Genomic DNA, 56255 nt, shown 5'->3' on the forward strand with positions numbered 1-56255 from the left:
CACGCGCTGGTGACGCTGGGCGAAGTGCTGCTGGGCATGGCCATCGGAACAGTGCTGGGCATCGCCACCGCACTGCACCTCGCCCTTTCGCCCCGTGCGCGCCAGCTCCTGGGGCCGATCCTCGTGTTTTCGCAGGCGATCCCCGTCTTCGCGCTGGCCCCGGTGCTCACGCTCTGGCTCGGCTACGGGCTCTGGAGCAAGATCGCCATGGCGGTGCTGATCATCTACTTCCCCGTCACCTCCTCCTTCCTCGACGGGCTTCTGAACACGCCGCAGGGCTATCTCGATCTCGCCCGCGCCATGCAGGCGCGGCCCGGCCAGGTGCTTCTGCGCATCCGCATTCCGGCCGCGCTGCCCAACCTCGGCACCGGGCTGAAACTCGCCGCCGTCTACGCCCCCATCGGCGCGGTGATCGGCGAATGGGTCGGCGCTTCGCGCGGGCTGGGCTACCTGATGCTGCTGGCCAACGGCCGCGCCAAGACGGACCTGATGTTCGCCGCGGTGCTGGCGCTCTGCGCCATGTCGGTGGTGCTCTACCTGCTGTTCGACGCGCTTTCCCGGCACCTCGCCGCGCGCGCCACCGGCGGCTGACCTCCGCCGACCGACTCCAAACTTTACGTAAAGTTATTGATTTTTTCCCCGCGATAAGAAACGCTGGAGGCGTCAGAAGAGGATCGCCCGCGCCAAGGCCGCGCGGCCGAAGCGGGGAAACATGGCACAGAAGAAAATAAGGAACATGGAGGAATTCGCGGCGGTCAGCGGGATTTCGCGGCCGACCGTCTCGAAGTATTTCCATGACCCGGACAGCGTGCGCGCCTCAACCCGCGCGCGCATCGAGGAGGCGCTGGAGCGCTACGACTACCGCCCCAACGTCTACGCGATGAACCAGAACCGGCGACTGACGAAGAACGTCGGCATCGTGGTGCCCTACCTCGCGGATCCCTTCTTCGCCGAGATCGCCCGCAACCTCGAACAGCGCTGCATCGACGCCGGCTACCGCCCCACGCTCTATTCCTCCCACGGCATCCCCGACCAGGAGGTCGAGATCCTCGACGGGCTGCGCTCGCTCAAGCCCGCCGGCGTGCTGCTGGCGCCGCTGGGCCGGGCCTCCCACAAGAAGGAGATCGAGCGCTTCTGCAAGGCCGTGCCCACGGTCATCTTCGACAGCAACATCGAGGGCATGGGCGCCGCCTTCATCGGCTCCGACAACGCCAGCTTCGTGGACCAGACGGTGGACTACCTGAGCCGCAGCGGCGATGCGCCCTGTTTCTTCGAGATGCGCCACCCGGCCAACCCGAACGCCAACAAACGCCGCATCGCCTATCTCAACCGGATGGAGGCGCTGGGGCTCACGCCGCATGTGATCAGCGTGCCGGGCGAGGGCTGGGCCTTCGAAGAGATCGGGCGCCAGGGCGGGCTCCAGGTGCTGAAACGCGATCAGCTCACCAGCGACACCGTTCTGTGCAGCAACGACCGCCTCGCCATCGGCTTCCTCTCCGCCTGCTACGAGCGGAACGTGCGCGTGGGGATCGGCGAGGGCTTCGATCTGCGGGTCGCCTCGATGGACGACCACCCCTTCGCGCGCTTCACCTGCCCGCCGCTGACCACCGCCGCCCACGACTACGAGGCCGTCTCGAATCGCTCCGTGGAGACGCTTTTCGAACTGATCGAGGCCGGCGGAAAGTTCGGCACGCGCAACGAAACCCTTTATCCGGCAAGGCTTATCCTGCGCGCTTCGGCTTGATCTCCCTCAGAAATTTCCGCGCGTAAAATTTTTGTTGACGCGCGAAAAGATTTTTTCGATGCTTGTCCTCGGGTAAATTGATTACGGGAGGACCCAATGAACCTGAAGAACGCACTCCGTGCGGCCACCGCACTTGCGCTCGTCACCGGATCGGCGGCCACCGCCGAAACGATCACCATCGCCACCGTGAACAACGGCGACATGATCCGGATGCAGGGCTACACCGACAAATTCACCGAAGCGACGGGTATCGACGTCGAGTGGGTCACGCTCGAGGAAAACGTGCTGCGCCAGCGCGTGACGACGGACATCACCACCAAGGGTGGCCAGTTCGACATCATGACCATCGGCATGTACGAGACCCCGATCTGGGGCGCCAACGGCTGGCTCGTGCCGCTGGACGATCTCTCCGAAGAATACGACGTGGATGACATCCTGCCCGCCATGCGTAGCGGTCTGTCCCACGACGGCACGCTCTACGCGGCGCCCTTCTACGGCGAAAGCTCCATGGTCATGTATCGCACCGACCTGATGGAGAAGGCCGGCCTCGAGATGCCGGAAGCCCCCACCTGGGAGTTCATCCGCGAAGCCGCCGCGGCGATGACCGACCGCGAAAACGACATCAACGGCATCTGCCTGCGCGGCAAGGCCGGCTGGGGTGAGGGCGGCGCCTTCATCACCGTGACCGCCAACTCCTTCGGCGCACGCTGGTTCGACGAAGACTGGAACGCCCAGTTCGACCAGCCGGAATGGGCCAACGCGCTCAACTTCTACGTCGATCTGATGAACAACTACGGCCCTCCGGGCTACGCCACCAACGGCTTCAACGAGAACCTCTCGCTGTTCCAGCAGGGCAAGTGCGGCATGTGGATCGACGCCACCGTTGCGGCGTCCTTCGTGACGAACCCCAACGATTCCACCGTGGCCGACAGCGTGGGCTTCGCGCTGGCGCCGAACGCCGAGGGCGTGGACAAGAAGGCGAACTGGCTCTGGGCCTGGGCGCTCGCGATCCCGGCCGGCACCCAGAAGGAAGACGCCGCCAAGCAGTTCATCGAATGGGCGACCTCGAAGGAATACATCCAGCTCGTCGCCGAGAACGAGGGCTGGGCCAACGTTCCGCCGGGTGCGCGCACCTCGCTCTACGAGACGCCTGAATACCAGGAAGTGCCCTTCGCCAAGATGACGCTGGACTCCATCAATGCCGCCGATCCGACCAACCCGACGGTCGATCCGGTGCCCTATGTCGGCATCCAGTTCGTCGCCATTCCGGAGTTCGCCGGTATCGCCACGGAAGTGAGCCAGGAATTCTCCGCCGCCTACGCCGGTCAGCAGACCGTCGAGGAAGCGCTTGAGAAGGCCCAGGCCATCACGACCGAAGCGATGGAAGCCGCAGGCTACTGACGCTTCCTCCCTGAAGGGGCGCGGGCCCTCCACCCCGCGCCCCGACATCAGCACCACCTTTTCCTTGAAATTTCCGAAGGGTTTCTGGGACGCTCCAAGAGCGTCAACAGAGGAGATATCCCCATGGCAACGCAACACTCCCGGTCAGCAGCTCGGATCATGATGGCGCCCGCCGTCTTCGTCCTGCTCGTCTGGATGCTCGTGCCCCTGACGATGACACTGTATTTCTCCTTCAAGAAATACCTTCCCCTGCGCGGCGGCGATCTTGGCTGGGTGGGGTTTGACAACTACGTCCGCTTCGTCACCTCCAGCGCCTTCTGGCCAGCCGTCCAGACGACGCTGGTGATCGTGGGCGGCGTGCTGCTGATCACCGTCGTCCTGGGCATCCTGCTGGCGCTGCTGCTGGATCAGCCGATGTGGGGCCAGGGTGTCGTCCGCATCCTCGTGATCGCCCCCTTCTTCGTGATGCCCACCGTTTCCGCGCTCGTCTGGAAGAACATGTTCATGGATCCGGTGAACGGCCTCTTCGCCCACCTGTGGCGCTTCTTCGGGGCCGAGCCGGTTTCCTGGCTTTCGGATGCCTCGCTCGCCTCGATCATCATGATCGTTTCCTGGCAGTGGCTGCCCTTCGCCACGCTGATCCTGCTGACCGCGATCCAGTCGCTGGACAGCGAGCAGCTCGAAGCCGCCGAGATGGACGGCGCCCCGCCGCTGAAGCGCTTCTACCACATCATCCTGCCGCACATGAGCCGCGCGATCACCATCGTGATCCTGATCCAGACGATCTTCCTGCTGGCCATCTTCGCGGAAATCTTCGTCACGACCGGCGGCGCCTTCGGCACCCGCACGCTCACCTACCTGATCTACCAGCGCGTGCTGGAAAGCCAGAACGTGGGCCTCGGCTCGGCCGGCGGTGTCTATGCCATCATCCTCGCCAATATCGTCGCGCTCTTCCTGATGCGCATTGTGGGAAAGAACCTCGATGCCTGATCTGCTTCGCCCCACCCCCACACCCCGCCCCCACCCGCTGCGCTCCAGCCAGAAGGGAGCCCTGTAATGGCACGCTCCGTCACCACACAACGCAAGATCCTCAACACCGCCGCCGCATGGGCCATCGGCCTGCTGATCTTCTTCCCGATCCTCTGGACGATCCTCACCAGCTTCAAGACGGAAGCCGAGGCCATCGCGAGCCCGCCGATCTTCCTGAACTTCGACTGGACGCTGGAAAACTACGCCATCGTGCAGGAGCGCTCCAACTACATGCGCTTCCTGTGGAACTCGGTCATCATCGCCGGCGGCTCCACCGTGCTGGGCATCATCATCGCGGTGCCGGCGGCCTGGTCCATGGCCTTCGTGCCCTCCAAGCGCACCAAGGACATCCTGATGTGGATGCTTTCGACCAAGATGCTGCCGGCGGTGGGCGTGCTCTACCCGATCTACCTGCTGTGCATCCAGCTCGGCGTGCTGGACAACCGCCTCGCCATGGTCGTCATCCTGATGCTGATCAACCTGCCGATCATCGTCTGGATGCTCTACACCTACTTCCGCGAAATCCCCGGCGAGATCCTTGAAGCCGCGCGGATGGACGGGGCCACGCTGAAGGAAGAGCTGCTCTACATCCTCACGCCCATGGCCGTGCCCGGCATCGCCTCCACGCTGCTTCTGAACTTCATCCTCGCCTGGAACGAGGCCTTCTGGACGCTCAACCTGACCTCGGTGGACGCCGCGCCGCTCACCGCCTTCATCGCAAGCTACTCCAGCCCCGAAGGCCTGTTCTTCGCCAAGCTGAGCGCGGCCTCCACCATGGCCATCGCGCCGATCCTCATCCTCGGCTGGTTCAGCCAGAAACAACTTGTCCGCGGCCTGACCTTCGGCGCGGTGAAATAAGGAACCTGACCCATGGGACGCATCCAACTCAAGCAAGTCACCAAGAAGTTTGGCGATGTCGAGGTCATTCCGCCGCTGGACCTGACCATCGAGGACGGGGAGTTCGCCGTCTTCGTCGGCCCCTCGGGCTGCGGGAAATCCACGCTGCTGCGCCTGATCGCCGGGCTGGAGGACATCACCACCGGCCAGATCGAGATCGACGGCACCGACGCCACCAACGTGCCCCCGGCCAAGCGGGGCCTGGCGATGGTGTTCCAGTCCTATGCGCTCTACCCGCACATGAGCGTGCGCAAGAACATCGCCTTCCCGCTGCGGATGGCGAAGATGGAGCAGGCCGAGATCGACAAGCGCGTGGAAGCCGCCGCGTCGGTGCTGAACCTGACCGACTACCTTGACCGCCGCCCCGGCCAGCTTTCGGGCGGCCAGCGGCAGCGGGTCGCCATCGGCCGCGCCATCGTGCGCGAACCCGCCGCCTTCCTCTTCGACGAGCCGCTCTCCAACCTTGACGCCGCCCTGCGGGTCGGGATGCGGATGGAGATCTCCGAACTGCACGAGAAACTCGCCACCACCATGATCTACGTGACCCACGACCAGGTGGAAGCCATGACCATGGCCGACAAGATCGTGGTGCTCCAGGCCGGCGTGATCGAGCAGGTCGGCAGCCCGCTCGAACTGTATCGCGCGCCGCGCAACCTCTTCGTGGCCGGCTTCATCGGTTCTCCGAAAATGAACTTCATCGAAGGCCCCGAAGCCGCCAAGCACGACGCCCACACCATCGGCGTGCGCCCCGAGCACATCGCCGTCTCCGACAGCGAAGGCCTGTGGTCCGGGGTCGTCGGGGTCTCCGAGCACCTGGGCTCCGATACCTTCTTCCACGTGCACGACACCGGGCTGGCCGAAACGATCACCGTGCGCGCCGACGGCGAAGTCGGCTTCCGCCACGGCGACCGCATCCACCTGACGCCGCGCGCGGACGTCATCCACCGCTTCGACGCGCAAGGCCTGAGGATCGCATGAGCCGTCTCGCTGGAAAAACGGCGCTGATCACCGGCGCCGCGCGCGGCATCGGGGCCGCTTTCGCGGAAGCCTACCTGCGCGAAGGAGCGCAGGTGGCCATCGGCGACATCGACATCGCCCGCGCCCGCGAAACCGCCGACCGCCTCGGCGAGGGCGCCTTCGCCGTGGAGATGGACGTGACGCGCCAGGAGAGCATCGACGCGGCCGTGGGCGCAACCGTCGAACGCTTCGGGCAGATCGACATCCTGATCAACAACGCCGCCCTGTTCACCGCCGCCCCGATCGTCGAGATCGACCGCGCGGACTACGAGCGCGTGTTCCAGATCAACGTGGCCGGCACGCTCTTCACCATGCAGGCCGTGGCCCGCCACATGATCGAGCGCGGCATCAAGGGGCGCATCATCAACATGGCCAGCCAGGCCGGGCGCCGGGGCGAGCCGCTGGTGGCCGTCTACTGCGCCACCAAGGCCGCGGTGATCAGCCTCACGCAATCGGCGGGGCTGAACCTGATCCGGCACGGAATCAACGTCAACGCCATCGCCCCCGGCGTGGTGGACGGCGAGCACTGGGACGGCGTGGACGCCTTCTTTGCCAAACACGAAGGCAAGGCGCCGGGCCAGAAGAAGAAGGAAGTCGCGGCGGGCGTGCCCTACGGGCGCATGGGCCGCGCGGAGGATCTGACGGGCATGGCCGTGTTCCTTGCAAGCGATGAAGCCGAATACATCGTGGCGCAATGCTACAACGTGGACGGCGGACAATGGATGAGCTGACGATGGCAAAGCCAGATGACACCGCGAAAGCCCCTGCCCCGCTGCCCCTGAGCACTGCCACGCTCAGCCGGCTGCCCGAGGGCATCGAACGCCCCCGCTACGACCGCAAGGCACTGACGCCCGGCATCGTTCATATCGGGCTTGGCAATTTTCATCGCGCCCACCAGGCATGGTATCTGCATCGGCTGATGCAGGAGGGGCTGGCGCAGGACTGGGCCATCCTCGGCGCCGGCGTGCGCCCCTACGATTCCCAGATGCGTGAAAAGCTTCTGGCGCAGGACTGCCTGACGACGCTGATCGCGCTCGATCCGGCGGGATCCTCGGCGGAAGTCACGGGCGGCATGATCGGCTACCTGCCGATCGAGGAGGGCAACGCCCCGCTGATCGCCGCCATGGCCTATCCGGCCATCCGCATCGTGTCGCTCACGGTGACGGAAGGGGGCTACTTCATCGATCCCGCCACGGGCGGCTTCGCGGCCGACCACCCCGACATCCGCCACGACGCCGAGAACCCGACGCGCCCGCGCACCGCCTTCGGCGCGATGATCGCGGCGCTGAAGCTGCGCCGCGGCAGCGGGGCCGGTCCGTTCACCTGCCAGAGCTGCGACAACCTGCAGGGCAACGGCGAGATCCTGCGCCAGACGATCGTCTCGCTGGCCCGGCTCACCGATCCCGACCTGGCGGAGTGGATCGAGGCCAACTGCAGCTTCCCGAATTCGATGGTGGATTGCATCGTCCCGGCCACCGGCCCCGGCGAAATCGCGCTCGCCCGCGAGATGGGCGTGATCGACGCCGCCCCGGTGACGCATGAGACCTACCGCCAGTGGGTGATCGAAGATGACTTCTGCGCCGGACGCCCCGATTGGGGCCGCGTGGGCGCGACCTTCACCGAGGATGTCCACGCCTACGAGAAGATGAAGATCCGCCAGCTCAACGGCGGCCACCAGGTGCTTGCCAACGTGGGCGAGATCCTCGGGCTCCAAACCATCGCCGACTGCATGGCCCATACCGCCGTGCAGCCCTTCTTCCTGAAGGTGGAACGGGAGGAGATCGCCCCCCACGTGGCCCCGGTGCCCGGCATGACGCCCGACGCCTACATCGACCTGATCGCGCGCCGGTTCGCCAACCCCCGCATCGTGGACACTACCCGCCGCGTCGCCTTCGACGGCGCCTCGCGCCATCCGGGCTTCATCCTGCCCACGGTGCAGGATGCACTGGCCTCCGGTGCCCCCGTGGAAGGGCTCGCGCTGGTCGAGGCCTTCTGGGCGCGCATGTGCGAAGGCACGCGCGAGGACGGCAGCCGCATCGCCGCCAACGATCCCCACTGGGACGAGCTGACGGCCTGCGCGCAGGCCGCACGCGAACGCCCGATGGCCTGGCTCGAGATGCGGCACTTCTACGGGGATCTGGGCAGCCGTCCCCGTTTCGCCGAGGCCTTCTGCCGCTGGCTGGACCTGATCTGGAAAGAAGGCGCGGAGGCGGCCATCGCCATCTACCTGAAGGGCTGACCGGGCCGCGCGGGCTTGCCCCTACTCCCTGTGGTAGGGGCTGCCCGCAAGGATCGAGGCCGCCCGATACAGCTGCTCGGCAAGCATCACCCGCGCCAGCATGTGCGGCCAGACCATCTTGCCGAAGGAAAGCTTGAAATCGGCCCTGTCGCGCAGCTCGGGCGCCAGCCCGTCGGCGCCCCCGATCAGGAAGGCCACGTCGCCGCGGCCCATGTCGCGCCACTGGCCGAGCTGGCGGGCGAACTCCGGCGAGCTCATCAGCCGGCCGCGTTCATCCAGCACGCAGACCAGCGCCCCCTTGGGCACGGCGCGTTCAAGCAGGGGGGCTTCGGCGGCCATGCCGCCGCCCTTCCTGTCCTCCACCTCGTGAAGCGTCGCCGGGCCCAGCCCGAGGCTGCGCCCGGTGCGGTCGAACCGGGTGAGATAATCGTCGATCAGGTCGCGCTCAGGGCCCGCCCGAAGGCGGCCCACCGCGCAGATGTGGGCGCGCATCTAGGCCCTGGAGGGCGAAGCGCCGGCCGGCAACCACATCTTTTCGAGCTGGTAGAAATCGCGCACTTCCGGGCGGAACACGTGCACGATCACATCGCCCGTGTCGATCAGAACCCAATCGCCCGCATCGGCCCCTTCCACCTTGGAAGAGAGGCCGAAACGCTCTTTCAGGCGCTCGGTCAGCTTCTCGGAGATCGAGGCGACCTGCCGCGACGAACGGCCCGAGCAGATGACCATGTAATCCGCCATCTCGGATTTGCCGCGCAGATCGATCTGCGTGACATCCTCGGCCTTGTCATCCTGAAGCGAAGAGAGAATGGCGTCGAGCAGGGTTTCGCTCGACCAATCCGTTTGAACCGCCGTCATCGCGGTATCCGGTGCAATCGTGCCATCGATTGCGTCTGCTGCGTGAGACAGGACAGTGTCCTCCTTGCGACGCGCCGCCACGGCCCCGGCGCTGGGCATGGCACAAAGGTAGCATCGGCGGCGCCGAATCTCAATGCGTGGCGCTGCAAAGCCGCCATGACGGGGCGTCTCGGCCGCCTCATGGCCCTAGCAGGGCGGCATCTCCGCCACGTTCACCGCGTCGGTGAGTTCCCACAGGGGGGTGGAGGGCAGCAGCGGCAGGAAACTGGCGCCGCCGTCAAGGCTGATGTCGATGGCCGTTTCCACGGTGGGCGAAACCGGGCCGTCGAGGGCACAGCCCTTCACGTCCACCGAAAGATCGCCCTTCGCCGTTGCCGGGCTCTCGGCCTTCCACGCACGCGCCTTGGCCTGAAGCGCCCGGAACCGCTCGGCATCCTTGCCGGAGAGCGAGAGATCCACCACCCGCTCGCCGCGCGCCGCCGTCTGAAGGGTGAAGTCTTCGTTCACCGCCGCGGCGCCGTCGGTCGCCCCCACCGAAAGCACGGCCCCGCCCTTCTGCAGCCCCACCCCTTCGGGCAGATGGATGCGCACGGCGAGGGCGGCCGGGTCCACGGTGAGCGGATCCGCGTCCTGAAGCAGTTTCACCCCGGCCGGCGGCGGCGGCGCACAGGCGGCGAGCAGCCCCAGAAGGGCAGCCCCGGCCACGGCGGGTTTCACGGAGAGCAGGCGGAGTTCACGCAACATGGGGCAGCCCTTTCTGGCAGCACGGTCCAACGGTCGGGCACAGCATGAAGCAGCTTGCCCGACGACGGAAGCCCGAAGTTCGGCTTTCAGGCAGCTACGCCCCTGCCCCGGCCGCACCCGCGCCGCCATCCGGCCCGCCCTCGCCCAGCAGACGCACCTCGCGCTGCGGGAAGGGAATGCTGATCCCGGCCGCCTTGAAGGCATCCCAGAGCGCGAGATAGACATCCCCGCGCACGTTGGTCAGCCCGCTGGTGGCATCGGCGATCCAGAACCGCAGCACGTAATCGACGCTGCTGTCGCCGAAGCCGGTGATATGGCACACGGGCTGCTTGTCGGGCAGCACCCGGCCCACCGACAGCGCCGCATCGATCGCCGTTTGCCGCACGAGATGCGGATCGTCGCCGTAGGAGGTTCCGAAGTGGATGTCGAGCCGAACCAGCTCGTTGGAGTGGCTCCAGTTCACCACCTGGTTGGTGATCAGATCCTCGTTCGGGATCAGGTATTCGCGCCCGTCGCGCGTGACGACCGACACGTAGCGCGCCCCCAGCGAATCGATCCAGCCGAAGGTGTCCCCGAGGGAGATCACGTCGCCGGGCTTCACCGACTTGTCCATCAGGATGATGACGCCGGAGACGATGTTGGACACGATCTTCTGCAGGCCGAAGCCGAGGCCGAGGCCGATGGCGCCCGAAAGCACGGTGAGGCCGGTGAGATCGAAGCCGATGGCACGCAGGCCGAAGAAGACGGCGGAGACGTAGAGAAAGGCCTGCGTGATCTTGGCGATCAGCACGCCCAGCGTGGGCGAGATGTTCTCGTTCCGCTCCGCCCAGCGGGTGATGAGGTTGGAGAGCGAGCGCGCGACGAAGACCAGCGCCCCGGTGACGACGAGCGCCTTGAAGACGATCAGCAGCGAGAGGCGGAAGTCGTTGATCTCGATGGCGACGGCATCCATCAGCCCCGCCACCGCGCCGAGCAGGCCGGTGAAATAGAGCGCGGCATAGGCCCAGGCGCCCCACTTCAGGATACGGGCCAGCAGCGGGTTGCGCACGAAGCGCGCGATCAGGCTGACGAAGATCCACGCCACCCCCACCGATCCCGCGATGCGAAGGATGTAGGTATGCGAGGGAAACATCCCCAGCACGGTGTTCATCACGAAGACGGTCAGCCAGATCAGCGCCACGTAGCTGTAGCCCCAGATCCGCCGGTGCAGTTCCACGAGGTTGCGCAGCTGCGCCTTGCTGCGCCCCTGCAGGCTGCGGATCCAGTCGTGCACGCGGGGCGCCAGCACCGCGTTGACCCCCCAGGCCACGCCGGCAAGCACCATCAGGATCACCAACTGGCGCAGCCGCGACGGCAGAAGCATCGAACGCGCGAAACTCTCGGCCGCCTCGGTATAGCGCCAGAATTCGCCGACAAGCTGTTGAAGTTCCTGTTCCATGCGGTGATCTTTGGCCAAGCGCGGCGGCTTGTATAGTCCGGAATCCCTTGTGGGAGGGCGGGAAAGGCAGTATCCCGACGACGATGACTCGCATCTTCGACATAGACGACCGCGCGCGCCTGCCCTGGCGCTTCCATGGTCTGGCTCTGTCCATCGTCACCGGCCTATGAGGCCGGGCGCCTACCTGTGCGCAGCCGAACCATCACGCCACGACGAACCTTCAGCGGGAGAGGATAACCATGACCGCGCCCAAAACACTCTACGACAAGATCTGGGATGCCCACGTTGCCCATGAGGCCGAGGACGGCACCTGCCTTCTCTACATCGATCGCCACCTCGTGCACGAGGTGACGAGCCCGCAGGCTTTCGAAGGCCTGCGCATGGCCGGCCGCAAGGTGCGCGCGCCGGAGAAGACCATCGCGGTGCCCGATCACAACGTGCCCACCACGCTGGATCGCGAGAAGGGCATCGACAACGAGGAAAGCCGCATCCAGGTCGAGGCGCTCGACAGGAACGCCAAGGAATTCGGCATCCACTACTACCCGGTGTCCGACGTCCGCCAGGGCATCGTGCACATCGTCGGCCCCGAGCAGGGCTGGACGCTGCCGGGCATGACCGTCGTCTGCGGTGACAGCCACACCGCCACCCACGGCGCCTTCGGCGCGCTGGCGCACGGCATCGGCACCTCGGAAGTGGAGCACGTGCTGGCTACCCAGACGCTGATCCAGAAGAAATCCAAGAACATGAAGGTGGAGATCACCGGCAAGCTGAAGCCGGGCGTCACCGCCAAGGACATCACCCTCGCCGTGATCGGCGCGACCGGCACCGCCGGCGGCACCGGCCACGTGATCGAATATTGCGGCGAAGCGATCCGCGATCTCTCGATGGAAGGCCGGATGACCGTTTGCAACATGGCCATCGAAGGCGGCGCCCGCGCCGGCCTGATCGCGCCGGACGAAACCACCTTCGAATACGTCAAGGGCCGCCCCCACGCCCCGAAAGGCGCCCAGTGGGAGGCCGCGCTGGCCTGGTGGAAGACCCTCTACACCGACGAGGGCGCACATTTCGACAAGGTCGTGACCCTGCGCGCCGAAGACATCGAGCCCGTCGTCACCTGGGGCACCTCGCCCGAGGACGTGCTGCCGATCACCGGCGTCGTGCCGTCGCCCGAGGATTTCACCGGCGGCAAGGTCGAGGCCGTGCGGCGCGCGCTCGACTACATGGGCCTTACCCCTGGTCAGAAGCTGACCGACATCGAGATCGACACCGTGTTCATCGGCTCCTGCACCAACGGCCGGATCGAGGATCTGCGCGCCGCCGCCGAGATCCTGAAGGGCAAGAAGATCAAGGTGAAACGCGCCATGGTCGTGCCGGGCTCGGGCCTCGTGCGGGCGCAGGCCGAGGAAGAGGGCATCGCCCAGATCTTCCAGGACGCCGGCTTCGAATGGCGGCTCGCGGGCTGCTCCATGTGCCTTGCCATGAACCCAGACCAGCTGAGCGAAGGCGAGCGCTGCGCCGCCACCTCCAACCGCAACTTCGAAGGCCGCCAGGGCTACAAGGGGCGCACGCACCTCGTGTCCCCGGCCATGGCCGCAGCCGCCGCTCTCACCGGCCGGCTGACCGACGTTCGCGAGATGATGTAAGGAGCCAAGCGATGGAAAAGTTCGAAACCTTCACCGGCATCGCGGCCCCCATGCCGCTCGTCAACATCGACACCGACATGATCATCCCGAAGGTCTTCCTGAAGACGATCAAGCGTTCGGGCCTCGGCGTGCATGCCTTCGACGAGATGCGCTATGACCGGGACGGCAACGAGATCCCCGATTTCGTGCTCAACCAGCCGGCCTACCGCAAGGCCCAGATCCTGATCGCGGGCGACAACTTCGGCTGCGGCTCCTCGCGCGAGCACGCCCCCTGGGCGCTGGCGGATTTCGGCATCAAGGTCGTGGTCTCCACCTCCTTCGCCGACATCTTCTTCAACAACTGCTTCAAGAACGGCATGCTGCCGATCGTGCTGCCGCAGGAGCAGGTGGACATCCTGATGAAGGACGCCGAGAGGGGCGAGAATGCCCGGATGACGGTGGATCTCGAAGCGCAGGAGATCACCACCTCCGAGGGCGAGGTCATCAAGTTCGAGGTGGACGCCTTCAAGAAGCACTGCCTTCTGAACGGGCTGGACGACATCGGCCTCACGCTGGAGAAGGCCGCCGCCATCGACAGCTTCGAGGCCAAAGCCCGCGCCGAGCGCCCCTGGGTCTGATCCCTTCAGGCCCCGGAAGCGACTCGCGAAGCGGTCGTTTTCACTGCGGAAACAATAAGCACGGTCAGCCTTCGTTGCTGACCGTGCTTGCTTTTGAATGATGCAAACGCGCACCAGTGGCGGAGCGAATAGGGCAAATCGTAAAGGTCATGATTAACAACACCTTGCCCGCGACAGTGAATGCGATGCAGGATTAAGGCAAGAATGAGGCAACCGCCCGGACACAGGGGCGGCACGGTTTGGAACGAGGGAACGGCGTCAAGATCGTCCCGTCCAGGTTGAGGGTTGAACGGCAGTGATCATGCAGCTGACAGGTGCGCTGGTTCGCGCGGCGCTTGTAGGGATCGTCATCGCGACGCCGTCCTTGCTGCTTGGCAACACCTCCGCCGATTCCAACCAGGTCGTGGCGCTCGTCGCCATTTTCGCCGCCCTGCTCACCTTCGTCGAATATGCCGTCGTCAGCCCGTCGCTGATCGAGTTCCGCGATGCGCCGCCGTTCAACCGCATCCGCCTGCTGTCTCTGTTCGTGACCGTTTTCATGCTCACGATGATCGTGCGCGGCTCCGTCGTCGCCACCCCGATGACGGAGCTCGTGACGGTGATCGGCAGGGTCATCAGCCACGCGATGGATTTCCCCTTCAGCCCGGTGCGGCTCGTCACGCAGGCCGCGCCGCTGGACACCCCGCCCGAGGCGCTGGACCTGCTCGCCGCCGCCGCCGGGATGTCCTACCTCGTGTCGCTGGTGACGCTGGCGATCTTCTTGATCATCCTGCGGCTCTGGAACTGGCCCACCCACGCCGGGCAGTTCAACGTCTGGATCAACCTGCCCACCTTCGATCCGACCGCCGGCGGCGACGTGGTGAAGCGGCTGCTGCGGGACGGCAGGGTTAACGTTTCCTTAGGCTTCACGCTGCCATTCTTGATCCCGGTCGCGGTGCAGTTCGCGGCGGATGTCTTTGCGCCGCTGTCCTTCGAATCGCCGCAGACGCTGATCTGGATCGTGGCACTATGGGCCTTCCTTCCCGCTTCCCTCTTCATGCGCGGCATCGCCATGGCGCGGATCGCCTACATGATCGAGGAAAAGCGCAGCGCCCTCTCCCGCGCCGCCGACGAAGCCCTGCAGGCCGTCTGAGCCCGCTCGTCGGGCTTCTGCTGGCGGCCCTGCCCCCGGCACCCGCGCCGGCCGACCCCATACGCATCGCAACCTACACAGCCGAGCTTGAGCGGGAAGGCCCCGGGCTCCTGCTGCGCGACATCCTCTTGGGCGAGGATCCCCAGGTCGAAGCCGTGCTGGCCGTCCTGCACGAGGCGCGGCCGGACATCCTCCTGCTCACCGGGTTCGACCAGGATCCCGATTCCCAGGCCGCGCGCGCGCTCGCGGCCCGGCTTCGGGAAACCGGGCCGGATCTGCCCCATGTCCACACCGGCCCCAGCCCACGCGGGCGCGACAGCGGGCTGGATCTGGACGGCGACGGCCGCCTTGGCGAGCCGGAGGACGCCATCGGCTTCGGCCGGTTTCCCGGCAACGGCGGCATGGCCGTGCTGTCACGCTACCCCTTCGCGTCCGGCGCGGATGATCTCGGCGGCGTGATGTGGTCCGCGCTCGACGGCAACCTGCGGGCAGGCATGGCGGCGCGGATCCCCGACCAACCGCTTTCGAGCTCAGGCCACTGGCGCGTTCCGATCGCCCTGCCTGGCGGCACGCTGACCCTGCTGGCCTTCCATGCCGCGCCACCGGTCTTCGACGGCCCGGAAGATCGCAACGGGCGACGCAACCACGATGAGATCCGGCTCTGGGCGCGGTCGCTGGAGCCATCGCCCGACGCCCCGCTCGTGCTGCTCGGAAACGCCAATGCCGACCCCTTCGACGGCGAGGGCCGCAAGCAAGCGATCCGCTGGCTCCTCGCGCACCCCGCCTTGCAGGATCCGCGCCCCGCAAGCGCAGGAGGGCGGGCGGCGGCGCGGGCACAGGGCGGGGCCAACACCCGCCACGCCGGGCCGCCGGAACAGGATACGGTGGACTGGCCGGATGAGGGGGCAGGCCCCGGCAACCTGCGGGTCGATTACGTTCTGCCCGATGCGCGCCTCAAGCTGCGCGGCGCCGGGCTGATGTGGCCGGCCCCGGGCAGCCCCGCGGCCGCGGCCAGCCGTCACGCGCTCGTCTGGGTGGACATCGACTGGCCCTGACCGGCGGCGTCCACGGACGGCCTGCGGGCCTCTGGCGGGATCTCCGCGGCGATGGCGGCCGAAAACGGCGTCGGCTCGAAATCCGGCAGAAGGCGGGCCAGCTTCGCGCCGCTCAACCGGTGCGGCGTTTCGAAGAGGTAACGCATTTCACGCATCTCGCGGGCCAGTTCCCAGACCGGGCTCGCAAGCGTCATCAGCCACCACGGGAACCGGGAGAGCCTCACCGGCCGGCCAAGCTGCCGCGCCACCTCGGCCTGCAACTCCAGCATCGAGAATGCGTGCCCGGCGAAGGGCACATCCTCGAAGGGGGCCAGCTCGGCGCGTTTCGCCGCCAGCATGACGGCCGCCCGCGCCCAATCCGGCAGGTAGCAGTAGGCGCGCGGAACGGCGGGATCGCCGAGGGTGGTCAGCCGCCCCTTGGCCAGATCCTTCATGATGACGAGCGCCATCAACGTCTCCTGCCGGCCCGGATCGATGAAATCTCCCGCGCGCAGCACCAGCGTCTGCACGCCTTCCGCCGCGGCGGCGCGATACTCGGCCTCGATCCGCTTCCGGATCTCTCCCTTGCGCGCGCAGGGCCTCTGCGGCGTGTCCTCGGACCAGACGCCCGGCCGATCTCCGAAATTGTAGACGTTGCCCGGCAGGATCACCGTCGCCCCGCTCGCCTGCCCGGCGGCGATCACATCGGCCGTCAGGCGCGGCAGGATGTTGGCCCAATCGTGGTAGGCCGGCGGGTTGAACCCGTTGACGATCACGTCACACCCCTGCGCCGCCTGCACCAGATCGTCCCGCGCGCGGTCGAAGCGCCGCACCGTCCAGCCCGCGTTCCAGAAGGCCGCGCAGGCGTGCCGCCCGATTTTCCCGTTCGCCCCGAGGACAAGAACCGTTCCGCCCATCGTGCCGTCTCCCTGTGTCTGCTGCGTCTGCGTGTCGATACACCAAAAGGTAGCCCGTGCATTTTCGTTCCGACATTGCCCGAATCCGGCGATCTGGTATTCATTCCTGCATGGACAAGACACAAACCCCGGATTGGGCGCTCTGGCAGAGCTTCCTGGCCGTGGCCGAGACGGGCTCCCTTTCCGCCGGGGCCCGCGTGTTGGGGCTGAGCCAACCCACGCTCGGCCGCCACATCCGCCAGCTCGAAGGAACCCTCGGCCTCACGCTTTTTGCCCGCAACGCCCGCGGGCTCGCCACCACAGAGGCGGCCGAGGCGCTTCTGGAACCGGCGCGCGCCATGGCTCAGGCGGCGGCGCGGCTGTCGCTGGCGGCCAGCGGCCAGTCCGTCACCCCGCGCGGCACCGTGCGGATCACGGCCTCGGTGATGATGGCCCAGCACGCCCTGCCGCCGATCCTCCGCGACATCCGGCACGCGGCGCCGGAAATAGAGCTGGAGCTCGTCGCCTCGGACGCCAGCGAAAACCTGCTCTTCCACGAGGCCGACATCGCCGTGCGCATGTATCGGCCCACGCAGCTGGACATCGCCACCCGGCACATCGGCGACATGGCGCTCGGCCTGTTCGCCGCCGAGAGCTACGTCGCGCGGCGCGGCCTGCCGCGCACCATCGAGGAGGCCATGGCGCACGAGTGGGTGGGCTACGACAAGTCCGATCTCATCCTGCGGGGGATGCGCGGCTTCGGCCTGGAGGTGGAGCGCAGCTTCTTCCAGACGCGCTGCGACCACCACCCGGCCTACTGGGAACTCGTGCGCGCCGGGCTCGGGATCGGGGCGGGCCAGCATTTCGCCGCCCGCCGCTGCCCCGACGTACGCGCGATCCTGCCCGAGGTCGAGATTCCGCCGCTGCCCGTCTGGCTCTCGGTGCCGCAGAGCCTGCGCCGCAGCCCCCGCGTGCGGCGGGTGTATGACTTGCTGAGCGAGGGCTTGGCCGAGGTGGTGGAGCGGGGGTGAAAACGCATGACAGAGCCGGGCGGCCCCTGCCCGTGGTGGCCTTCCGCGCAACGCCAGAAACAGCCGCCCGGCGGCACGCCGGGCAGCCCCCGCCCGCCCCCAAGGCGGGGGCTTTCGCCCCCACCACGGGCGAGGGCAGCCCGGCTCTGAGGTGAACCCTCATCGCGTTTCCAACAAATACGCGCCCTTGGGGCACCCTTGCCCTTCGCGCCGCTTGACCCCCTTTATTTCAAGGGGTAGGCCCTTTCCCGACATTTACTTGCGAGACGAGGCCTTCTGATGAGCAATCCCTCCCTTCTGATCCTGCCCGGCGACGGCATCGGCCCCGAGGTCATGGCCGAGGTCCGCAAGGTCATCGACTGGTTCGGCGCCAAGCGCGATCTCGCCTTCGACGTCTCCGAGGATCTGGTGGGCGGCGCGGCCTACGATGCTCACGGCACCCCGCTGACCGACGAAACCATGGCCAAGGCGCAGGAAGTGGACGCCGTGCTGCTCGGCGCCGTGGGCGGCCCGAAATACGACGCGCTGGATTTTTCGGTGAAGCCCGAGCGCGGCCTGCTGCGCCTGCGCAAGGAGATGGATCTCTTCTCCAACCTGCGCCCGGCGCAATGCTTCGACGCGCTGGCCGATTTTTCCTCGCTCAAGCGCGATGTCGTGGCCGGGCTCGACATCATGATCGTGCGCGAACTGACGAGCGGCATCTACTTCGGTGAGCCGCGCGGCATCATCAAGGAAGGCAACGAGCGCGTCGGCATCAACACCCAGCGCTATACCGAGAGCGAGATCGCCCGCGTGGCGCGCTCCGCCTTCGAACTGGCCCGCCGCCGGGGCAACAAGGTCTGCTCCATGGAGAAGGCCAACGTGATGGAAAGCGGCATCCTGTGGCGCGACGTGGTGACGGAAGTGCATCAGGCCGAATACGCCGACGTGGAACTTTCCCACATGTATGCCGACGCCGGCGCCATGCAGCTCTGCCGCTGGCCCAAGCAGTTCGACGTGATCGTGACCGACAACCTGTTCGGGGATCTGCTGTCGGATGCCGCCGCGATGCTCACCGGCTCGCTCGGCATGCTGCCCTCCGCCTCGCTCGGCGCGCCGATGGGCAACGGCCGCCCGAAGGCGCTCTACGAGCCGGTGCACGGCTCCGCGCCCGACATCGCCGGCCAGGGCAAGGCCAACCCGATCGCCTGCGTGCTGAGCTTCGCCATGGCGCTGCGCTACTCCTTCGACCAGGGCGCGGAGGCCGACCGCCTCGAAGCCGCCGTGGAGAAAGTGCTGGCCGACGGCGTGCGCACCGCGGATCTGCTCCAGGCCGAGGGCGAAACCCCGGTGTCCACCTCGGAAATGGGCGATGCGATCATCGCCGCTCTGGACGCCGGCCTCTGAGCCGCGGCACATACGGCGTTTTCCACGAAGGCGGGCCCCGGCGGGCCCGCTTTTTCGTTCCGGCGTCTTTACCGGGGCATCACATTGTCTATGGTCGGCCCAAAGCAAAGCTGATTTTCGAGAAGTCCCCATGTCCAAGATCTTGCCCGGCGGGAATGTCACCGGGGCCGTTTTCGCCCTCGCCGCCTACGGGATTTTTTCCACCCACGACGTGATCGTGAAGTTTCTCGGCGGCACCTATTCGCCGTTCCAGATCCTGTTCTTCTCCGGGCTTCTCGGATTTCCGCTGCTGGTGCTGATGCTGATCGGCGATCCCGACAAGGGCACGCTGCGGCCCGTCCACCCCTGGTGGATGCTGCTGCGCACGGCGGCTTCCATGGCCTCGGGCCTCGGGGCCTTCTACGCCTTCAGCGTCCTGCCGCTGGCGCAGGTCTATGCCATCATCTTCGCCGCGCCGCTGCTGATCACCATCCTGGCGATCCCGATCCTGGGCGAAAGCGTGGGACTCCACCGCTGGGCGGCCGTCATCGTGGGGCTCTGCGGCGTGCTGATCGTGCTGCGCCCCGGCGGCACGACGCTGGAACTGGGCCATGCCGCCGCCCTGCTCTGCGCCGTGGGCGGGGCGCTCAACTCGGTGATCGTGCGCAAGATCGGCCACGAGGAACGCAGCGCCGTGCTGCTGCTGTTCCCGATGCTGGCCAATTTCATCGTGCTGGGCGCTGTGCTGCCCTTCATCTACGTGCCGATGCCCATCGAGCATTTCGGCGGCTTCGCCCTGATCGCGGCGATGGCGCTTCTGGCCACCTTCTGCCTGATCCTCGCCTACCGCCACGGCGAGGCGGTGATCGTTGCGCCGATGCAGTATTCCCAGATCATCTGGGCCTCGGTCTACGGGCTGATCTTCTTCAACGAAACGCTCGACGGCCCCACCGCGCTTGGGGCCGGGGTCATCATCCTGTCGGGGCTCTACATCCTGTTCCGCGAAAGCCGCGGCAAGACCTCCAAAACGACCCCCGTGCTGCGCACGAGGACGCGCAGCGGCACGGGCAACCCGCTGCGGGTCGGCCCCTATCTGCGGGCGGCGCAACGGCGCGGCCAGCGCCAGCAGGCCGGCACCGGGGGCGCCCCATCGCGGCCCGCGCCGCTGCCCGAGGAGTAGGCGAAAAAATTTTCGGCACGGCGCCAAGATTCTGCTGAGTCGGGGTTGCCAAAGGCAAAGCTTGGTTATAATTCCCGGCCTCACGGTCGGAGTGTAGCTCAGCCTGGTAGAGCACTGTCTTCGGGAGGCAGGGGTCGGAGGTTCGAATCCTCTCACTCCGACCAATCAAAACAAGGCGCCTTGCGGCGCCTTTTTTGTTGACTTCACCCACGCCAAACGAAAACGCAGCCCCCATCGGAGGCGGCGCGGATTTGGTGCTACATTTGGACCGTCTGGCCTAAGCCTGCAGGGCGATGAAGCGTGCGAAATCCTTCTGCGAGGCTTTGGTCCAGCCGGTTTCGGCCACGGCGGCAAGGCGCGGGAAGGCGAGGGCTTCAAGGTCGGGCCAGCTGCGCACCTGCTCCGTCCAGAGGCAGGCCTGCACGCCTTCGATCTGCCCGCGGCGCGCGGCCGGAACGGCGGCTTCCGGGGCGAAGGCGTAGCTGTCGGCGAGGCTGGTGTGGCCTGCCCAACCGCTGCCCGCAGCCTCCCAATGAGGGCTTTCCGCGATGTCCAGATAGGTTGCCTGCGCCGGGCAGAGCACGAGCCTGTAGCCCCCTTCGGCCAGCTTTTCGGCCACCTCGACATCCTGCCAACAGAAGATCAGCGCCCCTTCAGGCTCGGCGCTCCGCACCCGCCCCTGCTCATCCCAGAGCGCGATGCGGCGGCCCTCGGCGGCCAGCCGGGCCTGCAGGCGGCGGAAGAAATCCTTCTGGAGGTCCAGCACCGGGCGCTCCCCGGCGGCGGCCAGCGCCACCGGCGAGGTGGCCCAGGCCCTGGCGGGCAGCTCATCGCCCCCGAGGTGGACCTCGGCGCCGGGAAACACCGCGAGCAGATCATCGAGGATCGCGCCCACCGTCTCCAGAGCGCCGGGCATCGCCGGGTTGAGGCTGTTGTTGAAGAAGTTCTGCACCGAGGCATAGCTGCGCGGCATTTCCTGCCCGTCCACCAGTTCGGGCATCGCGCGCAGAAGGGCCGTGGAATGGCCCGGCAGATCGATCTCGGGCATCACCGCGATGCCGAGGTTGGCCGCCGTCGCGACGATGCGCGCCATGTCGGCGGTGGAATAGGCCCCGACGTGGCCTTCCGGCCCGTCGCCCAGCTGCGCGGTGAGCGGCCGGCCGAAGCCGCGCTGCGCCCCGACCCCGGTGAGTTGCGGCAGCGAGGGGATTTCGGCGCGCCAGGCCTCGTCGTCCGTCAGGTGCCAGTGGAAGCGGTTCAGCTTGAGCCAGGCCATGTGGGCCAGCAGCCGCTCGATCTCGGACACGGTGAAGAAGTGCCGCGCGCAATCCAGATGCATCCCGCGCCAGCCGTAGGCGGGGGCGTCCTCGATCACCGAGCCCGCCGCCGGGAAGCCGAATCCGTGGGTGCAGCCCTCCAGCATCTGCGCCAGCGTGACGAGCGCGGGAAACAGGCCCTTTTCTCCGTGGGCCAGAGCGATCCTTTCCGTGCCGATTTCCAGCCGGTAGGCCTCCGGCGGCAGAGACGGATCCGCCCGCGGCTCCAGCACGAGGCCGCCGGGCTCCTGCAGCCGCCCGGCCGTCTTGCCGATCTCTCCGAGCACCCAGCGCAGCCGGTCCAGCGCGGCCCCCGCGGCCGAAAGGTCCACGGCCGGGCGCGCCTGCAGCCCGGACAGCGCCATGCCGTTGGGCCAGGGGGTGCAGCGCGGGCCGGAGAAGGGCTCCGGCACCGGGACGGGCGCGGCCGGAATGGCCAGTTCCGGATCCCGCCGCATCGAGGCGCAGGCCAGCACCTGCACATGGCCGTCCGGCAGGGCCAGCCATGCGCTCGCCGGGCCTTCGCCCACGTGGCGCGGGGAAAAGAAGAGATCGCCTACCGAAACGCAGGTCGCGCCAGGCTCCAGCACGAATTCAAGGTAGGAGCCATCGGCCACGGCGAGCGTGCCGCCGCGGATGTCATCGCCCGACAGCGGGTAGAGCTGCGAGGTGAGGCAGAGCCGCGTGCCTTCGGGCAGATCCACGGCCGCGGGGCCGAGATCCAGTTCGAGCCGCCCGTTGCCCGCGCCCGCGCGCCAAGTGGGAATGAGAGAATGTGTCACGCGCCTTGCTCCAGCCTTCAAAGAAACCTGCCGGATCGCTTGCGATCCGGAGCGCGCCCGGCCCCGCCCCCCCAGGGCGGGCGCGCTATTGCCCATCCGTTTCGCGCGCGGCTGCGTAGTGTGAGGCACAGCCGCCCCGCTTGCGAAGACGCGCCCACCCTCGGGGCCGGGCGCGCTCCTGACCGTTTCGCCTAGATCCGCCGCCCCTCGGCATCAAAGCGGTGCAGCGCGTCATCCGCCCAGCCGATCTTCACCGCCTCCTCCAGCGCAAAGCCGTGGGCGGGCGGCAGTTGCACCGTCACCCGCGCGCCCCGCACATCGACATAGGCGTAGGAGACCGGGCCGAGGTTCTCGATGGCCGCAATCGTGCCTTCCAGCGCGCCGTCGGCACCAATGCTCAGGTGTTCAGGGCGCACGCCCAGCGTGGCCGCGCTTTCGCCCGCAAGCCCCAGATCGGCCACGGAAAGCAGGTTCATCTTGGGCGAGCCGATGAAGCTCGCCACGAAGCTGTTGGCCGGGTGGTGGTAAAGCTCCATCGGGCTGCCCACCTGCTCGATCCGGCCAGCGCGCAGCACCACGATCTGGTCGGCCAGCGTCATGGCTTCCACCTGATCGTGGGTCACGTAGATGAAGGTGGCCGACATCTGCCGGCGCAGCTCTGCGATCTGCAGGCGCATGTCCACACGCAGTTCGGCGTCGAGGTTGGAGAGCGGCTCGTCAAAGAGGAAGGCCTTGGGGCTGCGCAGGATCGCACGGCCGATGGCCACCCGCTGGCGCTGCCCGCCCGAAAGATCCGCCGGCTTGCGGTCCAGGTATTCGGTGAGCCGCAGCATCTGCGCCACCTCGTCCACCTTCCGGTGGATCTCGGCCTTGGGCCGGCCCGCGACGGAAAGCGCGAAGCCGATGTTGTCGCGCACGGTCATCTGCGGGTAGAGCGCGTAGGACTGGAACACCATGGCGAAATCGCGATCCACCGGTGCCTCCTTGGCCACGTCGCGCCCTTCGAGGATGATCTCGCCGCTGTCGATCTCCTCCAGCCCGGCGATGGAGCGCAGCAGGGTGGACTTGCCGCAGCCCGAGGGGCCGACGAAGACCACGAAGGCGTTCTCGGGGATCTCCAGGTTGATGTCGTGCAGCACCTGCACCGAGCCGTAGGATTTGTTGAGGTGTTTGATGTCGAGCGAAGACATGGGGCTACTCCTTGACGCCGCCCTGCGTCAGCCCCTCGATGAATTGGCGGGAGGCGAGCAGGAAGGCGATGACGGTGGGGGCCAGCATGATGAGGATGCCGGCGAACATCAGGTGCCATTGCACGGAAAACTGGGCGCGGAATTCGGCGATACCGAGGGTGAGCGGGTAGAGCTCGCTGCTCTGAAGGAAGATCAGCGGCAGGAAGTATTCGTTCCACGCCTGCACGAAGCTCAGGAGCGCCACGGTGGCGAGCGCGGGACGGATCAGGGGCAGCACCACGCGCCAGTAGATCTGGAAGGGCAGCGCCCCGTCCATGCGGGCGGCGTCTTCCAGTTCGCTGGGCACGGATTTCAGGAAGGCCGTCAGGATGAACACCGCCACCGGCATCATCGAGGCCGACTGCACGAGGATCAGCCCGGTGAGCGTATCGAGCAGGCCCAGCCCCTTCACGATGGTGAAGAGCGGCGCGAGCGCGAGGCGGATCGGAATGATGACGCCGATCATGAAGCAGGCGAACAGCAGGGCGGAGCCCCGGAACGGCATCCGCACCAGCACGAAGGCCGTGGTGGAGGCGCAGAAGCAGACGATCACCACCACGCTCAGCGAGACGATGGCGGAGTTCAGGAAGTAGCCGCCGAAGTTCGCCCCCACCCAGGCCTCGGCATAGTTGGACCACGTCCACTCCGAGGGCAGCGCCAGGGGCGCGCGGTAGACTTCGCCGAGGTTGGGCTTGAACGAGTTGATCACCGCCACGCCGAGCGGGATCAGCACCACGCAGGCCCAGGCGATCAGGATGAACTGGACGGCAAGCTGTTCCTTGCGCGAAAGGCTGAAGATCTTGTGCATCGGGTCAGTCCTTCCGCAGGTTCTTGAGCGCGAGGAACAGCGCGGCGGGCAGGATCAGGATGGCCGTCACGAGGCCGATGGCCGCCGCCATGCCGAAATTCACGTTCACGCTGGTGGCAGAGCCGCCGAAGGAGGTGCGGAAGAGGAAGGTGCCCAGCACATCCGTGGAGCGCAGCGGCCCGGCCTCGGGCCCCATCAGCAGCAGCGTGTAATCGGCATTGTTGAAGACATCGACCATCACGATCACGGTGATCAGCACGAAGGCCGGCGCGAGCACGGGGAAGACGACGGCCTTCAGCATCCGCCAGCGCGAGGCGCCGTCGAGCATGGCCGCCTCCAGCAGGATCACCCGCACGCCGACGATGGCCGAAAGGATCAGCACGATGGCAAAGCTCATCCGGTGCCAGGCGTAGAACATCGCCAGCGTCGGCAGCGCCAGATCGGTATCACCCAGGAAGCCGATGGGGGCGTCCCACCAGCCCAGCGTCTTCACGAAGAAGGTGTTGATGGCCCCGCGCGGCTGCACCATCAGATCCAGCAGGAAGGCCACGGCGGCGCCCGCCAGCGGATAGGGCAGGAAGTAGATCGCCCGGTAGGCTCCGCGCCCATTGGTGCCGAAGGAAAGCAGCAGCGCCAGAAGCGAGCCCAGAAGCAGCATCGAGCCGATGATCAGCACGAACATCCAGATGTTCTGCACCAGCGCGTTGACGAACTGATCGCGGTAGTAGGGCTCCAGCGCGAGCTTGCGGAAGTTCTCAAGCCCGACGAAATCCGCCGAACCGACCCCCGGCCAGTCCACGAGGCTCAGGCCCAGGAGCGCCACCAGCGGCAGGAAGTTGAAGATACCGAACAGCAGCACGCCCGGCGTCAGCAGCGCGATCCGTTGCAGGTTGGCCTTCCGGTTGTAGCTCATCTTCGCCATGCGTTTCCCCGTCACCCTTCAAGGTTCGGGCGGGCCGATGGGGCCCGCCCGTTTCACATCGCGGCCCTGCGCTTACTGGCAGTTCGCCGCGCCGGCATAGCCCCAGGAGTTCAGACCGGCCTGGATCTTGGCAGCCAGATCCTCCGGAGTGATGGAGCCGTTCAGCAGCTCCTGGTAGCCGTCGGCCACCAGCTGGCCGTAGCTCGGTTCACCGGAGTTCAGCGCGTAGGCGAAGAAGGGCGTGGCTGCGGCGGAGTTGTTGGCCACGAGGCCCGCGATCTCTGCAAGGCGCGGATCTTCGATGGCGTAGTCACCGCCGTAGACGGGCAGCTCGCCCACCTTGGCCGCGAAGAGCTCGGCGAACTCCTTGGTGGTGGTGAAGGCCAGCACCTTGTTGACCGCCTCGGCGTGCTCGGTGTTCGCATTGGCGAGGTAGGAGCCGTCACCGAAGGCGTAGACCTTGCCGTTCTCGCCCGGCACCGGCATGAAGCCGATTTCGAGGTTCGGGTCGATCTCGTACATCGGCGAGGACGGGCCGGAGGACCATGCGCCGTCGATCATCATCGCGGCTTCGCCCAGCGCCACGGCGGTGCGCATGGCGCCGTAGTCGTCGGCCAGCGGCGCGGCGTTCATGTAGCCGGCATCCATCCAGCCCTTAACGGTGGCGAGCGTTTGCACGAAGGCGGGATCGGTGAAGCAGACGGAGCCGTCGATCAGCCCCTGCGCGGTGGCGTCATCCACCAGGCCGGCCGTCATCACTTCGCCCACCACCTGGTTCAGCCACCAGCCGGAGCGGCCGCCGAAGCTGAAGGGGGTGACGCCGGCGGCTTTGAGCTTCTCGGCGGCTGCGTTCAGCTCATCCAGCGTTTTCGGCTCTTCGATGCCGTTGGCCTCGAACACGCCCTTGTTGTAGAGGATGCTCTCCATCTGCACGGCGAAGGGCACGCCGTACTGGGTGCCGTCGGCGCCCTGCCCGGCGGTCAGCGTCGCGGGGGCCAGCGCGGAAAGATCGATGGACGGATCCAGCGGCGCGACGATGCCCGCCTCCACGAAGCTCTTGAGCCAGGCGGCGCCGGCGCGGCCCTGGAACATGTCCGGCCCGCCGTCCTGCAGATCGATGCGCAGCTTGGTGTCGTAGTTGTCGGCCGGGATCCGGACGAAGTTGATCGTCACGCCGTCCACGAGGTTGTTTTCGGAGATGTGCTCCCAGAGCGGGATTTCCTGCTCACGCCAGGAATAGAGGGTGATCTCCTGGGCCGCGGCTTCAACGGCGAAGCTCGCCATCAGCCCGGCCAGAACGAGTTTGCCAGTGGTTGCAGTCACGGATCGAGTCCTCCCTTGGATCAAATTGGCATCACAAAGGTATCTAATTTGTGCGCTCACGCAAGACCTATGCGCGTGACGTGGCGCAAACCACCCGCAAACGGCTGTTTCCAAGGAGAATTAGGAGCGTCACGCACCGGCAACCCGAGCCGGCCACCCCAAAAGTGGTATTATTTTTGGCCTCATTGGTATCTTTTCGAAAGAGCAATGCGCCGCGGAATCAGGCCCCCGCGTCGGCGCTACCCGCCGTCGGAAGACTGCGCGCGACGAAAACCGCCCCCGGCCCGCCCACGTCGGGCACGCGGACAAATCCCAGCTTCTCGTAGAAGCGGAGCGCGCGGGCGTTGCCGGCGGCCACGCCGAGGTGTATCCCCGGTGCCCCGGCCCGCGCGAGGCTGTCGAGCAGGGTTTCCATCAGCGGGCGCGCCAGCCCGGCGCCCTGCGCCCGCGGCAGCAGATCGATATGGCCGTGCGCGGGCCAGCCCGCCAGCGCATCGGGAAGCGCCTCGGGCGGGCAATGCACCCAGCGGCGCAGCCAGTCGCTGCTCTGCCAGCGGCCCCTGTCCGGCCCCGGATCCCGGTGCGCCGCCCGCAGCCGCGGCCACCACTGCGCCTCCTGCCAGGCGGCAAAGGCCCGGCTGTCGGGCACGCCGACCGCGTAGCCGCAGGGCCCTGCGTCATCCTCCACCACGAAGGCGTGGGCCGGGCTGTGGCGCAGGTAGGGATCGAGGAAGATCTCGGGCAGCAGGCCGGGCTCGGCCTCGACACCCCGCGCATCCTCGCCCCCCGCGCCCGTGCGGATACAGATCTCGCGCAGGGCCTCGGTATCGGCCTTCAGGTAGGGGCGGATCCTGCCGGACATGTCTAGCTGCTCCCGTTTCGATGTGCCCGCTCTATCCCATGCGAGTGTGCGGGGCGGCAAGCCGGTCAATCGCCGAAAGACGATGCCCCGAACCAACGCCCTGCCCCGATGCGGCTGGACCCTGCCCCCTGAAACACTAGGATTCCGCCCGCGCGCAGGAGTGACGGCATGGACCCCTACCCATTTCATTTTGAAGCCCCGATCGAGCGGCACGGTGTCGGACGGGTGCGCAAGGTGCACTACAACGTGATGTTCCTGCCCGATGAAATTGCCGCGCGCCTGCCACTGAAGGCCCATCCAAGGCTGAGAATCGAAGGCGAAATCGCGGAGATGCCGGTGGCCAATGCCTTCATTCCCGCCGGCGACGGGCGGCACTACGTGATTGTCTCGCCCACCGTGATGAAGGCAGCCGGGCTGTCGCCGGGCGACTTCGCCGAGATGCGTTTTGCCATCGCCGATCAATCCCATGTCGAGATACCTCCCGCGCTTGCAGGCGCGCTCCAGGCCAACGAGCGCGCCGGGCGCGCTTTCGCGGCGCTCACCCCGGGCAAGCGGCGCATGCTGGCACAGCACGTGGCTTCGGCGAAAACCGAAACCACCCGCATGAAACGGGTGAACGAGGCGCTGGAAGCGCTCATGGATCACGGGGCGGACCTGCGCGCATGGCGCCGGGCGCAACGCTGAACGCCCGGTCAGCCGATCATCTTCAGCCTTGCCCCCTCAGCCGAGCCCCTTCAGATCTTCGGGCAGCAGGGCCTCGGGGATGTTCTGGTAGCACACGGGCCGCAGGAAGCGGCGGATGGCCAGCGTGCCCACGGAGGTGGCGCCAAAGTTGGTGGAGGCCGGGTAGGGCCCGCCATGCACCATCGCGTCGGCAACCTCCACGCCGGTGGGGAAGCCGTTGGCCAGCACCCGGCCCGCCTTGCGCTCCAGCACGGGCATCAGCTGCGCCGCGCGCGGGGTATCCTCGGGCTCCATCTGGAGCGTGCATGTCAGCTGCCCCTGAAGCGCGCGCGCGACGGCCAGCATTTCCTCCGCGCCGGAGACCTCGACGACCATCCCGAGCGGTCCGAAGACCTCTTCGCCGAGGGTGTCGTTGGCCAGCCATTCCGCGCCGGTCGTCGCGAAGAGATAGGGCGTGGCGTGGCGCAGATCGCAGGTCGTGGTAAGCACTTCCCGCACGCCGCTGGTGGCGGCCACGCGGCTCCGCCCGGCACGGTAGGCCTGCGCGATGCCCTCGGTGAGCATCACCTGCGGGCCGACCTCGGCCAGCGCCGCGCGGGCGGCTTCGAGGAAGGCGGTGGCGCCTTCGCCGCGCTCCACCACCACGATGCCCGGGTTGGTGCAGAACTGCCCGACGCCCATCGTCAGCGAGCCCGCCCAGCCCTTGGCGATGTCCTCGCCGCGCGCGGCGAGAGCGCCCGGCAGCAGGAACACCGGGTTCACGCTGCCCAGTTCGCCGAAGAAGGGGATCGGCTCCGGGCGGGCGGCGCAGAGATCGAAGAGCGCACGCCCCGCGCCCAGGCTGCCGGTGAAACCCACCGCCCGGATCAAGGGGTGCTGCACCAGAGCGGCGCCAAGATCGTTGGTGTTGCCCTGAATCAGACTGAACACGCCGGGATGCAGGCCGCAGGCGGCGATGGCAGCGGCGATCGCCTCGGCCACGATCTCCCCCGTCCCCGGGTGCGCCGGGTGCCCCTTCACGACGACGGGGCAGCCGGCGGCCAGCGCCGAGGCGGTATCGCCGCCGGCGGTGGAGAAGGCCAGGGGGAAGTTGGAAGCGCCGAACACGGCCACCGGGCCGATCGGGCGCTGGATCATCTTGAGATCGGGGCGCGGCAGGGGCGCGCGTTCCGGCAGGGCCGGATCGTGGCGCACGTCCAGATAGGCGCCCTCGCGGATGTGGGCGGCGAAGAGGCGCAGCTGGCCCGTGGTGCGGCCGCGCTCACCTTCGAGGCGGGCGGCGGGCAGGCCGGTTTCCCGCGTGCCGATGTCGGTGATCTGCGCGCCGCGGGCCTCGATTTCATCGGCGATGGCCTCGAGGAAGGCCGCGCGGCTCTCGCGGCTGCCGTAGCCGTAGGTTTCGAAGGCTTCCTCGGCGGCGGCGCAGGCCGCCGCGACCTCAGCCGCCCCGCCGTTGGCGACGACGGCCGCAGGGCCCTCCACGGGCTGCGAGGTGAAGGTGCTCTCGGAGCCGGTCCAGGTGCCGGCGATCAGGTGCTTACCCGTAGGGGAATACATGGGCGCCCTCGTGCTACTTGCCCCAGCGCAGGGCGATCAGATCCAGTTCGCGCGCCAGCGACATGAGGCGCGCCTTCGTACGCGGCGCCAGCGGCTTGAGCGGGTGGCGCACGTGATCCGAACCGATCACTCCGCCTTCCATCATCACCGTTTTCGCCGCACGCAGCCCGCACTGGCGGTTTTCGTGGTTGATGAGCGGCAGGCACAGCTTCCACTGCGCCAGCGCCGCATCGAGGTTGCCCGCGCGGTATTCGGTGACGATGGGGCGGATCTTCTCGGGCTGCAAGGCGGAAGTCATGGTGCCGGTGCAGCCTGCATCCAGATCCGCCAGAAGCGTGGCCGCTTCCTCGCCGTCGAAGGGGCCGAGGACATGCGCGCCCCCGGCTTCGATCAGCGCGGCAAGCTTGTCGGCAGCGAAAGGCATCTCCATCTTGAAATAGGAGACGTTCTCGATCTCCTTCGCCATGCGCGCCAGCAGCGGCACGGAGAGCGTGCAGCCCGAGAGCGGTGCGTCCTGCACCATGATCGGGATGGACACCGCCTCCGACACGGCCGCGAAATGTTCGAAGATCGCCTCTTCGGAGGGCACCAGCCCCACGCCGTGATAGGGCGGCATCATCATCAGCATGGCGGCGCCCAGCGCCTCGGCCTGCCGTGCGCGGGCGGTGACGATCCCGGTGGCGAAATGGCTGACCGTGACGATCACCGGTACCCGCCCCGCCACATGCTCGAGGCTGACGCGCGTCAGGATGTCCCTTTCCTCGTCGGACAGCAGGAACTGCTCGGAGTAGTTGGCGAGGATGCAGATCGCGTCCACCCCCTGATCGATCATGCAGTCGAGCACCCGGCACATGCCTTCGGGATCGATCGATCCATCGGCATGGAAGGGCGTGGGGGCGACGGGAAGGATACCGGTGAGCGGCGTTTTCATCTCAGCTCTCTTCTGGTGGGGGCAGCCGCGGCTACCAGTGGAACGGCGCGACGCTCACGCGGCGGCCCAGGGTGAAGGCATCGGCCACGTGGCGCATGGGGGCGAGATCCATGTCGATCCCGCCGGCCTGCACCAGCGCGGCCATCTGCGCGTAGAGGCGCGGGTATTCGCCGGTGAGCCCCGGCGGCGCGGCCTCCGGCGCGGCGCCGTCGATCGTCAGTTTCGCGCCGCCGTCTTCCAGCAGCATGTAGCCGGCCTCGGTTTCGGCCTCGATCGTCCATTCCGGCGCGCCTTCGGCCAGCCAGTCGAAATGCGCGGTGACCTCGGCCCCCTGCGGGTGGAAGAAGGCCATGTCGGCGCTGATCGGGGTCTGCCTGTTTTCCGGGAACCGCAGCTCGGCGGTCGTGAGGTGGATCGGATCGGGCAGGATCTCGGTGACGATCGAGAGCGCGTTGATGCCGGGATCGAAGACGCCCATGCCGCCGGGCTCGAAGATCCAGTCCTGCCCCGGATGCCAGTGGCGGACGTCCTCGCGCCAGCGCACTTCCAGCCGCTTCAGCGGCGCGGCGGCGAGGAAAGCCCTGGCGGCGGCCACCTGCTCGGCCTGGCGGGAGTGCCAGGTGGCGTAGAGCGAAACCCGGTGCGCGCGGGCCAGCGCTTCGAGCGCGTGGCACTCCGACAGCGTGGCCCCCGGCGGCTTCTCCAGCATCACGTGACGGCCGGCACGGATCGCCTCGGCGGCATAGGCGAAGCGGGGCACCGGCGGCAGGCAGAGCGAGACCACGCGGATCTCGGGCCGCTCCTGCAGCATGGCGGTGAAATCCGTGTAGGCGGGCACGCCGTCCACCGTGCCGTGGCGGGAGACCGTCGCGGCGAGCTTCCAATCCGGGCTGGCATCGATCGCGGGCACGTGCTGGTCCACGGCGATCTTTCCGATGCCGACGAGGGCGATTTCCATCAATGCGATTCCTTTCCTACGGCCGAACCCCGGCAGCCCTTGAGGAAATCCAGATCCGCGCCGGTGTCGGCGCCTTCCACATGGGCCTGGTGCAGCCATTCATACCCTGAAGGCGGCACCGGGTGCGAGGGTGCCCAGGCCTCCAGACGGGCGGCCAGCTCGGCCTCCGTGATGTCGAGGTGCAGGCGGCGGGCGGGAACGTCAAGCTCGATCATGTCGCCATCGCGCACCACCGCCAGCGGGCCGCCGGCCGCAGCCTCGGGCGAGGTGTGCAGGATCACGGTGCCATAGGCCGTGCCGGACATGCGGGCATCGGAGATGCGCACCATGTCGGTGATGCCCTTGCGCAGCACCTTGGGCGGCAGGCCCATGTTGCCCACTTCGGCCATGCCGGGGTAGCCCTTCGGCCCGCAGTTCTTGAGCACCATCACGCAGGTCTCGTCGATGTCGAGATCCTCGTCGTCGATCCGGGCCTTGTAGTCGTCGATATCTTCGAACACCACGGCGCGCCCCCGGTGCTTCAGAAGGTGTTCCGAGGCGGCCGAGGGCTTGATCACCGCGCCCTTGGGGGCGAGATTGCCTTTCAGGACGGCGATCCCCCCCTGCGGCGTGAGCGCCTTCTCGACGGGGCGGATCACGTCCGGGTTCCAGTTCACCGCATCCTTCACGTCGTCCCAGATCGGGGTGCCGGCCACGGTGAGCGCCTCCTTGTGCAGCAAGCCCGCCTCGCCGAGGTGCTTGAGCACCACGGGCAGGCCGCCGGCGTAGAAGAACTCCTCCATCAGGTAGTCGCCCGAGGGCATCAGGTTCACGATGGTGGCCACGTCGCGGCCGCAGGCGTCCCAGTCGTCCAGCGTGAAATCCACCCCCACCCGGCCCGCGATGGCCAAAAGGTGGATCACCGCGTTGGTGGAGCCGCCGATGGCGCCATTGGTGCGCACGGCGTTCTCGAAGGCCTGTTTCGTCAGGATGTCGGAGGGCTTCAGATCGTCCTTGACCATCTGCACGATCCGGCGGCCCGACATCTGCGCCATCACGCGGCGACGGCTGTCCACCGCCGGGATCGCGGCATTGCCCGAAAGCGCCATGCCCAGCGCCTCGGCCATGCTGGCCATGGTGCTGGCGGTGCCCATCGTGTTGCAGGTGCCGGTGGAGCGGCTCATGGACTGCTCCGCCTCAAGGAATTCGTCCTGCGTCATCTCCCCGGCCTTCACGGCCTCGGAGAATTTCCAAAGGTGGGTGCCCGAACCCACGCGCTCGCCCCGGAAGTAGCCATTGAGCATCGGCCCGCCGGTGACGACGATGGAGGGGATGTCGGTGGAGGCCGCCGCCATCAGCAGCGAGGGCGTGGTCTTGTCGCAACCCACCAGCAGCACCGCGCCGTCGATCGGCTGGCCGCGCATCTGCTCCTCGATCGAGAGGGCGGCGAGGTTGCGATACATCATCGCCGTAGGGCGGAAGGTGTTTTCCGACGCCGAGAAGGCGGGCACTTCCACCGGGAAGCCCCCGGCCTCCCAGATCCCGGCTTTCACCTTTTCGGCCAACTCGCGCAGGTGGCCGTTGCAGGGGGTGAGATCGGACCACGTGTTCATGATCCCGATCACCGGCCGCCCGTCGAACAGGTCATGCGGGTGGCCCTGGTTCTTCAGCCAGCCACGATGGTAGATCGCATCGCGCGAGGTGCCGCCATACCATTCCTGGCTGCGCAGCCGGCGGGGCCATTTCGCGGGTTTGAATGCCATGGATCAGCCCTGCTTGCTCTTGTTGTAGACGTCGAAGATCACGGCGGCGAGAAGGACGAGCCCCTTGATCATCTGCTGGTAGTCGATGCCGATGCCCATGATCGACATGCCGTTGTTGAGAACCCCCATCAGGAAGGCACCCACCACGGCCCCGACGATCTTGCCCACACCGCCCGACATCGAGGCCCCGCCGATGAAGACGGCGGCGATCACGTCAAGCTCCAGCGCGAAACCGGCCTTCGGCGTGGCGGTGTTGAGCCGCGCGGCGAACACCAGCCCGGCGGCGGCGGCAAGGATGCCCATGTTGACGAAGGCGAGGAAGGTGAGGCGTTCGGTCTTGATGCCCGAAAGCTTCGCGGCCTTCTCGTTGCCGCCCAGCGCGTAGATGCGGCGGCCCAGCGTCGTCTTCTCGGTGAGGAAGGCGTAGATGATCGTCAGAACGCCCATGGTGATCAACACGTTGGGCAGGCCCCGGAAGGTCGAGAGCTTGTACATGATGAACACCAGCGCAAGGCTCACGATGGCGGTGCGGGCGATGAAGAAGGCCCGCGGTTCGTCCACGATGCCGTAGGCCCTGTTGCGCGCGCGCTTGCGCAGCCCCATCCAGACGATCACCGCCGCCGCGATCACCCCGGTGCAGAGCGCCAGCACGTTCACCTTGCGCGCATCGAACAGCGGCGCGAGGCGTTCGCCGATCGCGGGCGGGAAGATGTCAGGCACGAAGCCGTTGGCCAGCACCTGGAATTCCTTCGGGAAGGGGCCGACGGACTGGCCTTCGAGCAGCCAGAGCGACAGCCCCCGGAACACGAGCATGCCCGCCAGCGTCACGATGAAGGAGGGGATCTTCCAATAGGCGACCCAATACCCTTGCGCCGCGCCGATCACGCCGCCCACCACGAGGCAGATGGCGATGGTGGCGAAGACAGGCAATTCGTGGTTCACGATCATCACCGCGGCCAGCGCGCCGATGAAGCCCATCACCGAGCCGACCGAGAGATCGATGTGCCCGGCCACGATGACGATGAGCATCCCCAGCGCCATGATGATGATATAGCTGTTCTGCAACAGCAGGTTGGTGATGTTGACGGGGCGCAGCAGCGTGCCGCCCGTCACGATCTGGAAGAACACCATGATGGCGATCAGGGCGATCAGCAGCCCGTATTCGCGCAGGTGGCTCTTGAGGTATTCGCCGACGCCCTTGGGCGCGGCGGCGGTCTCCGTGGTCTCTGCCATGGCCATCCCCGGGATCTCCTTATTCGGTCACGATGAGCGACATGATGCGCTCCTGGCTGGCCTCTGCGGCGGTCAACTCGCCCACCAGAGCCCCTTCGTTCATCACGTAGATTCGGTCGCACATGCCCAAGAGCTCGGGCATCTCGGAAGAAATCATCAGCACGCCTTTGCCCTGGGCAGAGAGCTCGTTGATGATCCCGTAGATCTCGAATTTCGCTCCCACGTCGATGCCGCGAGTCGGCTCGTCGAGGATCAGCACCTCCGGCCCGGCGAAGAGCCACTTGGAGAGCACCACCTTCTGCTGGTTGCCGCCCGAGAGGTTCATCACCTTCTGGAACACGCTGGGTGTGCGGATGTTCATCGCGGCACGGTACTTCTCGGCCACGGCGGTTTCTTCGTTCTCGTTCAGGATACCGCCTGCCGAGACGCCCGCCAGATTGGCCAGCGTCACGTTGCGCTCGATGGTTTCCTCAAGGATCAGGCCGAGGCTCTTGCGGTCCTCCGTCACGTAGGCCAGCCCCGCCGCGATGGCCTTGGGCACGCTGGAGAGATCCGCCACCTGGCCGCGGATCCTCGCTTCGCCGGATATGTTGCGCCCGTAGGAGCGGCCGAAGAGGCTCATCGCCAGCTCGGTGCGCCCGGCGCCCATCAGCCCGGCGATTCCCACGACCTCGCCCGCGCGCACGTTGAAAGCGGCGTCGCGGATCACCTGCCGTTCGCTGTGCTCCGGATGCCAGACGTTCCAGCCAGAAACCTCCAGCAGCATCTCGCCCGCGCGCCTCTCGCGCTCCGGGTAGCGATGCGCCATGTCCCGGCCCACCATATCGCGCACGATGGCGTCCTCGGTGATCGGCTGGCTGCGCGCATCCATCGTCGAAACGGTGGTGCCGTCGCGGATCACGGTGACGGTATCGGCCACGCGGCGCACCTCGTTCAGCTTGTGGCTGATGATGATGCTCGTCACGCCCTGCGCCTTCAGCTCCAGCAGCAGATCCAGAAGCGCCTGGCTGTCGGATTCCGACAGCGCCGCCGTGGGCTCGTCGAGGATCAGCAGCCGCACCTCCTTGGAGAGCGCCTTGGCGATCTCCACGAGCTGCTGCTTGCCGACGCCCAGCTTGTCCACCAACGTCGTCGGCGCCTCGCTCAGGCCGACCTTCTTCAGCAGCCCTTCGGTGCGCCGGAAGGTGCCCTGCCAGTCGATCACGCCGCCCCGGGCCTGTTCGTTGCCGAGAAAGATGTTTTCCGCGATCGAAAGCAGCGGCACCAGCGCCAGCTCCTGGTGGATGATGATGATGCCCCGTTTCTCGCTGTCCGCGATGTCGCGGAAGGCGGCCACGGCGCCGTCGTAATGGATTTCGCCTTCGTAGCTGCCATGCGGATAGACCCCGCTCAGCACCTTCATCAGCGTGGATTTTCCCGCCCCGTTCTCGCCGACCAGCGCGTGGATTTCCCCTTCGCGGACGGTGAGATTGACCTGATCGAGAGCTTTCACCCCCGGAAAGGTCTTGGTGATCGAGCGCATTTCAAGAAGCGCGGCCATGCCTGTGCTTGCTCCGTCTTGCGGCCCGCCCGGATCGGGCCGGGCGAGCCTTGTGGTTGCCTTGCGCCTACTTGATCTGATCCATGGTGTAGTACCCGGAGCCGATCAGCAGCTCCTCCCAGTTCTCGGCCGTCACGGGAAGCGGCTCGAGAAGGTAGGAAGGCACCACTTTCACGCCGTTGTCGTAGGTGGTGGTGTCGTTGATCTCCGGCTCGCCGCCCTTGAGCAGCGCATCAACCATGCCCACGGTCACGCCGGCCAGCGCGCGGGTGTCCTTGAAGATGGTGGAGTATTGTTCGCCGGCGAGGATGGATTTCACCGAAGGCACCTCGGCGTCCTGCCCCGTCACGATCGGCATCGCCAGATCGCCGGAGCCGTAGCCCACGCCCTTGAGCGAGGAGAGAATGCCGATGGACAGCCCGTCGTAGGGCGAGAGAACGCCGTGCACGACGGCATCGGTGTAGTGGGCCGACAGCAGGTTGTCCATGCGCGCCTGCGCCACCGCGCCGTCCCAGCGCAGGGTTCCCACGGTGTCCATGCCCATCTGGCCCGACACGATGTTGATGGAGCCATCATCGATGAGCGGCTGCAGCACGCTCATGGCGCCGTCGTAGAAGAAATAGGCGTTGTTGTCGTCCGGCGAGCCGCCGAACAGTTCGACGTTCCAGGGCTTCACGCCGGCAAAACGCTCGTTCAGCCCGTCCACGAGCGTCGTCGCCTGCTGCACGCCCACCTTGAAGTTGTCGAAGGTGGCGTAATAATCGACGTTCTCGCTGTCGCGGATCAGGCGGTCGTAGGCAATCACCCGGATGCCCGAGGCGGCGGCGTTTTCCAGCGCGTTCGAGAGCGTGGTGCCGTCGATGGCGGCGATCACCAGAACGTCCACGCCCTTGGTGATCATGTTCTCGATCTGGGCGAGCTGGTTGGGGATGTCGTCTTCGGCGTATTGCAGATCGGTTTCGTAGCCGGCGGCGGCGAATTGCTCCACCATCGAGTTGCCGTCCGAGATCCAGCGCGCCGAGGATTTGGTGGGCATGGCGATGCCGACGGTGCCGTCGGCGTAGGCGGCGGTCGCGAACAGAAGCGCGGTGCCGGCCGAGGCCAGGATCGATTTGAGTTTCATGTGTCTCCTCCACTTGGATGCGCCGGAGTGTTTTGGCTAGGTGGCGCTTACTCCCTTTGGGCCGCGAGGCCCGCGCCAATGGGTATCAATCGCTTTGCATAACAAGCAATTCGCATTACAGGTAATCTGCATAACCATTTTGGAATGCAGCCTGCCATGGACCTTGCCCGCCGCCTGAAACCCAACCACCTGCGATTGCTTCTGAAAATCGCGGAGACCGGCCAGTTGCAGGCGGCCGCGCATCTTTCCGCTATTTCGCAGCCCGCGGCTTCGCGCACGCTGGCGGACGTGGAAGCCGCGCTCGGCGGGCCGCTGTTCGAGCGCCACCCCAAGGGCATGGAGCCCACGCCGCTCGGGTGGATCTTCCTGCGCCATGCCAAGGTTATCCTGGAAGAGCTGGATCTGCTCCAGGCCGAGGCCGAGCGTTTCGCTCTCGGAGACATGGGCCGCGTGCGCATCGGCACGGTCACCGGCCCGGCGGTGGGCTCGCTGATGCCCGCCGTGCGCGAGGTCAAGGCCGAGGCCCCAGACATCGAGTTCACCATCGAGGTGGCCCCCTCCACCGAGTTGATGCGGGGCCTCGTGGAAGGGCGCTACGATTTCGTCATCTCCCGCTTGGCGCCGGGCTACGATGCGCGCGAGTTCCGGCTGCACCCGGCGCGCGGAGAGGTCGTTTCCCTGCTGGTGCGCCCGGAGCACCCGCTTGCAGGCCGGCGTGGCCTGCCGCTGCAGGCGCTTCTGCGCCACGAATGGGTGATGCAGGACATGGGCTCGCCGATCCGCCTTGCGGTGGAGAATGCCTTCCACGCGCAGGGGCTCGCGGCGCCGCGCCGGGTGACGAACTCCTCCTCGCTGCTGATCGCGCTGGCCTTTCTGCAGGGCACCGACACGATCGCCCCGCTGACGCATGAGGTGGCCAACATGCTGCTGGAGCCGCCGCTCAGCGCGCGGGTCACGCCGCTGGATCTCGCCACGCCGATCTCGGTTTCGCCCTGTTTCGTGATCCAGAACCGAGGCCGGCGGCTGAGCAGCGCTGCGGAGCGCGTTCTGGCCCGGGTATTCGCCTACCTGTGAGCCCGCGACCTTCCCGAGGGGCAATTGCCCATTGCGCCCCCTACCGGTTTTTTTGCATGGTTCGCGCAACTACCGGCCCGGGAGGGGATTGGGGCCGCGGCATGTTGGGAGGCAGCCGGTGACACAGGAAATCACATCCGTCGAGGTGCGGCGCTTCGACGTGCCGCTCGCCGAAGTGCTTTCGGACGCCAAGCACGGCGATCACACCCACTTCGAGCTCGTCACCGCCACGGTGCGGCTGGCCGACGGCAGCGAAGGCACCGGCTACACCTATACCGGCGGCAGGGGCGGCCACGCCATCGAAGCGATGATCCGCCACGACCTGGCGCCCTTTCTGGTGGGGCGCGATGCGCGGGAGGTCGAGGCGCTCTACGAGGCGATGCAATGGCACGTGCACTACGTGGCGCGGGGCGGCATCGCGAGTTTCGCCATTTCCGCCGTTGATATTGCCCTTTGGGATCTGCGCGGCAAGCGCGAGGGCCGTGCGCTCTGGCAGATGGCCGGGGGCGCATCGGACCGCTGCCGCGCCTACGCCGGCGGGATCGATCTGAACTTTCCCCTGCCCAAGCTGCTGGACAGCATCCGCGGCTATCTCGCGCGCGGCCACGACGGGGTGAAGATCAAGATCGGCCAGCCCACGCTGGAAGAGGACGTGGCCCGCGTGAAGGCGGTGCGCGAACTGATCGGCCCCGATGTCACCTTCATGGTGGATGCCAACTACTCCATGACCGAAGCGCAGGCCATCGCGGCCGCCGAGGCCTTCAAGCCCTATGGCATCACCTGGTTCGAAGAGCCGATCATCCCCGACGACTACAAGGGCTACGGCCGCATCGCGCAGGCCACCGGCATGCCGCTCGCCATGGGCGAGAACCTCCATACGATCCACGAGTTCGAATACGCCGTGGCCGACGCGCGCCTGAGCTACCTGCAACCGGATGCCTCCAACTGCGGCGGCATCACCGGCTGGCTCCAGGTCGCCGAACTGAGCGCCGCCCACGGCATTCCGATCTGCTCCCACGGGATGCAGGAGTTGCACGTCAGCCTCGTCTCCGCCCGCGAGAACGCGGGCTGGATCGAGGTCCATTCCTTCCCGATCGATCAATACACGACGCGGCCGCTGGTGATCGAGGATCACCTCGCCGTCGCACCCGACACCCCCGGCACAGGCGTCACCTTCGACTGGGAAAAGCTGCGCCGCGCCCATCAGGAGATGCACAGATGAGCACCCAAACCGTGAAAGCCGCCGTCTACCGCGGCAACAAGACCTTCTCCGTGGAAGAGCGCACCGCGCCGCCTCCGGGGCCGGGCGAAGTGCGGCTGGCCATCGCCTACTGCGGCATCTGCGGCACCGACATGCACGTCTACCACGGCAACATGGACGCCCGCGTCGGATTTGACAGGGTGCTGGGCCACGAGATGTCGGCGGTGGTGGAAAGCCTCGGCGACGGCGTTGAAGGGTTCGCCCCCGGCCAGCGCGTCGTGGTGCGCCCGTTGCAGCCTTGCGGCGAATGCCCGGCCTGCACGGCAGGCCACAGCCACATCTGCCACAAGCTGAAGTTCCTCGGCCTTGATACCGACGGCGCGTTGCAGGGTCTCTGGAGCGTTCCCGCCCACACGCTGCACCACCTGCCCGATGGGCTGGCGCTGGATCACGCCGCGCTGATCGAACCGCTGGCGGTGGCCTGCCACGACGTGCGGCTCTCGGGCCTCACCGAGGGCGAGGACGCCGTGGTGATCGGCGGCGGGCCGATCGGCGTTCTGGTGGCGATCGCCGCCCGCGCCGCCGGCGGCAACGTGGTGATCTCGGAGGTGAACGAACACCGCCTCGCCGTGGCGCAGGCCATGGGGTTCGACACGATCAACCCGCGCGAAACCGATCTGGCGGAGGCCGTGAACGCGCGCACCGAGGGCAAGGCGGCGGAAGTCGTCTTCGAGGTGTCCGGCACGCAGGCCGGGGTGGACGCGATGACGGCCGTGGCCGGCACCCGCGCGCGCATCGTCATGGTGGCGATCCACGCCCAGAAGCCGCAGATCGACCTGTTCCAGTTCTTCTGGCGCGAGCTGAAGCTGATCGGCGCCCGCGTCTACGAGCCCGAGGATTACGAACGCGCCATCGCGCTGCTCGCGCAGGGCGCGGTGGATGCCGAGCGCTTCATCACCGATATTTCGCCGCTGTCCGAGGTGCAGGCCGCCTTCGAGGCGCTGGACCGCAGCCCGACGGCGATGAAGAGCATGATCAAGGTCGGCGATTTCGACTGACCGCTCCACGCACCGCGGGCCAATCGGCAACGGTTGCCCGCGAAGTTCCCCATTGATCCGGGGCGGCCCTGCCGCCCCGTTTTCTTTGTGCTACCTTGCGGTTGTTTCTTATCCCCCATCTCGCGCTCAACTGTTGGCAACAGATCCGCAGACCGCGCCAAGGCCGCATCGAGGAGCTTTCCATGAAAGCCGCTATCCCCCTTCTGACAGCAACGGCTCTCGCCCTGCCCACGGCGTTCTGGGCGCAAGGCACATCCGCCATCGAGTTCTATGGCCATTTCAACCCGGCGTGGCAAAGCGTCGATGATGGCGGTCAGACGACGAACACCTTCACCGACAACTCCAACGCCAACAGCCGCTTCGGCTTCAACGTCACCGGCGATCTGGGCGATACCGGCAACAGCTTCCTGTTCAACTTCGAAACCGGGCTGGGCTTTCGCCAGTCGGGCGCGGTGAGCCAGCTGAACGCGCCGGATTTCTGGGACATCAAACGCACCGACCTGCGGAAGTTCGAGGTAATCTTCTCCACCGGCTACGGCACTTTCTCCGCAGGCCAGGGCTCGATGGCGAGCGACGGCGCGGTGGGATCCGATTTCACCGGCGTCGGCGTGGTGGCGGGCAGCGCCATCGGCGATCAGGCCGGCGGCTTCCAATTCCGCGATGCCGGCGGCACGCTCTCGGGCATCGCCATCTCCGATGTGTTCAAGAATTTCGACGGCAGCCGCCGCTTCCGCCTGCGCTACGACACACCGCAATACGGCGGCTTCAAAGTGGCCGCCGCCTACGGGATCGAAGTACTCACCTCCGGCGATGACCGCGATTTCTACGATCTGGCTGTCTTCTACGCCGACACATTCGGCGACGTGGAATTCGCCGCCTCCGCCGGCTACTCCGACACCAGCGACAGCAACGCCGGGGCCTATGCGGGTTCGGCCGGGATCCTGCACACCCCGTCGGGCGTCAGCTTCACCCTGATCGCGGGCGGCGCGGACACCGACGCCTCCTACGCCATGGCCCGCCTCGGGCTGGAACGCGATGTCGTGAGTTGGGGCGCCACCGCAGCGGCGCTGGATTACTACGCCGGGGAGGATTTCGACACCGCGGGCTCTGACTCCGATCTCTGGGGCGTCTCCCTCGTGCAGAAGATCGACGCCGCCAATATGGAGCTTTACGCGGGCTACCGCGCTTACAGCTTCGCAGACACCAGCGGCACGCTCTATCAGGACATGGACTCCTGGCTGCTGGGGGCGCGTTGGAAGTACGATTTCTGAAGGCCGACACGCCGCTGATCGCAGCCCCCGAAAGAGAATCGCGGCCCCGAACTGGGGGCCGCGTTTTTTCATTTTGAAGCGGCACAGCCCAAGGGCTGCGCGCCGGGCGTCAGTTGGCGCCAAGCTCCTCGAGGCTGTCGAGATAGGCCACGATCTGCGCTTCCGTCGGCTGCGGCTTCATCATGCCGGCCTGGCCGAGATCGGGCAGTTGGTGCGCGATCCCCTTGTGGCAGTCGATGCAGGTCTTCTCGCCGGTGACGAGGAAGCGTTCGTGGGTTTCGGCCGCGCGTTTGGACTGGCGGGTGAAATCCATGTATTCCTCGGAGTGGCAGTTGCGGCATTCCAGCGAGTCGTTGGCTTCAAGCCGCGCCCATTCGTGCTGGGCCAGTTCGAGCCGTTTCTCCAGGAATTTCTCGCGCGTGTTGATCGTGCCGAAGATCTTGCCCCACACCTCCTTGCTGGCCTGCATCTTGCGCGCGATCTTGGGCGTCCATTCATGCGGCACGTGGCAATCCGGGCAGGTGGCCCGCACGCCGGAGCGGTTGGTGTAGTGGATCGTGGATTTCAGCTCTTCGAACACGTTGTCGCGCATCTCGTGGCAGCCGGTGCAGAACTTCTCGGTGTTGGTCAGTTCGAGCGCGGTGTTGAACCCGCCCCAGAAGATGATCCCCATGAAGAAGCCGCTCAGGCACAGGAAGCCCAGCGAATAGTGGATGCTGGGCCGGGCGATGGTGCGCCAGAGGCCCTTGATCCAGTTCCAGAGGCGGGAAAACATCAGTCGCTGCCTCCCTCGTTCTCTTTCAGGTATTCCAGAACGTTGTCCACGTCCACGAAGGCATTCTCGACCAGCGGCTTGGCCTCATGCTGCGGCACGTGGCACTGGGTGCAGAAGTAGCGCCGCGGCGAAACCGAGGCGAGCACCTGGTTGTCCCGGTTCATGAAGTGGGTGACCGAGATCATCGGCGCCTGACTGTCTTCCACGGCGCTGCGCGCGTGGCAGGTGAGGCAGCGGTTGGCGTTCTTGTCGATCTGGTATCCCTCGATCTTGTGCGGGATCAGCGGCGGTTGTTCGGGGTAGTTGCGCGCCTTGCGCAGATCGTCGTTCGTCTGTGCCGGGATCGGCGGCGGCATGGTTTCCTCCGCCAGGTCCACCTCGCCGCGAAGGGTCGCGACATATTGCTGGGCCGAGGCGGCAGAGATCGAAACCGTCACCGCGGCGACGCCCAGAACGGATAGAAGAATGCGTTTCATCTCACACCTCACACAGCTTCGATGCGCACGGCGCATTTCTTGAAGTCGGTCTGCTTGGACAGCGGATCGGTGGCATCCAGCGTGACCTTGTTGATCAGCTGGCTGGCATCGAACCACGGCACGAAGACAAGCCCGCGCGGCGGCTTGTTGCGCCCGCGCGTCTCCACCCGCGTTTCCATGAAGCCCCGGCGCGAGATCACCTTGACCGCGCTGCCGCGGCGCAGGCCCATCTCGGCGGCATCGTCCGGGTGCATGTAGCAGAGCGCATCCGGAACCGCCTTGTAGAGCTCGGGCACCCGTTGCGTCATCGAGCCCGAATGCCAGTGCTCCAGCACGCGCCCCGTGGAGAGCCAGAACGGGTATTCCTCATCCGGGCTTTCCGCCGGCGGCTCGTAGGGCAGCGCGAAGATGTTGGCCTTGCCGTCCTTGTTGCCGTAGAAATCCCAGCCCTCGCCCTTGGCGTAAGGGTCATACTCCGGGTTGAAACGCCAGCGCGTTTCCTTGCCGTCCACCACGGGCCAGCGCAGCCCGCGCACCTCGTGATAGGTTTCGAAGGGCGCCAGATCGTGGGCGTGGCCACGGCCGAAGGAGGCGTATTCCTCGAAGAGCCCTTTCTGGACGTAGAAGCCGAAATGCTCGGATTCGTCGTTGGCATGCTCCTTGCTGGTCTCCTCCAGGCCGAAGGCATTGACCTGGCCGTTGGCGTAGAGCACGTCAAACAGCGTCTTGCCCGCCACTTCGGGCATCTTGTCGATCAGCTCCTGCGGCCAGACCTCCTCGACGGTGAACCGCTTGGAGAATTCCATCAGCTGCCACAGGTCGGAGCGGCTTTCGCCCGGTGCGTGGACCATCTGGTGCCAGAACTGGGTGCGCCGCTCGGCGTTGCCGTAGGCGCCTTCCTTCTCCACCCACATCGCGGCGGGCAGGATCAGGTCGGCGGCCTGCGCGGTGACGGTGGGATAGGCATCGGAGACCACGATGAAGTTGTCGGGGTTGCGGTAGCCCGGCAGCCCCTCCTCCATCATGTTCGGCGCGGCCTGCATGTTGTTGTTCACCTGCACCCAGTAGCAGTTGATCTTGCCGTCCTTCAGCATCCGGTTCTGCAACACGGCGTGGGCGCCCACCTTCTCGGGGATGGTGCCCTCGGGCAGCTTCCAGATCTTCTCGGCCTTGGCGCGGTGCTCGGGGTTGTTGACCACCATGTCCGCGGGCAGGCGGTGGCTGAACGTGCCCACCTCGCGCGCGGTGCCGCAGGCGGAGGGCTGTCCGGTGAGCGAGAAGGGCGAGTTGCCGGGGGTGGAAATCTTGCCCGTCAGCAGGTGCAGGTTGTAGATCATGTTGTTGACCCACACGCCGCGCGTGTGCTGGTTCACGCCCATCGTCCAGAGGCTCATCACCTTGGTGTCCGGATCGGCGTAGAGCTTCGCCAGTTCCTCGATCCGCTCCTCCGGCACGCCGCTGGCCTCGGCGGCCATCTTCAGCGTGTAGGGCTTCACGAACTCGGCGAATTCCTCGAAGGTGATCGGCTCGGAGGCGCCGGAATCCGGGTTTGCCGCCGCCTGCTGCAGCGGATGCTCCGGGCGCAGCCCGTAGCCGATGTCCTGCGCGCCCTTTTTGAAGTTCACGTGCTTCTCGACGAACTCCATGTTCACCGCGTCGTTCTCGATCAGGTAGTTAGAGATCGCGTTGAGCAGGATCAGGTCCGTCTGAGGCGCGAACACCATCGGGATGTCGGCGAGGTCGAAGCTGCGGTGTTGGAATGTGGACAGAACCGCCACCTTCACATGGGGATGGCTGAACTTGCGGTCCGCGATGCGCGTCCAGAGGATCGGGTGCATCTCGGCCATGTTCGAGCCCCAGAGCACGAAGGCATCGGCGTTCTCGAAATCATCGTAGCAGCCCATCGGCTCGTCGATGCCGAAGGTGCGCATGAAGCCCACCACGGCCGATGCCATGCAGTGGCGCGCGTTGGGATCGATGTTGTTGGAGCGGAAGCCCGCCTTCATCAGCTTGGAGGCGGCGTAGCCTTCCCAGACCGTCCACTGGCCGGAGCCGAACATGCCGATGGCCTCCGGGCCCTTCTCCTTCAGCGTGGCCTTCCACTTCTCGGCCATGATGTCGAAGGCTTCATCCCAGCTCACCGGCTCGAAATCACCGTTCTTGTCGAACACGCCGTCCTTCTTGCGCAGAAGCGGCTGCGTGAGGCGGTCGGCGCCATACATGATCTTGGAGAGGAAATAGCCCTTGATGCAGTTGAGGCCCTTGTTGACCTCGGCTTCCGCGTCACCATGCGTGGCCACCACGCGGCCCGCCTTCGTGGCCACCATGATCGAACAGCCGGTGCCGCAGAAGCGGCAGGCGGCCTTGTCCCATTTTTGAGCTCCGTCAGTTCCGCGTCCGTGACGAGGTTCTGCGCCCCCGCCGGAAGCCCGGCCGCGGCTGCGGCTGCGGCGACGGCCTTTGCCTTGATGGCCTGTCTGCGTGTCAGTTTCACCATGCTGTTCACCCGCTCCGTTGTTCCGTTTCAATCCATGTTTCCGCCGCGCCGTCGTCCATCTGGTGGTAGACGAGCGCTGCACTCACGACGCCCTCGAGCAGCTGGATGCGATCCAGGGCGTCCACGATCGCCTGCTCACTTTCCGTTTCCATCGCCACGACGATCTTTCCGGCCGGATCGGTGAGGGCGACCTCGGCCGCCGGCTCCCGCGCGATGGCCTCGGCCACCGCCGCCAGGCGTTCGGGTTTGGCCGTGACCAGAAGGCTCGAGATATGCACCATCGCAAAAGGGCTCATGACGCCGCCTCCATGCTCATGGCGGGCTGCGCGGTGGCGGCCTCGATCGCGATGGCCCCCGCCGGACAGGGCGCGATGCAGGCGCCGCAGCCCGTGCAAGCCCCGGCATCCAGCGTGATCCCGCCCGCCGGGCGGATGCGGTAGTCGAAGCGCAGCGCCTGCGTGTCACAGTGATCGGCGCAGAGCCGGCACTCCACGCCGGCACGCATCAGGCAGCTCGCCTCGATGCGCACCACGTGGGAAAAGCCGGTTGCGGCGCGCTGGTTCGGATCTTCGGGCAAGAGGGTGAAGACATCCGCCTCGCAGGCTTCGGCGCAACGGCCGCAGAAGGTGCAGGCGGAGTCGCTGAAAACAACGTAGGGGTGGCCGTCGGGATCGGCCGTGAGGATGGCTTCCGGGCAGGCGCCCACGCAATCGCCGCAGCCCGTGCATTTCTCTGCGACGCTCTGCTCCGGTGCCCAGGGCGGGCGAAGGAGCCGCGCGTCGCGCAGGTCCGACAGCCGCCCCCTCAGAAGGTTGCGGCGGCCCAGGTCGGTGCCTTCCGTTCGCGCCATGGGCTAGTGCGCCCCGGGCGGGCCGTAGATGAGCTGAAGCATCCAGACGACAAAGCCCCAGCCGCCGACGATGGCCACGGACATGACCGGCGCCATGACGACGACCAGCAGGAAAACAGCGAGACGTTCCGAAGATTTCGGTGGTGCCTCAGCCTTTGGATCGGCTTGGGTTGCCACGAGATTCCTCCAACAGCGCAAACAAGACGTTGAAACAACAAATACTTTCTGGCCCGACGGTTCGACCTTAACACAGATCAAGGTGCGATCAAAAAAATTTGACCTACTTATTCTCCCATCAAAATCAAAGCGTTCCGCACCCTGTTCACATGGCGCGGAACGCATGCGTAACCCGATACCGCGCGAGCGGCAGCCCCGCACGGCCCGCCCCGACTCACGCGCCGGCGCTGGCCAGAAGGGCGGCATTGCCACCCGCTGCGGTTGTATCCACGCAGACATGGCGCTCAAGTCGGCAGCGGGCCGGCAGGTCTGTGGCGGTGACGAGCGGTATCATCGGCCCGTCGCGCCGGGCCAGCGCCTGCCGATAGGCCCGCGCCTCCTGCTCATCCCCCCAAAAGGCAACGACGCTCACGCCCGCGAGATGCTCCAGCGCCTCCGGGGCGAGATGCCCGTCGAGCGCGGCGCCCGGCGCGACAACCACGGCCGCGCAGCCCTCGGCCCGGGCGATGCGGGCCTGCTCCTGCGCCGCCGCGAGGCCCGGCCCGAGGCACAGGACGGTGCCGCGCCCGAACACGGACAACCGGTTGGATTCTCCCGTCGGCCCCGGCAGGCTTTCGGTGCGCAGCAGCAACCCGCCCTGCCGGCCCGCGTCGTCGATCGCCGCCTGAACCGCGCCCACCTCCACGGTGCCCCCCGCGGGGCCGGCCTCCGCCGCCGGGGCGGACTCGGGGCGGGTGAACCGGGCGAGATAGGCCGGCCCGCCGGCCTTGGGGCCGGTGCCCGAAAGCCCCTCGCCGCCGAAGGGCTGGCTGCCGACGACGGCGCCGATCTGGTTGCGGTTCACGTAGATGTTGCCCACGCGGATCTTGCGGACGAGTGCGTCCACCCGGCTGTCGATGCGCGAATGCACCCCGAAGGTCAGCCCGTAGCCCGAGGCGTTGATCTCCTCCACCACGCGGTCAAGCTCCTCGGCCCGGAAGGTGGCGATGTGCAGCACGGGGCCGAAGATCTCCCGCGTCAGGTCGGCCATGCCGGAAACCTCGATCACCGCCGGCCCGACGAAGGTGCCCTGTTGCGGGGGGCGCAGCTGCTTCAGCAACCGCCCTTCCGCCTTCGCCGCCGCGACATGGGCCTCGATCCCCGCCTTCGCCTCCGCGCTGATCACGGGGCCGACATCGGTGGCAGCCTGCCAAGGATCACCGATGCGCAGCGCATCCATTGCGCCGAACAGCATCTTGCGGATCGCCGGGGCTACGTCCTCCTGCACGTAGAGCAGCCGCAGGGCCGAACAGCGCTGCCCGGCGGACTGGAAGGCGGAGGCCACGATGTCGCGCACGGCCTGCTCCGGCAGCGCGGTGCTGTCCACGATCATTGCGTTCAGCCCCCCGGTTTCGGCGATGAGCGGCGCGCAGGGCGCCAGCCGCGCCGCCATCACCCGGTTGATGCCCTGCGCCGTGGCGGTGGAGCCGGTGAAGCAGACCCCGCCCACGCCGGGAGTGCCGGTAAGCACGGGGCCGATCTCGCGCCCGGTGCCGGGCAGCAGCTGAAGCGCCGCACGCGGCACCCCGGCCTCATGCAGAAGCCGCATGGCGAGGAAGGCGATGGCGTTGGTGGTTTCAGCCGGCTTGGCCAGCACGGCATTGCCGGTGGCCAGCGCCGCGGCGATCTGGCCGGTGAAGATCGCCAGCGGGAAGTTCCACGGCGAGATGCAGGTGACCGTGCCCAGCGGGCCGTTGGGCTCCTGCTCCGCCCGGGCCGCGTAGTAGCGCAGGAAATCCACCGCCTCGCGCAGTTCGGCGATGGCGTCGCGCCATGTCTTGCCCGCCTCGCGGGCCAGCAGCGCGAAGATCTCGCCGTGGCGCGCCTCGTAGAGATCGGCGGCCCGCTCCAGCACCGCCCGGCGCTCGGCGACCGGGGCCGCCCAGGGCCGCGCGGCCTCGACGGCCTGCGCCGCAAGGGCCGGGGTGACGCACAGGGCCGTGCCCAGCCTGTCTTCGGGCCGCGCCGGATTGCGGATTTCCAGCGTCTCGCCGCCCTCCTGTGCAAGCCCGTCCGCCAATAGCGGGGTGACGGCATAGGCCTTCTGCGCATAGGGCGCGCGGGCGGCCTCGATCTGGCCTGCGTGCAGCGGATCGTTCACGTCCCAGCCGCGGGAATTGCGGCGCTCGGGCCGGAACAGATCCGCCGGTGGCACCACGGCCGCGTTGCGCCCCGCGGCGGCGAGCGCCTCGAAGGGATCGGCGGCCACGGCGGCGGCCGGCACGGACTCATCGACGATCTGGTTCACGAAGGAGGAGTTCGCGCCGTTTTCCAGCAGGCGGCGCACGAGGTAGGCGAGCAGATCGCGGTGCGCGCCCACCGGGGCGTAGATGCGGCAGCGGGTGCCGGCCTGCGCCTTCACGATGTCATGGAGCGCCTCGCCCATGCCGTGCAGCCGCTGGAACTCGAAGGCCTGGAGATCTTCGGCCATCTCGAGGATCGCGGCGACGGTATGGGCGTTGTGGGTGGCGAACTGCGGGTAGATGCGATCGGTCATGCCCAGCAACTTGCGCGCGTTGCACAGATAGGCGACATCCGTGGCCACCTTCCGCGTGAACACGGGGAACCCGGGCAAACCCTCGGCCTGCGCGCGCTTGATCTCGGTATCCCAGTAGGCGCCCTTCACGAGGCGCACCATGATGCGGCGATCGAGCGTTTCTGCCAGCGCGTGGAGCCAGTCCAGCACCGCGCCCGCGCGCTTGCCGTAGGCCTGCACCACCACGCCGAAGCCCTCCCACCCTTCAAGGGCGGGCTCCTTCAGCACCGCCTCGATCACGTCGAGCGACAGATCCAGCCGGTCGGCCTCCTCGGCGTCGATGTTGAAGCCCATGCCGGCATTGGCCGCCATCTTCGCCAGCTCCCGCAGGCGCGGCACGAGATCGGCCATCACCCTTTCGTGCTGAGTGAACTCGTAGCGCGGATAGAGCGCGGAAAGCTTGACGGAGATGCCGGGATTTTCGCGGATGTCCTCCGAGGCGCAATGGGGCGCCAGCGCGGTGATGGCCTCGGCATAGGCGGTGAAGAAGGCATCGGCATCGCGCGCGGTGAGCGCCGCCTCCCCCAGCATGTCGTAGGAGTAGGTGAAGCCCTGCGCCACCCGCGCCGCACCGCGCTTCAGGGCGGATTCGATGGTTTCGCCCAGCACGAACTGGTGCCCCATCTCGCGCATGGCGCGGCCAACGGCCACGCGGATCACCGGCTCCCCGAGCCGCCGGATCGCCCCCCGCAGCACGCTGGCGAGCCCCTGCCCGTCCGACAGCACCTTGCCGGTGAGCATCAGCGCCCAGGTGGAGGCGTTCACGAGGTGCGAGCTGGAGTGCCCTAGGTGCTCACCCCAGGCCGAGGGGGCGATCTTGTCTTCGATCAGTGCGTCCACAGTCTCGCTGTCGGGCACCCGCAACAGCGCCTCGGCGAGGCACATGAGCGCGATGCCCTCCTTGGTGGAGAGCCCGTATTCCGCGAGGAAGACTTCCATCAGGCCCGGATCGGCCCGCCCGCGGATGTCCTCCACGAGCGAAACGGCGCGGGCATGAGCTTTGGCGCGCAGGCTTTCGCCGATCTGCGCCTCCTGCTGCAGGCGGGCAAGCAGCCCGTCTTCCTCGGCAAAGTGCAGCGCACGGATCCTGTCTCTGAGCGGGGAAAGGGGCATGGAAGCTCTCCAAACTGGGCGTCGGCTCCAGACTAGCGCAAATGCGAAAGTCTTTTTCTCCAACCTATGGCCTTCCGTAGGCGAAAGCGCTAAAATAACCGGCACACTGAACCCAAAACAGCAAGCAAAATGGCTGATCCGAGGCATATCGACCAATTCGACAAGCGCATCATCGCCGCGCTCAGTGAAAACGGCCGCCTGACGGTGACGGAACTGGCCAAACGCGTGGGCCTGACGAAAACCCCCTGCCAGCTGCGGCTGAAGCGGCTTCAGGAGGAAGGCTACATCCTCGGCTTCCGCGCCATCCTGAACCCCCGCAAGCTGGGGCAGGATCACGTGGCCTTCGTGGAAGTGAAGCTGGAAAGCACCACCGAAGCCGCGCTGACGCGGTTCAACCGCGCCGTGAACGCCATCCCCGAGATCGAGCAGTGCCACATGATCGCGGGCGCCTTCGACTATCTGCTCAAGGTCCGCACGAAGGACATCCACGCCTACCGCGCGATCCTCGGCGAGCAGATCTCCGCCCTGCCCCATGTGGCCAACACCTCGACTCACGTCTCGATGGAATCGGTGAAGGACACCGCTTTCTGAACAGGGAAGGCACCACCCGCCGACCCTGCGGAGACGCCGGGAAAACGGGGCGGAATGTCGGAACACGATCCTCAGACGCGCATTTTGCTGCTACCCTTCCACCATTCAGGGAAAAATTCGGACACGCATCATGACAGACGAAACCACTGATCCACAGGGCATTCCGGAGCCCGAGGGCACGACCCAGACGATCGAGACCGACTACGAGATCGGGCAGGACAACGTGACCGCCAGCATCGGCCCCTTCGGGCTGGATTTCCACAACCCGGTGTTCGTGATCTCGGGGCTGTCGGTCGTCGTCTTCGTCTTCTTCGCTCTCGCGCTGCCGGATGTGGCGGAGTCGGCCTTCGGCACGCTGCGCCCGTGGCTGACCTCGAACTTCGCCTGGTTCTTCCTGAGCGCCGGCAACATCTTCGTGCTGTTCTGCCTCTTCCTCATCGTCAGCCCCTACGGCTCGGTCCGGCTGGGCGGCTCGGAGGCGACGCCCGACTACAGCTACGCGGGCTGGTTCGCGATGCTCTTTGCCGCGGGCATGGGCATCGGGCTGATGTTCTACGGCGTGGCCGAGCCCATGAGCCATTTCTCCGCGTCGCTCGGCGGCATCACCGAGGAGGCCGGCCAGCGCACCGACTGGGCGCCGCTCGGGGCCGCCGCCGGCGATCCGGAGGCCGCGCTCCGGCTGGGCATGGCCGCCACCCTCTACCACTGGGGCCTGCACCCCTGGGCGATGTATGCCGTGGTGGCGCTGGCGCTGGCGCTGTTCAGCTACAACAAGAGGCTTCCGCTCACCATCCGTTCGGCCTTCTACCCGATCTTCGGCGAGAAGGTCTGGGGCTGGTGGGGCCACGTGATCGACACCCTCGCCGTCTTCGCGACGCTCTTCGGGCTGGCCACCTCGCTGGGCTTCGGCGCGACGCAGGCCAACGCCGGGCTCAACATGCTCTTCGGCATCCCGGTGGACACCACGACCGAGGTGCTCCTGATCACCGCGATCACCGCCGTGGCGCTGGTGTCGGTGGTGCGCGGGCTCGACGGCGGCGTGAAGGTGCTCTCCGAGGTCAACATGGGCCTCGCCTTCCTGCTGCTTCTGTTCATCCTCATCGCCGGGCCGACATGGGCGATCCTTTCGATCTTCGGCAGTTCGATCACCGCCTACCTCGGCGATCTGCCGGCGCTCTCCATGCCCTTCGGCCGGGAAGACAGCAACTACATGCACGGCTGGACGGCCTTCTACTGGGCCTGGTGGATCTCGTGGTCGCCCTTCGTGGGCATGTTCATCGCGCGGGTGTCGCGCGGGCGCACGGTGCGTGAATTCATCGTCTGCGTTCTGCTGATCCCGAGCTTCGTCTGCATCCTGTGGTTCTCGGTCTTCGGCGGCACCGCGCTGACGCAGTTCACCGAACAGGGCATCACCGCCGTGAGCGAAGCGCCGCTGGAGCTGAAACTCTTCGAGATGCTCAAGGAGCTGCCGCTTTCGTGGTTCACCTCGCTGATCGGCATCGTGCTGGTGATCGTCTTCTTCGTCACCTCCTCGGACTCGGGCTCGCTGGTGATCGACACCATCACGGCGGGCGGCAAGATCGACGCGCCGATGCCCCAGCGCGTGTTCTGGTGCTGCTTCGAAGGCGCCGTCGCCATCGCGCTTCTGGTCGGGGGCGGGCTCGCCTCGTTGCAGGCGATGGTGATCTCCACCGGGCTGCCCTTCGCCATCGTGCTCCTGCTGATGTGCTGGGCCGTCGTGAAGGGGCTTGCGGCGGAACGCCGGGCCCTCTGAGGCGCGCTGCATCGCATCCCTGCGGACGGCCCCGCCCGGGCCGTCCGTTTTGCCGCATCGGGCCTTCGCCGCATTGATCGGGGCCGTGTGCTCTGCAAACCTGCCCCGAGATCCCGCCGCCCCTCGCCGCCCGGAGTGCCCCAGATGCCCGACATCCTGACGCTGACCCTGAACCCCGCACTCGACATCGCCACCGAGGCGCCCGAAGTGGTGCCCGGCCCCAAGCTGCGCTGCGCCGCGCCGCAGGTGGATCCGGGCGGCGGCGGCATCAACGTCTCGCGCGCGATCCGCAACGTCGGCGGCGGCAGCCGGGCGCTCGTCTCCGTCGGCGGACCGACGGGTGCGCGGCTGATGGATCTGCTGCTGGCCGAGGGGATCGACGCGGTGGCGCTGCCGGCGCCCGGCGACACCCGGCAGAGCCTCTCGGTCACCGATGCGGGCACCGGCAAGCAGTTCCGCTTCGTGATGCCGGGGCCGCGTTGGGCCGAGGAGGACGCGGAACGCTTTCTCGCTGACGCCGAGGCCCTCGCACCGAAGGATGGGCTCGTGGTGCTTTCGGGCAGCCAGCCGCCGGGGCTGGCACCGGATTTTCCGCACCGGCTCAACACCCGCCTCGCACCTCTTGGCGTGCGGCTGATCGTGGACACCTCCGGCCCGCCGCTCGAAGCGGTGGCGGCTGGCGGGGCGCGGCCCGTCGCCGTGCTGCGGATGGATCAGGAAGAGGCGGAGGCACTCGCAGGTGAGCCCCTGCCGACGGCACGGGCCGCCGGGGATTTTGCCGCAAGCCTGTGCGAGCGGGGCGTGGCCGAGATGGTGATCCTGGCCCGCGGCGCCGAGGGGGCCGTCTTCGCGCAATCCGGCGCGACGCCGATGGCCTGCAGCAACGCCGATGTGCCGGTGGCGAGCAAGGTGGGCGCGGGCGACAGTTTCGTGGGCGGCTTCACGCTGGCGCTGGCGCGCGGGCTGCCGCCGGCGGAAGCCGTGCGCCACGGCAACGCAGCAGCCTCGGCGGCAGTGATGACCAAGGCCACCGAACTGTGCCGGCAAGAGGACGTGGCCCGTTGCCTGCCCCTATGCGTTCTGAGCCCGCTCGCCTGACACCAGCGCCGCGCCGAGCCGCCCCAGTTCATCGGAGCATTTCGCCCCCTTTCCGCACCCTGCCGTGGCCACGGCCACGCGGTCGGACAGGCGCCGCAGGATCGGCTGCCCGTCGGCGGAGAAACTCGTCATGCAGGCGTCCAGCCGCTGCGACAGGATCTCGAGCCCCGGCATGAACCGCTCGATCCAGCCGCGCAGGTAGGCGCCCACCTGCGGATCTCCGCCGGAACGGAACCACGCGCCGATCTCCTGCGCGCTGCGCAGGGGCCTGTCGGCGGGATCGCCGCCGAGCTTGAGGTAGAGCCGCCCGTCCGGGTAGCGGATCGGCGGCAGCAAGTAGGGATCGCGGCCGGACGGTTCGAGCAGCACCAGCGCGGGCATGTCTGCAAGCGCCGCCGCCTGCGCCTCGGAGACCTCGAAAAGCGCCACCGTCCGGGCAAAGACCCGCACCGGGGCGATCCCGGGCAGCAGCGAGGCGCTGTAGCCTCCCGCCGCCACCAGAAGGCGCACGCAACTGACCGCACCGCCGGCCGTCTCGACGCGCACGGCCTGCGCCGTTTCCTCGATCGCCAGCGCCGCATGGGGCATCAGCCGAGCCCCGGCCCGGCGCGCGCTTTCCACCTGCGCGGCCACGAGTCGGCGCGGGCTGATGTGGCCGGCACGCAGCGGCTCATGGCAGCCGGCGGTGCCGGGCAGGAAGCGGAATGCCGGGAAACGCGCGGCGAGGGCTTCGGGCCCATATACATCATGCGGCAGGCCACCGGCTTCGGCCACCGCCCGAACGCGTGCAAGGAAATCACCGTCTTCCGGCCCGGCCACCAGCGCGCCGGCCTCGGTGAAGAAGGGGATGCCGCTCTGGGCCTCGATCTCGGCGTAGCGCGCGATCGAGGCACGGGAAGCGGCGCTCCAGAACGGATCGGGATCGAGTGCGCGGGTGATGCGGCCTTCATCGTAGTGGCTGCCGAAGGGGCCGCCGTGATCGCCCTTTCGCGCGGGCTCCTCCGGCCCGATCAGCACCACGGATCGGCCCGCCCGCGCCAGGTGGCGCGCCGCCGCCGCCCCGATCAACCCGCGCCCGATGACGGCGAACTCCGCCTGCTCCATCTCTGCCCTCCCTCTGCATCGGGGCAGAGGATGCCGGCGGGCCGCGGGAAAGGAAAGACCCGCAACGAAAAAGGCCCCGCACCGCATGGTGCAGGGCCCCCGTGTGCTTGCCGGTTCGCCGCCGTCAGGGCTGCTCGTCTTCGTCGCCGCTTTCGGGCAGGTTGAAGAAGCTGTCGGCGTCGAGGAACTCCTCGTCCTGCTTGCCGTCGGTGCCTTCATCGCGCGGATCGCCGCCCAGCGTGAAGGTTTCGAGCCCCTCGATGGCCGTCGGGATCTTCGGCTCGGCTTCCATCGAGAGCGACTGCTCGGTGGAGACGAGTTTGCGGCGTTCGTCGTCGCTCATCACGGCGCCGTCGGCGGCTTTCTTCGCCGCGGCCTTCTGCACCGCGAGATCCAGCTCGGACTGCTTGCAGAGGCCCAGCGCGACCGGATCGATCGGCTGGATGTTGGCGATGTTCCAATGAGTGCGCTCGCGAATCGCCTGGATCGTCGGCTTGGTGGTGCCCACCAGCTTGGAGATCTGGCCGTCCGTCAGCTCCGGGTGGAACTTCACCAGCCACAGGATGGCGGCCGGGCGGTCCTGCCGCTTGGAGAGCGGGGTGTAGCGCGGGCCGCGGCGCTTCTCTTCGCCCACGGCGGCCGGGTTGAACTTCAGCTTCAGCTTGTGCAGCGGATCCTTCTCGCCCTTCTCGATCTCTTCCTGCGTCAGCTGGTTGTTGGCGATCGGGTCGAAGCCCTTCACGCCGGCGGCCACGTCGCCGTCGGCGATGCCCTGGACTTCCAGCTCGTGCAGCCCGCAGAAATCGGCGACCTGCTTGAAGGTCAGCGTCGTGTTGTCCACCAGCCAGACGGCGGTTGCCTTCGCCATGAGCGGTTTGGCCATCGGTCTTACTCCTTTCACGTCCTAACGACAGACAATGCGAGACCTTTCGCCCCTTTCGGGACGGTCCTGCCGGGGGCGGGACGGGTTCACGTTGTCGGGGAACTTGCGGCGTATATAGTGCCGATCAGGCAAAGAGGGAAGAGCAAATGCGTGTGATCGTGGCGGCGCTGGTGGCGCTGGGGCTGGCCGGGCCGCTGGCGGCGGAAGGCGAAAGGGCGGGAGATTTCGACTACTACGTTCTCGCGCTGAGCTGGTCTCCGAACTGGTGCAAGCTGGAAGGCCGCGCGAAGGGATCGCCCCAATGCGGCGGCGATGCCCGGTTCGGCTGGGTGATGCACGGGCTCTGGCCGCAATACGAACGCGGCTGGCCCAGCTACTGCCGCACGCCCCACCGCGAGGCCACCCGCGGCGAAACAGCCGCCATGGCCGACGTGATGGGCAGCGCGGGCTCGGCCTGGCACCA

Annotated in this window: 50 protein-coding genes, 1 tRNA gene and 1 pseudogene (2 of these 52 cut by a window edge); 25 read left to right on the forward strand and 27 right to left on the reverse strand. The window is 67.2% G+C overall.

Features of this window, described 5'->3' with window-relative positions; all coding sequences use genetic code 11:
• From PSA7680_RS08580 to PSA7680_RS08615, 8 genes are all read left to right on the forward strand, one after another.
• Positions 1 to 591 carry the 3' portion of an ABC transporter permease gene (locus PSA7680_RS08580; protein WP_085868298.1) on the forward strand. The gene continues 150 nt to the left of window position 1, outside the view, so the window shows 591 of its 741 coding nt (coding positions 151–741); its start codon lies off the left edge, out of view; it ends in the stop codon at positions 589 to 591.
• A 121-nt stretch (positions 592 to 712) separates the two neighbouring features.
• Complete coding sequence (locus PSA7680_RS08585; protein ID WP_085868299.1) at positions 713 to 1744, forward strand: LacI family DNA-binding transcriptional regulator; 1032 nt, start codon at positions 713 to 715, stop codon at positions 1742 to 1744.
• A gap of 96 nt (positions 1745 to 1840) precedes the next feature.
• Positions 1841 to 3145 carry an ABC transporter substrate-binding protein gene (locus PSA7680_RS08590; RefSeq protein WP_085868300.1) on the forward strand — a complete coding sequence of 435 codons (1305 nt, stop codon included), beginning with the start codon at positions 1841 to 1843 and terminating at the stop codon, positions 3143 to 3145.
• Between the two features lie 123 nt (positions 3146 to 3268).
• Entirely contained in the window at positions 3269 to 4135 is an 867-nt protein-coding gene (locus PSA7680_RS08595; RefSeq protein ID WP_085868301.1) for a carbohydrate ABC transporter permease, read from the forward strand.
• A 66-nt stretch (positions 4136 to 4201) separates the two neighbouring features.
• Positions 4202 to 5032, forward strand: a complete 831-nt coding sequence (locus PSA7680_RS08600; RefSeq protein ID WP_085868302.1) for a carbohydrate ABC transporter permease — start codon at positions 4202 to 4204, stop codon at positions 5030 to 5032.
• Positions 5033 to 5044: 12 nt separating this feature from the next.
• Positions 5045 to 6049: an ABC transporter ATP-binding protein gene (locus tag PSA7680_RS08605; RefSeq protein WP_085868303.1), complete on the forward strand. Its 1005-nt coding sequence runs from the start codon at positions 5045 to 5047 to the stop codon at positions 6047 to 6049.
• A complete protein-coding gene (locus PSA7680_RS08610; RefSeq protein ID WP_085868304.1) occupies positions 6046 to 6819 on the forward strand; it encodes an L-iditol 2-dehydrogenase in 774 nt (257 codons plus the stop codon). Before PSA7680_RS08605 ends, PSA7680_RS08610 begins: the two co-directional genes overlap by 4 nt.
• Positions 6820 to 6821: 2 nt before the next feature.
• Positions 6822 to 8327 (forward strand): mannitol dehydrogenase family protein, encoded by a 1506-nt coding sequence (locus tag PSA7680_RS08615; protein ID WP_245824531.1) that lies wholly within the window; start codon positions 6822 to 6824, stop codon positions 8325 to 8327.
• 21 nt (positions 8328 to 8348) lie between these two features.
• On the opposite strand, the gene rlmH is transcribed toward PSA7680_RS08615, so the two are convergent.
• The 4 genes from rlmH to PSA7680_RS08635 all read right to left on the reverse strand — a co-directional run bounded on the left by rlmH (position 8349) and on the right by PSA7680_RS08635 (position 11367).
• Positions 8349 to 8819 carry a 23S rRNA (pseudouridine(1915)-N(3))-methyltransferase RlmH gene (gene rlmH, locus PSA7680_RS08620; RefSeq protein ID WP_085868306.1) on the reverse strand — a complete coding sequence of 157 codons (471 nt, stop codon included), beginning with the start codon at positions 8817 to 8819 and terminating at the stop codon, positions 8349 to 8351.
• On the reverse strand, positions 8820 to 9185 hold the full coding sequence (rsfS, locus tag PSA7680_RS08625) for a ribosome silencing factor (RefSeq protein WP_085868307.1): 366 nt from the start codon (positions 9183 to 9185) through the stop codon (positions 8820 to 8822).
• Positions 9186 to 9371: 186 nt separating this feature from the next.
• On the reverse strand, positions 9372 to 9929 hold the full coding sequence (locus tag PSA7680_RS08630; protein ID WP_085868308.1) for a hypothetical protein: 558 nt from the start codon (positions 9927 to 9929) through the stop codon (positions 9372 to 9374).
• Positions 9930 to 10023: 94 nt separating this feature from the next.
• Positions 10024 to 11367 carry a mechanosensitive ion channel family protein gene (locus tag PSA7680_RS08635; RefSeq protein ID WP_085868309.1) on the reverse strand — a complete coding sequence of 448 codons (1344 nt, stop codon included), beginning with the start codon at positions 11365 to 11367 and terminating at the stop codon, positions 10024 to 10026.
• Between the two features lie 239 nt (positions 11368 to 11606).
• Between PSA7680_RS08635 and leuC the strand changes: the two genes are divergently transcribed.
• From leuC to PSA7680_RS08655, 4 genes are all read left to right on the forward strand, one after another.
• A complete protein-coding gene (gene leuC / locus PSA7680_RS08640) occupies positions 11607 to 13010 on the forward strand; it encodes a 3-isopropylmalate dehydratase large subunit (protein WP_085868310.1) in 1404 nt (467 codons plus the stop codon).
• Positions 13011 to 13021: 11 nt separating this feature from the next.
• Positions 13022 to 13627 (forward strand): 3-isopropylmalate dehydratase small subunit, encoded by a 606-nt coding sequence (leuD, locus tag PSA7680_RS08645; RefSeq protein WP_085868311.1) that lies wholly within the window; start codon positions 13022 to 13024, stop codon positions 13625 to 13627.
• Positions 13628 to 13928: 301 nt separating this feature from the next.
• Entirely contained in the window at positions 13929 to 14759 is an 831-nt protein-coding gene (locus tag PSA7680_RS08650; protein ID WP_306372451.1) for a hypothetical protein, read from the forward strand.
• A 128-nt stretch (positions 14760 to 14887) separates the two neighbouring features.
• The gene (locus PSA7680_RS08655) at positions 14888 to 15814 is read left to right on the forward strand and encodes an endonuclease/exonuclease/phosphatase family protein (RefSeq protein ID WP_245824535.1); all 927 of its coding nucleotides are present in this window, start codon (positions 14888 to 14890) and stop codon (positions 15812 to 15814) included.
• On the opposite strand, the gene PSA7680_RS08660 is transcribed toward PSA7680_RS08655, so the two are convergent.
• Entirely contained in the window at positions 15778 to 16710 is a 933-nt protein-coding gene (locus PSA7680_RS08660; RefSeq protein WP_085868313.1) for an NAD-dependent epimerase/dehydratase family protein, read from the reverse strand. The genes PSA7680_RS08655 and PSA7680_RS08660 overlap by 37 nt on opposite strands.
• Positions 16711 to 16820: 110 nt before the next feature.
• On the opposite strand from PSA7680_RS08660, the gene PSA7680_RS08665 reads away from it, so the two are divergent.
• The 4 genes from PSA7680_RS08665 (at position 16821) to PSA7680_RS08680 (ending at position 20429) form a co-directional block, all read left to right on the forward strand.
• The gene (locus PSA7680_RS08665; RefSeq protein ID WP_085868314.1) at positions 16821 to 17720 is read left to right on the forward strand and encodes a LysR family transcriptional regulator; all 900 of its coding nucleotides are present in this window, start codon (positions 16821 to 16823) and stop codon (positions 17718 to 17720) included.
• 279 nt (positions 17721 to 17999) lie between these two features.
• The gene (gene leuB, locus PSA7680_RS08670; RefSeq protein ID WP_085868315.1) at positions 18000 to 19106 is read left to right on the forward strand and encodes a 3-isopropylmalate dehydrogenase; all 1107 of its coding nucleotides are present in this window, start codon (positions 18000 to 18002) and stop codon (positions 19104 to 19106) included.
• A gap of 130 nt (positions 19107 to 19236) precedes the next feature.
• Positions 19237 to 20265: a DMT family transporter gene (locus PSA7680_RS08675; protein ID WP_085868316.1), complete on the forward strand. Its 1029-nt coding sequence runs from the start codon at positions 19237 to 19239 to the stop codon at positions 20263 to 20265.
• 87 nt (positions 20266 to 20352) lie between these two features.
• Positions 20353 to 20429 (forward strand) — tRNA-Pro (locus tag PSA7680_RS08680).
• Positions 20430 to 20542: 113 nt separating this feature from the next.
• Here the strand turns inward: PSA7680_RS08680 and PSA7680_RS08690 are convergent.
• From PSA7680_RS08690 to PSA7680_RS08715, 6 genes are all read right to left on the reverse strand, one after another.
• On the reverse strand, positions 20543 to 22363 hold the full coding sequence (locus PSA7680_RS08690) for a beta-N-acetylhexosaminidase (protein WP_085868318.1): 1821 nt from the start codon (positions 22361 to 22363) through the stop codon (positions 20543 to 20545).
• 191 nt (positions 22364 to 22554) lie between these two features.
• Positions 22555 to 23553, reverse strand: coding sequence for an ABC transporter ATP-binding protein (locus tag PSA7680_RS08695; RefSeq protein WP_085868319.1), 999 nt, complete (start codon positions 23551 to 23553; stop codon positions 22555 to 22557).
• Between the two features lie 4 nt (positions 23554 to 23557).
• On the reverse strand, positions 23558 to 24400 hold the full coding sequence (locus tag PSA7680_RS08700; protein WP_085868320.1) for a carbohydrate ABC transporter permease: 843 nt from the start codon (positions 24398 to 24400) through the stop codon (positions 23558 to 23560).
• A 4-nt stretch (positions 24401 to 24404) separates the two neighbouring features.
• Positions 24405 to 25322 (reverse strand): carbohydrate ABC transporter permease, encoded by a 918-nt coding sequence (locus tag PSA7680_RS08705; protein WP_085868321.1) that lies wholly within the window; start codon positions 25320 to 25322, stop codon positions 24405 to 24407.
• A gap of 72 nt (positions 25323 to 25394) precedes the next feature.
• On the reverse strand, positions 25395 to 26645 hold the full coding sequence (locus PSA7680_RS08710) for an extracellular solute-binding protein (RefSeq protein WP_139838592.1): 1251 nt from the start codon (positions 26643 to 26645) through the stop codon (positions 25395 to 25397).
• 220 nt (positions 26646 to 26865) lie between these two features.
• Positions 26866 to 27507 carry a GNAT family N-acetyltransferase gene (locus tag PSA7680_RS08715; protein WP_139838593.1) on the reverse strand — a complete coding sequence of 214 codons (642 nt, stop codon included), beginning with the start codon at positions 27505 to 27507 and terminating at the stop codon, positions 26866 to 26868.
• Between the two features lie 168 nt (positions 27508 to 27675).
• Between PSA7680_RS08715 and PSA7680_RS08720 the strand changes: the two genes are divergently transcribed.
• Positions 27676 to 28191 (forward strand): YdeI/OmpD-associated family protein, encoded by a 516-nt coding sequence (locus tag PSA7680_RS08720; RefSeq protein WP_085868323.1) that lies wholly within the window; start codon positions 27676 to 27678, stop codon positions 28189 to 28191.
• A 36-nt stretch (positions 28192 to 28227) separates the two neighbouring features.
• Here PSA7680_RS08720 and PSA7680_RS08725 read toward each other — a convergent pair whose 3' ends face one another.
• The 7 genes from PSA7680_RS08725 to chvE form a co-directional block, all read right to left on the reverse strand.
• Complete coding sequence (locus PSA7680_RS08725) at positions 28228 to 29748, reverse strand: aldehyde dehydrogenase (NADP(+)) (RefSeq protein WP_085868324.1); 1521 nt, start codon at positions 29746 to 29748, stop codon at positions 28228 to 28230.
• A gap of 13 nt (positions 29749 to 29761) precedes the next feature.
• Positions 29762 to 30679: a dihydrodipicolinate synthase family protein gene (locus tag PSA7680_RS08730; protein ID WP_085868325.1), complete on the reverse strand. Its 918-nt coding sequence runs from the start codon at positions 30677 to 30679 to the stop codon at positions 29762 to 29764.
• 31 nt (positions 30680 to 30710) lie between these two features.
• On the reverse strand, positions 30711 to 31637 hold the full coding sequence (locus PSA7680_RS08735) for a Gfo/Idh/MocA family protein (RefSeq protein WP_085868326.1): 927 nt from the start codon (positions 31635 to 31637) through the stop codon (positions 30711 to 30713).
• Positions 31637 to 33379: an L-arabinonate dehydratase gene (gene araD / locus PSA7680_RS08740; protein WP_085868327.1), complete on the reverse strand. Its 1743-nt coding sequence runs from the start codon at positions 33377 to 33379 to the stop codon at positions 31637 to 31639. Before araD ends, PSA7680_RS08735 begins: the two co-directional genes overlap by 1 nt.
• A 3-nt stretch (positions 33380 to 33382) precedes the next feature.
• The gene (gene mmsB, locus PSA7680_RS08745) at positions 33383 to 34618 is read right to left on the reverse strand and encodes a multiple monosaccharide ABC transporter permease (RefSeq protein ID WP_085868328.1); all 1236 of its coding nucleotides are present in this window, start codon (positions 34616 to 34618) and stop codon (positions 33383 to 33385) included.
• Positions 34619 to 34631: 13 nt separating this feature from the next.
• Positions 34632 to 36152 carry a multiple monosaccharide ABC transporter ATP-binding protein gene (gene mmsA / locus PSA7680_RS08750; protein ID WP_085868329.1) on the reverse strand — a complete coding sequence of 507 codons (1521 nt, stop codon included), beginning with the start codon at positions 36150 to 36152 and terminating at the stop codon, positions 34632 to 34634.
• A 67-nt stretch (positions 36153 to 36219) separates the two neighbouring features.
• Positions 36220 to 37275 (reverse strand): multiple monosaccharide ABC transporter substrate-binding protein, encoded by a 1056-nt coding sequence (gene chvE / locus PSA7680_RS08755; protein ID WP_085868330.1) that lies wholly within the window; start codon positions 37273 to 37275, stop codon positions 36220 to 36222.
• Between the two features lie 156 nt (positions 37276 to 37431).
• Here chvE and PSA7680_RS08760 point away from each other — a divergent pair, with 156 nt between their 5' ends.
• The 4 genes from PSA7680_RS08760 to PSA7680_RS08775 all read left to right on the forward strand — a co-directional run bounded on the left by PSA7680_RS08760 (position 37432) and on the right by PSA7680_RS08775 (position 41879).
• A complete protein-coding gene (locus tag PSA7680_RS08760; protein ID WP_085868331.1) occupies positions 37432 to 38349 on the forward strand; it encodes a LysR family transcriptional regulator in 918 nt (305 codons plus the stop codon).
• Between the two features lie 118 nt (positions 38350 to 38467).
• Entirely contained in the window at positions 38468 to 39571 is a 1104-nt protein-coding gene (locus PSA7680_RS08765) for a mandelate racemase/muconate lactonizing enzyme family protein (RefSeq protein ID WP_085868332.1), read from the forward strand.
• Entirely contained in the window at positions 39568 to 40608 is a 1041-nt protein-coding gene (locus PSA7680_RS08770; protein ID WP_139838594.1) for a zinc-dependent alcohol dehydrogenase, read from the forward strand. Before PSA7680_RS08765 ends, PSA7680_RS08770 begins: the two co-directional genes overlap by 4 nt.
• 182 nt (positions 40609 to 40790) lie before the next feature.
• On the forward strand, positions 40791 to 41879 hold the full coding sequence (locus PSA7680_RS08775; RefSeq protein WP_085868333.1) for a porin: 1089 nt from the start codon (positions 40791 to 40793) through the stop codon (positions 41877 to 41879).
• A gap of 109 nt (positions 41880 to 41988) precedes the next feature.
• Here the strand turns inward: PSA7680_RS08775 and PSA7680_RS08780 are convergent, their stop codons facing one another.
• The 7 genes and pseudogenes from PSA7680_RS08780 to putA form a co-directional block, all read right to left on the reverse strand.
• Complete coding sequence (locus tag PSA7680_RS08780) at positions 41989 to 42654, reverse strand: cytochrome c3 family protein (RefSeq protein WP_085868334.1); 666 nt, start codon at positions 42652 to 42654, stop codon at positions 41989 to 41991.
• On the reverse strand, positions 42654 to 43130 hold the full coding sequence (locus PSA7680_RS08785) for a nitrate reductase cytochrome c-type subunit (RefSeq protein WP_085868335.1): 477 nt from the start codon (positions 43128 to 43130) through the stop codon (positions 42654 to 42656). Before PSA7680_RS08785 ends, PSA7680_RS08780 begins: the two co-directional genes overlap by 1 nt.
• A gap of 8 nt (positions 43131 to 43138) precedes the next feature.
• Positions 43139 to 45627: pseudogene (gene napA / locus PSA7680_RS08790) on the reverse strand (nitrate reductase catalytic subunit NapA).
• A 5-nt stretch (positions 45628 to 45632) separates the two neighbouring features.
• Positions 45633 to 45923, reverse strand: coding sequence for a chaperone NapD (locus PSA7680_RS08795; RefSeq protein WP_245824538.1), 291 nt, complete (start codon positions 45921 to 45923; stop codon positions 45633 to 45635).
• The gene (gene napF, locus PSA7680_RS08800) at positions 45920 to 46477 is read right to left on the reverse strand and encodes a ferredoxin-type protein NapF (protein ID WP_085868336.1); all 558 of its coding nucleotides are present in this window, start codon (positions 46475 to 46477) and stop codon (positions 45920 to 45922) included. Before napF ends, PSA7680_RS08795 begins: the two co-directional genes overlap by 4 nt.
• Positions 46478 to 46480: 3 nt before the next feature.
• Complete coding sequence (locus PSA7680_RS18935) at positions 46481 to 46654, reverse strand: periplasmic nitrate reductase, NapE protein (protein WP_245824540.1); 174 nt, start codon at positions 46652 to 46654, stop codon at positions 46481 to 46483.
• Between the two features lie 214 nt (positions 46655 to 46868).
• On the reverse strand, positions 46869 to 50342 hold the full coding sequence (gene putA, locus PSA7680_RS08810) for a bifunctional proline dehydrogenase/L-glutamate gamma-semialdehyde dehydrogenase PutA (protein ID WP_085868337.1): 3474 nt from the start codon (positions 50340 to 50342) through the stop codon (positions 46869 to 46871).
• Positions 50343 to 50471: 129 nt separating this feature from the next.
• Between putA and PSA7680_RS08815 the strand changes: the two genes are divergently transcribed.
• The 3 genes from PSA7680_RS08815 to PSA7680_RS08825 all read left to right on the forward strand — a co-directional run bounded on the left by PSA7680_RS08815 (position 50472) and on the right by PSA7680_RS08825 (position 53805).
• Positions 50472 to 50933: an Lrp/AsnC family transcriptional regulator gene (locus PSA7680_RS08815; RefSeq protein WP_085868338.1), complete on the forward strand. Its 462-nt coding sequence runs from the start codon at positions 50472 to 50474 to the stop codon at positions 50931 to 50933.
• Positions 50934 to 51063: 130 nt separating this feature from the next.
• Positions 51064 to 52707 (forward strand): BCCT family transporter, encoded by a 1644-nt coding sequence (locus PSA7680_RS08820; RefSeq protein ID WP_085868339.1) that lies wholly within the window; start codon positions 51064 to 51066, stop codon positions 52705 to 52707.
• A gap of 144 nt (positions 52708 to 52851) precedes the next feature.
• Positions 52852 to 53805, forward strand: a complete 954-nt coding sequence (locus PSA7680_RS08825; protein WP_085868340.1) for a 1-phosphofructokinase family hexose kinase — start codon at positions 52852 to 52854, stop codon at positions 53803 to 53805.
• Here PSA7680_RS08825 and PSA7680_RS08830 read toward each other — a convergent pair.
• Both PSA7680_RS08830 and PSA7680_RS08835 read right to left on the reverse strand, forming a co-directional pair.
• Positions 53779 to 54909, reverse strand: a complete 1131-nt coding sequence (locus PSA7680_RS08830) for an FAD-dependent oxidoreductase (protein WP_085868341.1) — start codon at positions 54907 to 54909, stop codon at positions 53779 to 53781. The genes PSA7680_RS08825 and PSA7680_RS08830 overlap by 27 nt on opposite strands.
• 124 nt (positions 54910 to 55033) lie before the next feature.
• A complete protein-coding gene (locus PSA7680_RS08835) occupies positions 55034 to 55792 on the reverse strand; it encodes a DUF1013 domain-containing protein (protein ID WP_085868342.1) in 759 nt (252 codons plus the stop codon).
• A 146-nt stretch (positions 55793 to 55938) separates the two neighbouring features.
• Here PSA7680_RS08835 and PSA7680_RS08840 point away from each other — a divergent pair, with 146 nt between their 5' ends.
• A protein-coding gene (locus tag PSA7680_RS08840; protein ID WP_085868343.1) for a ribonuclease T2 family protein crosses the window boundary here: on the forward strand, positions 55939 to 56255 show its 5' portion. It continues 319 nt past the right edge of the window; 317 of the gene's 636 nt are visible here — the first part of the coding sequence; its start codon is at positions 55939 to 55941; its stop codon lies beyond the right edge, outside the window.

This window comes from Pseudoruegeria aquimaris (assembly GCF_900172235.1).
Lineage (GTDB): Bacteria > Pseudomonadota > Alphaproteobacteria > Rhodobacterales > Rhodobacteraceae > Pseudoruegeria > Pseudoruegeria aquimaris.

Excerpts from the sequence above, each read along its gene's own strand:
- PSA7680_RS08785 (WP_085868335.1), bottom strand. The coding sequence starts at position 43,130 with ATGAAACGCATTCTTCTATCCGTTCTGGGCGTCGCCGCGGTGACGGTT.
- PSA7680_RS08715 (WP_139838593.1), bottom strand. The coding sequence starts at position 27,507 with ATGTCCGGCAGGATCCGCCCCTACCTGAAGGCCGATACCGAGGCCCTG.
- PSA7680_RS08590 (WP_085868300.1), top strand. The coding sequence starts at position 1,841 with ATGAACCTGAAGAACGCACTCCGTGCGGCCACCGCACTTGCGCTCGTC.
- PSA7680_RS08770 (WP_139838594.1), top strand. The coding sequence starts at position 39,568 with ATGAGCACCCAAACCGTGAAAGCCGCCGTCTACCGCGGCAACAAGACC.
- PSA7680_RS08815 (WP_085868338.1), top strand. The coding sequence starts at position 50,472 with ATGGCTGATCCGAGGCATATCGACCAATTCGACAAGCGCATCATCGCC.
- PSA7680_RS08830 (WP_085868341.1), bottom strand. The coding sequence starts at position 54,909 with ATGGAGCAGGCGGAGTTCGCCGTCATCGGGCGCGGGTTGATCGGGGCG.
- PSA7680_RS08605 (WP_085868303.1), top strand. The coding sequence starts at position 5,045 with ATGGGACGCATCCAACTCAAGCAAGTCACCAAGAAGTTTGGCGATGTC.
- PSA7680_RS08730 (WP_085868325.1), bottom strand. The coding sequence starts at position 30,679 with ATGAAAACGCCGCTCACCGGTATCCTTCCCGTCGCCCCCACGCCCTTC.
- PSA7680_RS08665 (WP_085868314.1), top strand. The coding sequence starts at position 16,821 with ATGGACAAGACACAAACCCCGGATTGGGCGCTCTGGCAGAGCTTCCTG.
- putA (WP_085868337.1), bottom strand. The coding sequence starts at position 50,342 with ATGCCCCTTTCCCCGCTCAGAGACAGGATCCGTGCGCTGCACTTTGCC.
- PSA7680_RS08700 (WP_085868320.1), bottom strand. The coding sequence starts at position 24,400 with ATGCACAAGATCTTCAGCCTTTCGCGCAAGGAACAGCTTGCCGTCCAG.
- PSA7680_RS08610 (WP_085868304.1), top strand. The coding sequence starts at position 6,046 with ATGAGCCGTCTCGCTGGAAAAACGGCGCTGATCACCGGCGCCGCGCGC.
- PSA7680_RS08630 (WP_085868308.1), bottom strand. The coding sequence starts at position 9,929 with ATGTTGCGTGAACTCCGCCTGCTCTCCGTGAAACCCGCCGTGGCCGGG.
- chvE (WP_085868330.1), bottom strand. The coding sequence starts at position 37,275 with ATGAAACTCAAATCGATCCTGGCCTCGGCCGGCACCGCGCTTCTGTTC.
- rsfS (WP_085868307.1), bottom strand. The coding sequence starts at position 9,185 with ATGACGGCGGTTCAAACGGATTGGTCGAGCGAAACCCTGCTCGACGCC.
- PSA7680_RS08635 (WP_085868309.1), bottom strand. The coding sequence starts at position 11,367 with ATGGAACAGGAACTTCAACAGCTTGTCGGCGAATTCTGGCGCTATACC.
- PSA7680_RS08780 (WP_085868334.1), bottom strand. The coding sequence starts at position 42,654 with ATGTTTTCCCGCCTCTGGAACTGGATCAAGGGCCTCTGGCGCACCATC.
- PSA7680_RS08720 (WP_085868323.1), top strand. The coding sequence starts at position 27,676 with ATGGACCCCTACCCATTTCATTTTGAAGCCCCGATCGAGCGGCACGGT.
- PSA7680_RS08675 (WP_085868316.1), top strand. The coding sequence starts at position 19,237 with ATGTCCAAGATCTTGCCCGGCGGGAATGTCACCGGGGCCGTTTTCGCC.
- PSA7680_RS08760 (WP_085868331.1), top strand. The coding sequence starts at position 37,432 with ATGGACCTTGCCCGCCGCCTGAAACCCAACCACCTGCGATTGCTTCTG.
- PSA7680_RS08650 (WP_306372451.1), top strand. The coding sequence starts at position 13,929 with ATGCAGCTGACAGGTGCGCTGGTTCGCGCGGCGCTTGTAGGGATCGTC.
- PSA7680_RS08600 (WP_085868302.1), top strand. The coding sequence starts at position 4,202 with ATGGCACGCTCCGTCACCACACAACGCAAGATCCTCAACACCGCCGCC.
- leuB (WP_085868315.1), top strand. The coding sequence starts at position 18,000 with ATGAGCAATCCCTCCCTTCTGATCCTGCCCGGCGACGGCATCGGCCCC.
- PSA7680_RS08705 (WP_085868321.1), bottom strand. The coding sequence starts at position 25,322 with ATGGCGAAGATGAGCTACAACCGGAAGGCCAACCTGCAACGGATCGCG.
- leuC (WP_085868310.1), top strand. The coding sequence starts at position 11,607 with ATGACCGCGCCCAAAACACTCTACGACAAGATCTGGGATGCCCACGTT.
- PSA7680_RS08585 (WP_085868299.1), top strand. The coding sequence starts at position 713 with ATGGCACAGAAGAAAATAAGGAACATGGAGGAATTCGCGGCGGTCAGC.
- PSA7680_RS08725 (WP_085868324.1), bottom strand. The coding sequence starts at position 29,748 with ATGTATTCCCCTACGGGTAAGCACCTGATCGCCGGCACCTGGACCGGC.
- PSA7680_RS08835 (WP_085868342.1), bottom strand. The coding sequence starts at position 55,792 with ATGGCCAAACCGCTCATGGCGAAGGCAACCGCCGTCTGGCTGGTGGAC.
- leuD (WP_085868311.1), top strand. The coding sequence starts at position 13,022 with ATGGAAAAGTTCGAAACCTTCACCGGCATCGCGGCCCCCATGCCGCTC.
- PSA7680_RS08695 (WP_085868319.1), bottom strand. The coding sequence starts at position 23,553 with ATGTCTTCGCTCGACATCAAACACCTCAACAAATCCTACGGCTCGGTG.
- rlmH (WP_085868306.1), bottom strand. The coding sequence starts at position 8,819 with ATGCGCGCCCACATCTGCGCGGTGGGCCGCCTTCGGGCGGGCCCTGAG.
- PSA7680_RS08615 (WP_245824531.1), top strand. The coding sequence starts at position 6,822 with ATGGCAAAGCCAGATGACACCGCGAAAGCCCCTGCCCCGCTGCCCCTG.
- PSA7680_RS08595 (WP_085868301.1), top strand. The coding sequence starts at position 3,269 with ATGGCAACGCAACACTCCCGGTCAGCAGCTCGGATCATGATGGCGCCC.
- mmsB (WP_085868328.1), bottom strand. The coding sequence starts at position 34,618 with ATGGCCATGGCAGAGACCACGGAGACCGCCGCCGCGCCCAAGGGCGTC.
- PSA7680_RS08795 (WP_245824538.1), bottom strand. The coding sequence starts at position 45,923 with ATGAGCCCTTTTGCGATGGTGCATATCTCGAGCCTTCTGGTCACGGCC.
- araD (WP_085868327.1), bottom strand. The coding sequence starts at position 33,379 with ATGGCATTCAAACCCGCGAAATGGCCCCGCCGGCTGCGCAGCCAGGAA.
- PSA7680_RS08820 (WP_085868339.1), top strand. The coding sequence starts at position 51,064 with ATGACAGACGAAACCACTGATCCACAGGGCATTCCGGAGCCCGAGGGC.
- PSA7680_RS08825 (WP_085868340.1), top strand. The coding sequence starts at position 52,852 with ATGCCCGACATCCTGACGCTGACCCTGAACCCCGCACTCGACATCGCC.
- napF (WP_085868336.1), bottom strand. The coding sequence starts at position 46,477 with ATGGCGCGAACGGAAGGCACCGACCTGGGCCGCCGCAACCTTCTGAGG.
- PSA7680_RS08660 (WP_085868313.1), bottom strand. The coding sequence starts at position 16,710 with ATGGGCGGAACGGTTCTTGTCCTCGGGGCGAACGGGAAAATCGGGCGG.
- PSA7680_RS08735 (WP_085868326.1), bottom strand. The coding sequence starts at position 31,637 with ATGGAAATCGCCCTCGTCGGCATCGGAAAGATCGCCGTGGACCAGCAC.
- PSA7680_RS08775 (WP_085868333.1), top strand. The coding sequence starts at position 40,791 with ATGAAAGCCGCTATCCCCCTTCTGACAGCAACGGCTCTCGCCCTGCCC.
- mmsA (WP_085868329.1), bottom strand. The coding sequence starts at position 36,152 with ATGGCCGCGCTTCTTGAAATGCGCTCGATCACCAAGACCTTTCCGGGG.